We start from the raw sequence: 57671 nt of genomic DNA, 5'->3' as shown, positions 1-57671 counted from the left end.
CGGTCCGAGGGGGACCGGCACCACTGCGAGGGGACCTCCCGTGACCATCTCTTCAGTCGACGAATCCCGGCTCCACGCGTTCGTGGGGCAGGCGGTCACCGACATGGGCGCCGCCATCTCCGGGCTGATGCTGCACCTCGGCGACCGGCTCGGGCTGTACCGCGCCCTGGCCGACGCCGGCCCGATCACCCCCGGCGAGCTGGCCGGGCGCACCGGCACCGCCGAGCGCTACGTGCGCGAGTGGCTGGCCAACCAGGCGGCCGGTGGCTACGTGGTGTACCACCCGGCCGAGGGCACCTTCGAGCTCCCGGCCGAGCAGGCGATGGTGGTGGCCGACGAGACCAGCCCGGTCTTCCTGGGCGGCGCGTTCGAGGCGATCGCCTCCTGCTACGCCGATCACGACCTGCTGGCCGCGGCCTTCCGCAGCGGCGAGGGGATCGGCTGGCACCAGCACGACGGGCGGCTGTTCTCCGGGGTGGTGCGGTTGTTCCGTCCCGGCTACGCCGCGCACCTGGTGGAGAGCTGGCTGCCGGCCCTCGACGGGGTGGTGGCCAAGCTGCGGGCCGGAGCGAGCGTGGCCGACGTGGGCTGCGGGCAGGGCGCCTCCACGGTGATCATGGCGCAGGCCTTCGAGCGCTCCACCTTCGCCGGGTTCGACCTGCACGAGCCCTCGATCGAGCAGGCCCGGCGCAGTGCCCAGGAGGCCGGCGTGGACCACCGGGCCCGGTTCGAGGTGGCCGCGGCCAAGGAGGTGCCGGGCGCCGGGTACGACCTGGTCTGCCTGTTCGACGCCCTGCACGACATGGGTGACCCGGTCGGCGCCGCCCGCCGGATCCACCGGGCGCTGGCCCCGGACGGCACGCTGATGCTGGTCGAGCCGAACGCCGATGACGGCCTGGAGAACAACCTGAACCCGGTCGGGCGCACCTACTACGGGCTGTCCACGGCGATCTGCACGCCCGGCTCGCTGGCGCAGGAGGTCGGGCTGGGGCTCGGCGCGCAGGCCGGGCCGGCGGCGCTGACCGCGGTGCTGACCGAGGCCGGGTTCAGCTCGGTGCGCCGGGCCACCGAGACACCGTTCAACATCGTGCTGGAGGCCAGGCCATAGGGGTGGTCCCGAGCCGGGCCAGTTCGGTGGTGTCGCCCAGCATCGCCTGGGTGCGGGCCCACTGGTAGCGATAGCTGCGCAGGGCTGCGGCCACGGCCTGCAACCGGTCGTGGCCCTCGTGCAGCGGTCTGCCGCCCTGGTGCAGTTCGGCGGCTCGGTCGACCAGGGCGGCGGCCAGCGGGTTGCCGCCGGTGCAGGTCCGGGCCCGCTGGATCCGGCCGGCCGCTCCGGGGAGCTCGGCGAGCACCCCGGCCTCGGCCCAGAGCGCCGCGTACCAGGGGCGCCACAGCCCGTTGAACCACGTCGTCAGCTCTTCCGGCGGGGTGGCCAGCAACCGCACCGCCTCGGCCGGGCGGCCCTGGTGCAGGAGCAGTTCGGCGTCGAAGAACTCACCCGCGTGGATCATCGACATAGGACGTCCCGGGGTCGCCAGGGCGTCCACGATGCCGAGCCATGCGGTGCGGTTGGTCTCGTCGCCCCGCAGCCCGTACATGGCGGCCGCGGCGTAGGCGGCCCGGCTGAAGTTGCCCGCCTGAGGGCGCCCGGCCCGGTCCCAGCCCGCGCGGAAGCCGTCGGCCAGCGCGACGGCCTGGTCCCAGTCGCCGGAGAACACCGTGACCAGCATCAGCCGGGCCGAGGCCAGGTGCCCCTCCTCGCGGTAGAACGGCAGATCGCGCAGGCGTTCGGCCAGGGTGCGGGCTCCGGCCAGGTCACCGGCGGCGACCGCTCCGTCGACCGCCATCTGCAGGCTGTCGAACATCTCGAGGGCGGCCACCGAGCGGATCGGCAGCGGGGCCAGCAGTTCGGTGCGGCGGAACGCGCTGGCGGCCGCCGCGCGTACGTCGCCCGAGGCCGCCTGAACCGCCGTGAGCTGGTCGAGAGCGGCGCTCTCGGTCAGCGGGTCGGCGGTTCGGCGGGCCAGGACCAGGGCCTCTTCGATGCGGCGCAGGGTGCCCGGTTCGGCGATCGGCCGCTCGCAGGCCTCGGCGATCAGCAGCCGGGCCCGGGCGGCCGGGTCGTCGCCGGCCAGCTCCCAGCCCCGGGTGATCAGCCGCCGCACCTCGCCCTCGGGCGGCTCGGTGGCCATCAGGCCCGGCCCACGATTGATCAGTTCGGCGTTGCGGGCCAGGTCCCCAGCGGCTCCGGCGTGGTCACCGGCCCTGATCGCGGCCTCGGCGGCGAGGTGGCGCAGCCTCAGTGCGTCGAGACCGACGTGCCGGGCCTCGGCGGCGCCGGCCGCGCTGCGGAACACGTCGGCCGCCACTGCGTCGGAGTCGGCCAGAGCGGCGGCCTGTTCGTAGCGGCGCTGAGACTCGGCGGGCATCCCCCGGACGAAGCTGAGTTCGGCCATGCCGATCGCCAGCCGGAAGGCCGGGGCGCGGTGCTGGGGCTGGTCGGCGGCCCAGGTCAGAGCGCTGCGGATCTCGTTGGCGATGAGGTCGAACCGGATCTCGCCGAGCTGTTCGAGGCACCAGAACAGGTGCCGGGTGCGTACCTGGTCGGTCTCCCCCGCCTCCTCCAGAAGGTCGGCGCCGTACTGCCGGACCGTCTCCAGCGCCCGGTAGCGCATCCCCTCCAGCCCGGGGACGGCCACCAGCAGACTGTGCTCGGCCAGGGTGGCCAGGGCGGACTCAGGTTTCCCCGGACCGATCACGGCCGCAGCGGCTTCCGGGGTGAACGGGTCGGCGAACACCGAGCAGCGGCGCAGCACCGCCTGGACCGGATCGTCGAGCAGGGCGTGGCTCCAGTCGAGCGTGGTGCGCAGCGAACGGTGCCGGTCGTCCAGCCGCCGCCCGCCGGTGAGCACGCTCAGCCGGTCGGTCAGTCCGCTCTCCAGCCCGTCCAACCCCAGCGACGCGTGCCGCGCGGCGGCCAGCTCGATCGCCAGGGCCATTCCGTCCAGCGCCCGGCAGAGCCCGGCCACCCTCTCCCGCCCGGCTCGGTCGCCCGGATCGACCGGGCTGCCCGAGGCCGCCGCCCGCCCGTAGAACAGCTCCACCGCATCGGTCTCGATCGTCAGCCCGGGCACGGGGAACACCTGCTCGAACGGCACCAGCAGGCGGGCCCGGCTGGTGGCCAGCACGGTGAGTCCGGGGCCGGCCGCGAGCAGCCGCTCCACCAGCACCACCACGCCGTCGAGCAGATGCTCGCAGTTGTCCAGCACCAGCAGCGTCTGCCGACCGGCCAGCCAGGCCACCACCCCGTCGGCCGCGCTACCGCCCGGACGCTCCCCCAGCCCCAGAGCCTGCGCGATGGCCGGTGCGATCATCTGCGGATCCACCACCGGGACCAGGTCGACGTACCAGACCCCGTCCGCGAAAACGTCTTTCATCTCGGCCGCGACACTCAGCGCCAGACGTGTCTTGCCCACCCCACCCGGCCCGGCGGCCGTCACCAGCCGGTGCGCGGTGAGGGCGGTGCGCAACGACGATCGTTCGGCCTGCCGTCCGACGAAGGGGGTGAGGGGCGTGGGCAAGGTCGTTGTCGCCCGGCGGACGCCACTGCGGGCCAGACCGGCCAAGGCCCGGCGGTCTTCGGCGCCGAGCTTGCGCAGCAGCGAGGAGACGTGGCTCTCCACCGTGCGCACCGAGATGAACAGGCGCGCGGCGATCTCGGCGTTGGTGAGGTGCTCGCCCACCGCGGCGAGCACCTCGCTCTCCCGGTCTGAGATGCCTGCCGGAGCGGCCATGAGCAGATTGTGCCCCGGCCGGCTCCGCCCGTGCTGGACCAAGCCCGAAGAGGAGGTCTGTTCTCAGACCGAGCGGACGGCCAGCCGGACCGAGTCGGTGCGTTCGGTGACCATCTGGTCGGTGAGCAGCAGTTCGCCGATCCGGGTGGTGGTGGCCCGCACCTGATCGCGCTCCAGGCCCGGCGGCAGGCCGAGCACCACGATCAGACCGGCCACCCCGTCCGGCTCGCAGCGGTGGGCCTTCACCTCGGGCACGGCCCGCACCAGGGCGGCGATGCCGGCCAGCAGGTCCGGGTCCTCGGCCGGGGGCACCCAGTCGCGTCCCTGGGCCACTGCCCAGACCGCGGGGCGGGGCAGCACGACCGAGGCACCGGCCGGGTCGATGACGACGCGGGGGCACTCCTCCACCACCGCCGCCTGCGCCGCCCGGGCCGCCTCGACCGGCACCGGCCGGGCCTCGGCGTTCCAGGTCTGCAGGGCGGCGACGCTGGTGAAGACCGGCAGCACCTTGGCCTCGTCCTCGTCGACCAGGGTGACCAGGGCCATGTCGGCACTCTTGTCGCCCTGCGCGGCGACCAGTTCGGCCTCGTCCTCACCGAGCACGGCCACGATCGGGACCATCGCCCGGGTGAGGGCCCAGGCCCGGGTGATCGCCACCAGGTCGCCCCCTTCGAGGGCGGCCAGCAGGGCCGGGTCGGCGGAGCCGTCGTCACCCGGGAAGGGCTGCGCGGTCAGGGTCCGGCCCGACCAGGGCACCCCGGCCGAGTCGGCGGTGTTACCGGTGTTGTCGTGGCTCATCCCGTTCACCCGGCTACGTGCAGCGCCTGCTCGAGGGTGAAAGCACCGCTGTAGAGCGCCTTCCCGACGATCGCGCCCTCCACGCCGACCTTGACCAGGGCCCGCAGGGCGGCGATGTCGTCGAGGTTGGAGATACCGCCCGAGGCCACCACCGGCTTGCTGGTGCGCCGGCAGACCTCGGCCAGCAGATCGAGGTTCGGGCCCTTCAGGGTGCCGTCCTTGGTCACGTCGGTGACCACGTACCGGGCGCAGCCGTCCTCGTCGAGGCGGGCCAGCACCTCCCAGAGGTCGCCGCCCTCCTTGGTCCAGCCCCGGCCGGCCAGGGTGGTGCCGCGCACGTCCAGGCCAACCGCGATCCGGTCGCCGAACTCGGCGATCGCGTCGCGGGTCCACTCCGGCTTCTCCAGCGCCGCGGTGCCCAGGTTGATCCGGCGGCAGCCGGTGTCCATGGCGGCCTGCAGACTGGCGTCGTCGCGGATGCCGCCGGACATCTCGACGTTCACCCCCAGGCCGCTGAGCTCGGCGCAGACCCGGGTGATCAGCTCACGGTTGCTCCCCCGCCCGAACGCCGCGTCCAGGTCGACCAGGTGAAGCCACTCGGCCCCGGCCTTCTGCCAGGCCAGCGCGGCCTCGAGCGGGTCGCCGTAGCCGGTCTCGCTGCCGGCCTCGCCCTGGGTGAGGCGCACGGCCTGGCCGTCGGCCACGTCGACGGCGGGCAGGAGTTCGAGCTTGCCCGGAGGGGCGGCTTCGGCTTCGGACATGGTTGGGAACCCCTTCGCTGCGGTACCACCGGGCCCGGGAGCAGCCGAGCCGGTGGAGAAAGTCGGCCGCCACGCTACCGCGCCCTCGCAGAGGACGCTGGCAGCCCGTTCCTCACACCGGCTCGATGGCCTGTTATCGGCATCGGGGTGGAGAGGTGGGCCCTAGGCGGGTCAATTGGGGGGCCCTGCGGGGGTGAGTGGCCCTGCGGACGGCGGCTCAGTGCGGCAGACGGTGCACTCGGTCCGGACGGCATGTTCGGTCCGCACGGCGTACTCGGTCCGGACGGCGGGCTCGGTTCAGACGGGCTTGCCTGGTCCGGACGGCATGCTCAGTGGGGGCGGCCTGCCCGCCTGAACCGTCTCGCAGGAACACTTCTCTGACCTCGCGGCCTGTTATCGCCCGAAGGTCGATGGATAGGCGGGCGTACCCGGCCCAGATCGGATGACAAAAGCGCGGCGCTCGGGATCGGATGACAAAAGTGGCTCTATGGACCACTTTTGTCATCCGATCCTGGGCGGACGCGGGCCGCGGGTGCCCGCCGGCGACCCCGAGCACCGCCGCGAGGTATCCACCGGGGACAACGACTCGTCATGACCTGCGGCACATTCACGACCCTCTGCCGACGGGCCGACATTCCTCACGGCTCGCACGAACCTCACCGGCCTCACCCGGTCCCTGGCCTCACCCGGTCCCTGGCCTCACCCGGTCCCCCGCCTCACCCGGCCCCTGACCCTTCCCCGGCCGCAGCACCGACGCCGCGATCATGCGAAGTCAGGGCGGGCAGGAGAACTAGAGGGTGCCCAGCCAGTTACGCAGGAGCTGGATCCCCGCGTCGCCGGACTTCTCCGGGTGGAACTGCGCCGCCGACAAGGGGCCGTTCTCCACCGCCGCCACGAACCGCCCGCCGTGCTCGGACCAGGTGACCAGCGGGGGCTTCAGGGTGGCCAGGGGGTCGCCCGGGTCGGGCAGCTCCCACTTCTGCACCGCGTAGGAGTGCACGAAGTAGAAGCGCTCCCGCTCGATGCCCTTGAACAGCACCGACTCCTCCGGCACGTCGACCGTGTTCCAGCCCATGTGCGGCACCACCGTGGAGGGCAGCAGCTCTACGGTGCCGGGCCACTCCCCCAGGCCGGGCACGTCTTCGCGGCCGAACTCCACCGACTTGTCGAAGAGCACCTGGAGGCCGACACAGATACCCAGCACCGGACGTCCTCCGGCCAGTCTCCGGCCGATCAACCGGTCGCCGCCGACGGCCCGCAACTGCTCCGCGACCGACGCGAAGGCCCCGACGCCGGGCACGACCAGGCCGTCGCACGCCTGGGCGCGCTTGAAGTCGGCGGTGAGCTCGACCGTCGCACCGGCCCGCTCCAGCGCCCGGACGGCCGACCGGACGTTGCCGGAGCCGTAGTCGAGCACGACGACCTGGGGTGAGCTCATGCCCAGGAGTCTAATGAACGCGGGTTGCACCCCGGTGACCACCGGGGTGCAACCCCACGATCAGGACGGGTTGGGCTTGGCCTGGACGGCCCGGGCCTTGTTCGACTGGTGCACCGCCCGGCGGTACTCCTTGTTCAGGTTGGTGATGCTCATGAACGGGATCTCCTTCGGGCAGGAGACCGTGCACATCCCGGTGTTCGTGCAGCCGCCGAAGCCCTCGGCGTCCATCTGCTCGACCATGTCCAGCACCCGGGAGGTGCGCTCCGGCTGGCCCTGCGGCAGCAGGTTCAGGTGCGTGACCTTGGCCGAGACGAACAGCGAGGCCGAGCCGTTGGGGCAGGCCGCGACGCAGGCGCCGCAGCCGATGCAGGTGGCGTTGGCGAAGGCCGCGTCGGCGTCCGGCTTCGGGATCCGGGTGCTGTTGCCCTCCGGCGCCGAGCCGGTCGGGGCGGTGATGTAACCGCCGGCCCCGATGATCCGGTCCAGCGCCCCGCGGTTGACCACCAGGTCCTTGATCACCGGGAACGGGGCCGCGCGCCACGGCTCGATGATGATCTCCTCGCCGTCCGAGAAGGCGCGCATGTGCAGCTGGCAGGTGGTGGTCTGCTCGGGCCCGTGGGCCTCACCGTTGATCACCACGCCGCAACTGCCGCAGATGCCCTCCCGGCAGTCGTGGTCGAAGGCGACCGGGTCCTCGCCGTCCATGATCAGCTGCTCGTTGAGCGTGTCGAGCATCTCCAGGAAGGACATGTCGGGCGAGACCCCGTCGAGGTCGTACGCGACCATGCCGCCGGCGTCGTCACCGTTCTTCTGGCGCCAGATCTTGAGCTTGAGCTTCATCACGTACCTTTCGAAAGATCAGGCGTAGGTGCGCTGAGCCGGGTGGACGTAGTCGAAGACCAGGTCCTCCTGGTGAAGGACCGGCTCCTGGGTACCGCCGAAGCGGCCCTGGCCGGCGTACTCCCAGGCGGCGACGAACGAGAACTTGTCGTCCTGCCGCTCGGCCTCGCCCTCGGCGGTCTGGCTCTCCTCACGGAAGTGCCCGCCGCACGACTCCTCCCGCATCAGCGCGTCGATGCACATCAGCTCGCCGAGCTCGATGAAGTCGGCGACCCGGTTGGCCTTCTCCAGCGACTGGTTCAGCTCGGCGCCGGTGCCGGGCACCTTCACCCGCTTCCAGAACTCCTCGCGCAGGTGCCGGATCTCGCTGATCGCCTTGCGCAGCCCGGCGTCGTTGCGGGCCATCCCGCAGTAGTCCCACATGATCTGGCCGAGCTCACGGTGGAAGGAGTCGACCGTGCGGTCACCGTTGATCGACAGCAGCTTGTCGATCCGCTCCTTCACCAGCGTCTCGACCTCGGCCACCTCGGGGGCGTCGGCCGCCACCGGGGCGAACTTGTTGCTGCCGATGTAGTTGTTCAGCACCGTGGGCAGGATGAAGTAGCCGTCGGACAGGCCCTGCATCAGCGCCGAGGCACCGAGCCGGTTGGCGCCGTGGTCGGAGAAGTTGGCCTCACCGGCGGCGAACAGGCCGGGGATGGTGGTCTGCAGGTCGTAGTCGACCCACAGCCCGCCCATCGTGTAGTGCACGGCCGGGTAGATCCGCATCGGCTGCTTGTACGGGTTCTCGGAGGTGATCCGGGCGTACATGTCGAAGAGGTTGCCGTACTTCTCCCGCACGGTGGCCTCGCCCATCCGCTTGATCGCGTCGGCGAAGTCGAGGTAGACCCCCTGCCCACCGGGACCGACCCCGCGTCCTTCGTCGCAGACGTTCTTGGCTGCGCGAGAGGCGATGTCACGCGGCACCAGGTTGCCGAACGCCGGGTAGATGCGCTCCAGGTAGTAGTCGCGCTCTTCCTCGGGGATCTGCTCCGGCGGGCGGTTGTCGCCCATCTGCTTGGGCACCCAGATCCGGCCGTCGTTGCGCAGCGACTCGCTCATCAGGGTGAGCTTGGACTGGTGGTCGCCCGAGCGCGGGATGCAGGTGGGGTGGATCTGCGTGTAGCACGGGTTGCCGAAGTAGGCCCCGCGCCGGTGCGCCCGCCAGATCGCGCTGGTGTTGGAGCCCTTGGCATTGGTGGAGAGGAAGAAGACGTTGCCGTAGCCGCCGGTGGCGAGCACCACCGCGTCGCCCAGGTGCGTGGACAGCTCACCGGTGACCAGGTTGCGGGCCACGATGCCGCGGGCCCGGCCGTCGACGATGACCAGGTCGAGCATCTCGTGGCGGGCGTACATCTCCACGTTGCCGGCGTCGATCTGCTTCGACAGCGCCTGGTAGGCGCCGATCAGCAGCTGCTGGCCGGTCTGGCCGCGGGCGTAGAAGGTGCGCTGCACCTGCACGCCGCCGAACGAGCGGGTGTCGAGCAGGCCGCTGTACTCACGGGCGAACGGCACGCCCTGGGCCACGCACTGGTCGATGATCTTCACGCTGTTCTCGGCCAGGCGGTAGATGTTCGACTCCCGGCCCCGGAAGTCGCCACCCTTCACCGTGTCGTAGAACAGCCGGTAGATCGAGTCGCCGTCGTTGCGGTAGTTCTTCGCGGCGTTGATGCCACCCTGCGCGGCGATCGAGTGCGCGCGGCGGGGCGAGTCCTGGAAGCAGAACTGCACCACGTGGTAGCCCTGCTCGGCGAGGCTGGCGCCCGCGGCGCCGCCGGCCAGGCCGGTGCCGACCACGATCACCTTGTGCTTGCGCCGGTTCGCCGGGTTCACCAGCTTGGAGGCGAACTTTCGCCGCTCCCAGCGGGTCTCGATGTCACCGTCGGGGGCCTTGTCGTCGGCGATCGGCTCGCCGACCGAGTAGAACTCGCCCTCGCCGACGAGGCCGCTGCCCTTACCGAGAATCTTGGACAGGTCTGCCATCTCAATCCACCCATCCGAAGACGACGCTGTACGGAACGATCAGGAAGCCGAGCGCGATGGCCACCGCGACCACGCTCGAGAGGGTGCGCAGGGAGGCCGTGGTGGCACGGTTCCAGCCCAGGGTGTTCGCGGCGCTCCAGAGGCCGTGCCAGATGTGCATGCACAGGGCACCCATGGCCAGCGTGTAGAAGACGACGTTGTACCACTCGTGGAAGCTGGCGGTGACCCGCGCGTAGGGCTCCTTGGAGTCGCTCGGGTTCACCGTCCCGAAGGTCATGTCGAGCAGGTGGTAGACGATGAACAGGGCCAGGGTGACGCCGCCCCAGCGCATCAGCGTGGTGGCGTAACCGCCCTTGCGCCGGGCCTGGTACTTCACCGGCCGGGCCTTCGCGTCGTGCCGGGTCAGCGTGATCGCCGCCCAGAAGTGCGCGACCAGCGCCACGATCAGGCCGATCCGCATGATCCAGAGGAACCAGGACTCGTGCAGGGCCGGCTCGCCGAGGGTGCGCAGCCAGTGCGCGTACTCGTTGAACTCCGGCGCCCCGAAGAAGACCTTCAGGTTCCCGATCATGTGCGCGACGACGAACCCGAGCATGGCCAGTCCGGAGACCGCCATGATCATCTTCCGCCCGATGGTCGAGCGGTGCAGGCTGCCGAATCCCGTCACTCGCGGGTTCTTGCTCAGCGTCTCTACCACGCGGGAAAGGTATTCCCTAGAGGCTGATTAGGTCCAAGAGATGAAGCGTTGGATCTCGATAGGGAGAACCTATGAACCTGGTTACGCTGTGCTCGTGCAACTACAGCAGCTCGTGTATTTCCTCACTGTCGCGGAAACCAAGCACTTCACCCGGGCGGCCCAGCTCCTCGAGATCGCCCAGCCCTCGCTGTCGCAACAGATCCGGGCGTTGGAAGCATCACTCGGCACGGATCTTTTCGACCGGGTGCGCGGCAACATCACGCTTACCCCGGCGGGCGAGGCGTTACTCCCGATCGCCCAGCGGATCACCGCCGATGTGGAGACCGCGCAGCAGGAGGTGCGCGAGCTGATCGAACTGCGCAGCGGGCGGGTGCGCCTGGGCGCCACCCCGAGTCTGCTCACCGGTCTGGTGCCGGAGGTGGCCAGGCGTTATCGCCGCCGCTACCCCGCGATCCGGCTGGTGCTGGAGGAGAGCGGCTCCCGCGACCTGGTGGCCAAGACCGCCTCCGGGCTGATCGATCTGGCGTTGCTCGTACTTCCACTGCACTCCGACGACCCGGCGCTGGAGACCGTGCCCCTGCTGCGGGAAGACCTGGTGGTCGTTTCGTCTCCCCGCGAGCCGGCTCCCACCGACGGGCGTCCGATTGCCATCGCACAGCTGCGCGGACGTCCTTTGGTGATGTTCCGCAACGGGTACGAACTGCGCGACGTAACCGTGGGCGCCTGCCGTAGAGCGGGTTTTGCCCCGTCACTCGCTGTGGAGGGCGGAGAGATGGACGCGGTGCTGAGCATGGTCGAGGCGGGGCTGGGACTGGCGGTGGTACCCAGCACAGTTGTCGCCGGGCGGTCCACCCACCGGGTCACACCCATTGCCGCTCCGGGTCTGTCGCGCACGATCGGTCTGGCCCACCGCCGGGGCGCTCAGCCCTCCCGGGCAGCGCAGGAACTACGCGCAGAACTTCTGGGCTACCTGGGCAGCGCTTCCGTTGATGGCACGCTCCCGCCCGGTACCGAGCTCATCGCCCCCTCAACCACAAACTAGGGACGTTTGTGAGACTCAGGCTCACAAACGTCCCTAGTTGGTTCGGGCTTTTGGTCAGAGGGAACCCTTGGTGCTGGGGATACCCGTGACGCGGGGGTCGGGCTCGACCGCAACGCGCAACGCGCGGGCCAGCGCCTTGAACTGCGCCTCCACGATGTGGTGCGGGTCGCGACCGCCCATCACCCGGATGTGCATGGCGATGGCCGCGTGGTGCGAGATGGTCTCGAACACGTGCCGGGTCAGCGAACCGATGTAGGTACCGCCGATCAGCACGAACTGCTGCCCCTCGGGCTCCCCCGTGTGCACGCAGTACGGCCGGCCGGACACGTCGACCACGGCCTGCACCAGCGCCTCGTCGAGCGGCACCATCGCATCGCCGAAGCGGCGGATCCCGGCCTTGTCGCCCAGCGCGATCTTCAGCGCGTCGCCCAGCACGATCGCCGTGTCCTCGACCGTGTGGTGCGCGTCGATGTGCAGGTCCCCGGTGGACTGCACGGACAGGTCGATCAGCGAGTGCTTGGCCAGGCTGTTCAGCATGTGGTCGTAGAAACCCACCCCGGTGGAGATCTCTGCCTTGCCGGTGCCGTCCAGGTCCAGTTCGACGACGACGCTGGACTCCTTCGTCGTCCGTTCGATCCGGGCGGTGCGGGACATCGGTTCTCCTCGGGGCGTGCGTCGGGTGGGTCTTCTCGAAAACCTAATGGGGGACGTCCGCGGGCACCCAACCGGGGAACCGGCACCGAGGTGCCGTACCCCGGTCGGCGCGCACCGACGTCTGCAATTTGTTCTAGGCAGGGAGCGGGACGTCGAGCAGGGAGTCGGCGAGAGCGTCCAGGAACGTCGTGGTCTCCCCCTCCGTGCCCGCGGTCACCCGGAGGAAGCCGGGCAGACCGTTGTCGCGGATCAGTACCCCCCGCGAGAGCAGCGAGCGCCACACCGCCTTCTCATCGGCGAAACCACCAACCAGAACGAAGTTGGCGTCGCTGGGGGCCGGCTTCAGGCCGAGCTCCTGGGTGGCGGTGACGATCCGGTCGCGCTGGGCCTTGATCGCCTCGACCGTGTCCAGCAGCACGTCGGAGTGCCAGAGCGCGGCGCGGGCGGCGGCCTGGGTGAGCGAGGAGAGGTGGTAGGGCAGGCGCACCAGGCGGATCGCGTCCTGCACCGCCGGGTGCGCGGCGGAGTAGCCGAGGCGGGCTCCGGCCAGGGCGAACGCCTTGCTCATGGTGCGGGTGACGACCAGCCGCTCACGACCGGGCAGCAGCGTCAGGGCACTCGGGGTGCCCGGACGGGCGAACTCGGCGTAGGCCTCGTCGACGATCACGATGCCGTCGGTGGCGTCGTACGCGGCCCGCACCACCTCGAGGTCGAGCGCCGTGCCGGTGGGGTTGTTGGGCGAGCAGAGGAACGTGACGTGCGGGCGGTGCTGCTCGATCTGCGCCACGGTCTGCTCGACGTGCAGGTCGAACTGGTTCGGGTCGTCGGCCGCCTGACCGGGCCGGCCGCGGTGGCCGTCGATCCAGGTGGCGCCGGTGCCGGTGGCGATGATCGAGTGCATCGAGTAGCTGGGTGAGAACCCGAGCACCCGGCGGCCGGCCCCGCCGAAGGCCTGCAGCAGCTGCTGGAGCACCTCGTTGGAGCCGTTGGCGGCCCAGAGCTGGTCGCGTTCCAGGTCGTGGCCGAGGTAGTTGGCCAGGTCCTCGCGCAGTTCGGTGAACTCGCGGTCGGGATAGCGGTTCAGGTGGCGGGCCTGCTTACGGACGGCGTCGAGGATCGCGGCGACCACCTCACCGGGAACGTCGTAACTGTTCTCGTTGGTGTTCAGCCGGACCGGGACCTCGAGCTGCGGCGCGCCGTACGGGGTGAGACCGCGCAGGTCGTCACGCAGGGGCAGGCGGGCGAGGACCTCGTCCCGGGAGTCGTTGCTCACGGGCGGGAGTCTACTGACCTCTTTCGTTCCCCCCTCCGGTCGCCCGAGGTCGGACTCCGGGTCGCGCTTGGTGCACACTCTGGCTCCACGTTGCCGCTGATACCCCAGTGGCCTGGCATGATCCGCAGGGTCGCGCGGAACCTATCGAGACAGGAGGGTGGGTCGTGGACGAAGTCGGCGCCGGCCGGATCACCGTGCTCGCGGCCGCGTGGGCGCTGCGACGCCCGCGGCAGGCGGCCGCCCTCCAGCGAATGACCGGCGAGGATCGGACCGAGGCCTACCTGTTGTCGCGGGTGCTTACCCAGGATGAGGCTGCCGAACTCACCGCGCTCGGCTGGACCCCGGCCGATCTGCGGCGCCTGGTGCGGTTCGAGCGTCCCCGGTTGCTGGTGCCCAACCCCGTGGCGATCACCGAGGAGAACCCGGACCCGGACGCCTGGGAGCGCCGCTGGTATCCCCCGCCGACCCGGCCCGACCTACCCCGGCGCAATGAGCTGCCCTTCGGCGAACTGGTTGCCTGGGCGCGGATCCGCCCCAGCGACCGGGCGTGGCTGACCGGGGTCACCAGCACCGAACTGCGCTGGCTCGGCCTCCCCAGCATCATGAAGGTTCTGGAGCCGTACCTGACCTCCCCGCTGGGGATCGATCCCGGCACCGCGTTCCCGCAGGCCCGCCGCTACGTGCCGTTCACCTTGTTCGAGACCGCGGTGCGCGCCCGGGGCGGGGTCGACCCGAGCATGTTCCGGGAGCGGATCGACTCGGTGCTGAGCAGCCGCTGGATCCATGAGGTGCCGGAATGGGAGACCGCAGGCTGGATCTCGCACCCCGCCCAGGCTCCGCTGCTGTTCGCTCGGTACGAAGAGGGGGACCACGACCCGAGCACCCGTTGGGAACGCTGGCGAGCGGTTGCCCGCCTGGCCGGGCCGGAGGGCATTCACCCGGCCGACTGGTGGGCGGCCGGCTTCTCCCCTGAGGAGGCGCTGCGGGCGTACGAGAAGAACCGGGTGCCAGACCGTTCGACGCTGGCGGCGATGACCGTGGTCCGGGGCAAGACGCCACGCTGAACAAAAGGTTTCGCCCTGGGTAACAATGGTTTTTTTCCGGTGGGAGGTGTCCGGGTGAGCGAGACCGCGGGACGGCCGTTGCGCGCCGACGCCCGGCGCAACCGGGAACGGTTGCTGCAGGCCGCGGTTCAGGCCTTCAGCCGGGAGGGGCCCGAGGCCTCCCTGGAGGGCATCGCCAAGGATGCGGGCGTGGGCATCGGTACGCTGTACCGGCACTTCCCGAGCCGCGACGAGCTGGTCGAGGCGGCGTACCGCAACGAGCTGGCCAAGTTGTGCGACGCGGCCGAGGACCTGCTGGCCGCCCTGCCCACCGACCAGGCGCTGCGCCGCTGGATGGACCGGTTCTTCGACTACATGAGCACCAAGCGGGAGATGGCCGAGGCGCTGCGGGCAGTCGTCGCCTCCGGGCGCAATCCCTACGCCACCAGCCGTGACCGGATGACGGCGGCGGTGCGGCGGCTGCTCGAGGCCGGGGCCGCGGCGGGCACGCTGCGCAGCGACGTGCGGCCGGAGGACGTGCTGCTCTCGATCAGCGCGATCACCATGGCCGCAGCCGCGCCGGAGCAGCGTGAGCAGGCCGGGCGGGTGCTCGACCTGCTGATGGACGGGCTACGGCTGGGTCAGCGCGCCTAATTTCTTGACCGTGTTCCAGTTGCGGGTGGTGACGGGTGCGCTCTTGACCTTGCCCACGGCGATCGAGAGCTTGCTGTCGGCGAAGCCGTTGGGCAGGCGCAGGTACAGCTCGGTGCCGTGGGCGATGAGCTCGTCCGGTTCCTGGGCAGCTGGAAGCTGGGCCGGGGGCACGGGTCGGTGCATGAAAACCACCGCGTGCCGGGCCCCGTCCTCGTCGGCCGTGGGAAAGGGATTGGCCTGGATGATCGCGGCGAGTTCGGCGCCGGTGCGGGCGAACACGTCGGTGGTCAGGCCCAGCTGCTGCTGAAGCCGGCTCTCGAGTTCCTGGGCGACCTCGGCCGGGTCCCGGTCGGTGCTGACCACGGCCTGACCGCTGGCCATCAGCGTCTTGACCTCGGTGTGCCCGAGTTCGGTGAGCAGCGCCCGCAGATCCGCCATCGGCAGCCTGCGGGCCCCGCCCAGGTTGACGCCGCGCAGCAGCAGGGCCACCCGCATCAGAACCTCGCGGTGACGGCTTCGCCGTGGGCCGGCAGGTCCTCGGCGTTGGCCAGGGCGACCACGTGCCCGGCCACCCCCTCGAGCGCCGCCCGGTCGTAGCTGACCACGTGGATCCCCCGCAGGAACGACTGCACGCTGAGGCCGCTGGAGAAGCAGGCACAGCCCCCGGTCGGCAGCACGTGGTTCGAGCCGGCGCAGTAGTCGCCCAGGCTGACCGGCGAATAGGCACCGACGAAGATCGCCCCGGCGTTGCGGACCCGGGCGGCCACCGCGTCGGCGTCGCGGGTCTGGATCTCCAGGTGCTCGGCGGCGTAGGCGTCGACCACCTTCAGGCCCTGATCGACGTCGTCGACCAGGACGATCGCCGACTGCGGCCCGGACAGCGCGGTGGTGACCCGCTCGGTGTGCTTGGTGGCCGCCACCCGCCGGGCGACCGCCTCCTCCACCTGCGCGGCCAGCTCGGTGGAGTCGGTGACCAGGACCGCGGCGGCCAGCGGGTCGTGCTCGGCCTGGCTGATCAGGTCGCTGGCCACGTGCTCGGGATCGGCGCTGTCGTCGGCCAGCACGGCGATCTCGGTGGGACCGGCCTCGGAGTCGATCCCGATCACCCCGAGCAGCAGCCGCTTGGCCGCGGTGACGTAGATGTTGCCCGGACCGGTGACCAGGTCGGTGGGCTCGCAGATCCAGGTGCCGGCGGCGTCTTTCGCCCCGTAGGCGAACATCGCCACGGCCTGGGCCCCGCCGACCGCGTAGACCTCGTCGATGCCGAGCAGGGCACAGGCGGCCAGGATGGTGGGGTTGGGCAGACCCTCGAAACCGGCCGGGTTGTCGCGCTGCGCCGGGCTGGTGACGGCAATGCCGGGAACGCCGGCCTCCTGCGCCGGAACCACGTTCATCACCACGCTGCTGGGGTAGACGGCCCGGCCGCCGGGCACGTAGAGACCCACCCGGTCGACCGGCACCCAGCGCTCGGTGACCGTGCCCCCGTCGACGACCTTGGTGGTGGTGTCGTGGCGGCGCTGGTCGGCGTGCACCAGGCGGGCCCGGCGGATCGACTCGTCCAGGCCGGCCCGCACCTCGGGGTCGAGCTGGGCCAGCGCCCGGGTGAGGGCCTCGGCCGGCACCCGGACCGAGTCCAGCCGCACGCCGTCGAACTTCTCGCTCAGCTCGACCAGGGCGGCCACACCGTGCTCGCGCACCTGCTCGACGATCGGGCGGACGACGGCGAGCGCCTGCTCCACGTCCAGCTCGGCGCGGGGCACCACGGCCCTCAGGTCACGGGAGGTCAGCTGCTGGCCACGCAGGTCAAGTCGGCGGATCACGGCGGTCAGTCTAAGTGCGTCCCATCGGCCCGGGACGCGGAGGCTGCATGTTTGACTAGTTTGGTCCCGTGGCGACCCGGCTTCCTCTCTTTCCACTCAGCACCGTTCTGGTGCCGGGTCTGGTACTGCCGCTGCACATCTTCGAGCAGCGCTACCGGTTGCTGATCGCCGCGCTGCTCGACCTGCCCGAGGGCGCGCCGCGGCACTTCGGCGTGGTGGCCACCCGGCCCGGCGGCGACCCGGAGACCCTGGAGGGCCTGTACCCGGTGGGCTGCACGGCGCAGATCCGCGAGGTGACGCCGTACGACGACGGTCGCTACGACCTGGTCACGGTGGGCCAGATGCGGTTCTCGCTGCAGGGGCTGGACGCCGCCGCCGAGACTCCGTACCACACGGGCCTGGTCGACTTCATCGGGGAACCGGACGGCCCCGGTGACATCGATGCCGCCGCCGAGCTGGTGGGCCTGCGCTTCGCTGCCTACCGCGACCGGCTGCGGGTGGAGCAGTCCGGGGTGCCGACCGAGCCCCGGGTGCTGTCGTACCTGGTGGCCGCGGCGGCCGTGCTGGAGCTGCCGGAACGCCAGGCCCTGCTGGAGGCGCCGACCACGCACGACCGGCTCACCGCCGAGTTGTCGCTGCTGCGGCGGGAGATCGGGCTGCTGAACGCGTTCAACTCGCTGCCGGCGGTGGAGCTGCTGAAAGAGCCTCCGACCCCGAACTGATCTCCGTACGCCAGAATCACCGGCGTGGCGAAGAAGAAGGATGCAGGTGCGTCGACCCCGGCGGTGAAGCTGCTGACCGGGGCAGGGGTGCCGTTCACCGTGCACACGTTCGAGGCGGAGGACCGCAGCCGGGCCTCGTCCGCACCGCGGGTCTCGTTCGGGTCCGAGGCCGCCGGTGCGCTCGGGGTGGAGGAGTCCCGGGTGTTCAAGACGCTGCTCGCCGACATCGACGGCGGGCTGTGGGTGGCGGTGGTGCCGGTGACCGGGCAGCTCGACCTCAAGGCGCTGGCCGCGGCGGCGGGCGGGAAGAAGGCGGCGATGGCCGACCCGGCGGCGGCCGAGCGCAGCAGCGGCTACGTGGTGGGTGGGATCAGTCCGCTCGGGCAGCGCAAGGCCCTGCCCACGGTGGTCGACGCCTCGGCCCTGGAGCATCCGACCGTGTTCGTCAGCGGCGGTCGGCGAGGGCTGGACCTGGAGCTGGCGCCGGACGACCTGGTGCGCCTGACCCGCGCCCGGACGGCTCCGATCGGACGGGCTGAGTAGTTCCTGGTTTCTCGTCGCACAGGTCGGGACGGGCCTGTGTAGTCACTGGATTCTCGCCGCCCAGGACAGCACGGGCCTGCGCAGTCACTGGATTCCCGCCGCCCAGGACAGCACGAGCCTGCGCAGTCACCGGACTCCCGCCGCCCAGGACGGCACGGGCCTGCGTAGCTACTGGTTCTCGTCGCGCAGGTCGGGGCGGGCGGCCAGTTCCAGCCGGCGCGACGTCCAGGGCAGGATCGCCCCGACCATGATCACGACCGCGGTGGTGGCGGGCCAGATGAACGCCGAGCCGATGGTGCGCAGCGGCAGTTCCGGGTTGTCCAGCTGGTCGCCGAGCTGCCAGGCGATCACCGCGCCGAGGGTGCAGGTGGCGATCAGGGCCAGCACCCTGCGCACCGGCGTGCGCCCGGGCCAGATCAGCGGGTAGACACCGGTCAGCACACCCGCGACCAGCCCGAGCCCGGCCAGGGTGCCGTCGACCGAGGCCTGCACCTCCTGCTCGTCGCCCAGGTGCTGGGCCGAGGGCAGGACAGCGCGCCAGAGCACGGCGATCAGCACACCCAGCAGCAGCGGGACTACCAGGCTGACCGTCTCACCGGCCAGGACCCGCCGCCCCCCGCCGGGCCCAGCACTCCTACCCCCAGCACTCCTACCCCCGGCGCGCCTGCGACCGGGCGCGCGGGCAGGGGTGTGGGCGGAGGGCTGCTGCCCCCAGGCGTCTGCCCCTAGGTCCGGTCCGGCTGGTCCGGCTGGTCCGGAATCTGGGGTCTGATCGAACGTGCTCATCGGGCGCCAACCCTAACGTCACACGCTCGAACCGTGACTCCCGGTCCACCCGGCCGGGCGCCCCGCCCGGGGCGTCCGACCGGTTCGTGGTCAGCTTCTTCTCAGGAGGCCAGGCAGCTCGGACCGAGCAGCGCCTTCAGGTCGCCGAACAGCGCGGGCGACGGGGTCACCCGCAGCCGGTCGTCGAGCCGCATGGTGGTCTGCCGCCCCGGCTGCACCAGTTTCAGGTGCACCTCCGTGGAGCCGGAATGGTTCACCAGCACGTCTTTCAGCTTCTCCACGGTGGGCGGGGTGCAGCGACTGACCGGCATCGACAGCACCACCGGGCCGTTCGAGCTGACCGTCAGGTCGGGGATGGTGAGTTCCTGCGCGTAGATCGTGGGCACGTCGTCACGCCGGTTGACCCGGCCCTTCACCACGACCACCAGGTCCTCGGCGAGCACGTGCAGCACCGTCTGGTAGGTCTGCGGGAAGAACAGCACCTCGATCGCGCCGCCCAGGTCCTCCACCGTGGCGATGGCCCAGGGGTTGCCGTTCTTGGTGAGCTTGCGCTGCAGCGAGCTGATCATGCCCGCGATCACCACGGTGGCCCCGTCGGGCCGCCCGTCGTCGCCGGTGAGCTGGGAGATCGTGCAGTCGGCGGACTTGGCCAGGATGTGCTCGACACCGAACAACGGGTGGTCGGACACGTACAGCCCGAGCATCTCCCGCTCCGAGGCCAGCAGGACCGACTTCTCCCACTCCCCCTCGGGCACCGGAGGCACCATCGAAAGCTGCGGGCCCGAGTCGTCGTCCGTCATCAGGGCCCCGAACAGCGAGTCCTGACCGTTGGCCTCCTGCCGCTTGTCCGAGACCACCGCCTCCACCGCCTGCTCGTGCACCGCGACCAGGCCCTTGCGGGTGTGGCCGAGGGTGTCGAACGCGCCGCCCTTGATCAGCGACTCGATGGTGCGCTTGTTGCAGACCACCAGCGGCACCTTGCGCAGGAAGTCCTCGAAGGAGGTGAAGCGGCCCTTCTCCTCCCGGGCCGCCACGATCGCCTCGACCACGTTCGCCCCGACGTTGCGGATGGCGGTCAGGCCGAAGCGGATGTCCTCGCCGACGGCGGTGAAGTTGGCGCTGGACTCGTTCACGTCCGGCGGCAGCACCTTGATGCCCAGGTGCCGGCACTCGTTCAGGTACAGCGCCGACTTGTCCTTGTCGTCGCGGACACTGGTGAGCACCGCGGCCATGTACTCGGGCTGGTAGTTGGCCTTGAGATAGGCCGTCCAGTAGCTGACCACGCCGTAGGCGGCCGAGTGGGCCTTGTTGAAGGCGTAGTCGGAGAACGGGACCAGCACGTCCCACAGGGTCTTGATCGCCTCGGCGCTGAACCCGTTGTCGAGCATGCCCTTCTCGAAGCCGACGTACTCGGCGTCGAGCACCTCACGCTTCTTCTTGCCCATGGCCCGGCGCAGCAGGTCGGCCTTGCCCAGCGAGTACCCGGCCAGCTGCTGGGCGATCGCCATGACCTGCTCCTGGTACACGATCAGGCCGTAGGTGGTGCCCAGGATCGGTTCCAGGGCCTCGGCCAGCGAGTCGTGCGGGTAGCTGATCTCCTGCTGCTTGTTCTTGCGCAGGGCGTAGTTGGTGTGCGAGTTGGCCCCCATCGGGCCGGGCCGGTAGAGCGCGCCGACGGCCGAGATGTCCTCGAAGTTGTCGGGGCGCATCAGGCGCAGCAGCGAGCGCATCGGGCCGCCGTCGAACTGGAACACGCCCAGCGTGTCACCGCGCTGCAGCAGCTCGTACGTCTTGGGGTCGGTCAGCTCCAGCGACTCCAGCTCCACCGGCTCCTTGCCGTTGAGCACGATGTTCTGCAGCGCGTCGTCGAGGATGGTCAGGTTGCGCAGACCCAGGAAGTCCATCTTGACCAGACCCAGGTTCTCGCAGGTCGGGTAGTCGAACTGGGTGATGATCGCGCCGTCCTGCTCGCGGCGCATGATCGGGATGTGGTCGATCAGCGGCTCGCTGGACATGATCACGCCGGCCGCGTGCACACCCCACTGCCGCTTCAGGCCCTCCAGCCCCCGGGCCGTCTCGACCACCTTGGCCACGTCCGGGTCCTGCGCGTGGAGCTGCCGGAACTCCTCGGCCTCCTTGTAGCGCGGGTGCTTGTCGTCGAAGATCCCGTAGAGCGGGATGTCCTTGCCCATCACCGCCGGGGGCATCGCCTTGGTCATCCGCTCACCGAGGGAGAACGGGTAGCCCAGCACACGGCCCGCGTCCTTCAGGGCCTGCTTGGCCTTGATCGTGCCGTAGGTGACGATCTGCGCGACCCGGTCCTCGCCGTACTTGTCGGTGACGTAGCGGATCACCTCACCGCGCCGGCGCTCGTCGAAGTCGACGTCGAAGTCGGGCATCGACATACGCTCGGGGTTGAGGAACCGCTCGAAGATCAGGCCGTGCTGCAGCGGGTCGAGGTCGGTGATCTTCATGGCGTAGGCGGCCATCGACCCGGCTCCCGAACCACGGCCCGGGCCGACCCGGATGCCGTTGTCCTTGGACCAGTTGATGAAGTCGGCCACCACCAGGAAGTAGCCGGCGTAGCCCTTGCTGGTGACCACCTCGCACTCGTAGTTGGCCTGCTTCTGCACCTCGTCCGGGATACCGCCCGGGTAGCGGTGCATCAGCCCGGTCTGGACCTCCTTGATGAACCAGGACTGCTCGTCCTCGCCCTCGGGCACCGGGTAGCGCGGCATCAGCGAGCCGACCGACTCGGTGAAGGAGATGTCGCAGCGCTCGGCGATCTCCAGGGTGTTGTTGCAGGCGTCCGGCAGCTCCGACCACAGCTCGCGCATCTCCTGCGGCGACTTGAGGTAGAACTCGTCGGCGTCGAACTTGAAGCGCTTGGGGTCGGCCAGGGTGGAGCCGGACTGCACGCACAGCAGCACCGCGTGCGCCTTCGCGTCCTCCGGCTTGGTGTAGTGCAGGTCGTTGGTGGCCACCAGCGGCAGGTTGAGCTCGCGGGCCAGCTTGACCAGGTCCTGCTGGATGCGGCGCTCGATGCCGAGCCCGTGGTCCATGACCTCGCAGTAGTAGTTGCCCTCGCCGAACACGTCGCGCCACTCGGCGGCGGCCGCCACCGCCTCCTTGTACTGGCCGAGCCGGAGCCGGGTCTGCACCTCGCCGGACGGGCAGCCGGTGGTCGCGATCAGGCCCTCGTGGTACTTCGAGAGGATCTCGCGGTCCATCCGGGGCTTGTAGAACATTCCCTCCATGCTGGCCAGCGAGGCCAGCCGGAACAGGTTGTGCATGCCGGTGTTGTTCTCGGACCACAGCGTCATGTGCGTGTAGGCACCGGTACCCGAGACGTCGTCGCCGCCGCCGTCGCCCCAGCGGACGCGGGTGCGGTCCTTCCGGTTGGTGCCCGGGGTGACGTAGGCCTCGACCCCGATGATCGGCTTCACGCCGTGCTTCTTGGCCTTCTTCCAGAACTCGTAGGCGCCGAACACGAACCCGTGGTCGGTGGTGGCGACCGCGGGCATGCCCATGCGGGCGGCCTCGGAGAAGAGGTCGTCGATCTTCGCCGCCCCGTCGAGCATCGAGTACTCGGTGTGGTTGTGCAGGTGGACGAAGGAATCGGACGGGCCGGGCACGGGGCGCCTCCAAGCGGTCGGCCGGGCGCCACGAGAGAACTCCCGGGCACAGCGGCTGGTCGGGGACCAGGACGGACACCAGCACTGCGACCGGGAAGGGGCACCCGCCGCCGAGGCGGCCGGTGAGGTCTGGTGCGGGTGGATCGGCAGTCAGTCTAAGTGCCGGGTCCGACAGAATCCGGCAGACCCGGACGACGGGCCCGGTGGACCCGGCGTGTTGAGCACGGATCCGTGACCCGGGCCCGTCCTCGGCCGAACGGCCGAGGACGAAGGGCGTCGATCACGGGCGAAGGGGCCCGGGCTCAGCCCTGGTCGCGCAACCGCTCCAGGGCGACGGCCAGGTCTTCGGGGTAGTTGCTGGCGAACTCCGCCCACTCCCCCGAGCCCGGGTGCTCGAAGCCCAGCTTCACCGCGTGCAGCCACTGCCGGCTCAGTCCGAGCCGGGCCGACAGGGTCGGGTCCGAGCCGTACATCGGGTCGCCCACGCAGGGGTGGCGCAGGGTGGAGAAGTGCACCCGGATCTGGTGCGTGCGCCCGGTCTCCAGGTGCACCTCGACCAGCGAGGCGGCCCGGAAGGCCTCGACCGTCTCGTAGTGGGTGATGCTCGGCTTGCCCCCGGTCACCACCGCCCACTTGTAGTCCTGCCGCGGATGCCGGCCGATCGGCGCGTCGATGGTGCCGCGCAACGGGTCGGGGTGGCCCTGGACCACGGCGTGGTACGTCTTCTCGACCGTGCGGTCGCGGAAGGCCTGCTTCAGCACCGAGTACGCGTACTCGCTCTTGGCCACCACCATCAGGCCGCTGGTGCCGGCGTCGAGCCGGTGCACGATGCCCTGGCGCTCCGGCGCCCCGGAGGTGGCGATGGAGTAACCCGCGGCGGCCAGTCCCTGCGTCACGGTCGGGCCCGTCCAGCCGGGGCTGGGATGGGCAGCCACGCCGACCGGCTTGTCGATGACCACCAGGTCGTCGTCGTCGTGCACGATCCGCATGCCCGGCACCGGCTCCGGCGGGGGCAGCTCGTCCTGCTCGGGCCCGGGCAGCGTGATCTCCAGCCAGGCCCCGGCCCGCAGCCGCTCGGACTTGCCCACGGCCGTGCCGTCGAGCATCACCGCCCCGTCGGTGGCCAGGTCGGCGACGGCGTTACGGGAAAGGCCGAACAACCGGGCCAGTCCCGCGTCCAGCCGTTCCCCGGCCAGGCCGTCGGGAACCGGCATCGAGCGCACCTCAGGCATCGTCGCTCTTCTCGGTGCCCTCGTCCGCCGAGCCGTCCGCCGGCTTGTCCGAGGTGACCCGCTGCCCGTCCAGGCCGATACCGATCACGCTGAGCACCGCGATCAGCACCGCCGCGCAGGTGATGGCGCAGTCGGCCAGATTGAAGATCGGCCAGTTCGGCAGCTCGAGGAAGTCCACCACGTGCCCGCGGAACACCCCCGGCGAACGGAAGATCCGGTCGGTCAGGTTGCCCACCGCGCCGCCCAGGAGCAGGCCCAGGGCGATCGCCCAGCCCCAGTGCCCCAGGGTGCGGGACATCCGGATGATGAAGATCGCCACCGCGACCGCCACCACCGAGAAGATCCAGGTGGCTCCGGTGGCCAGCGAGAACGCGGCCCCCGGGTTGCGGATCAGGTAGAAGCCGAACACGTCGCCGAGGACGTCGACCCGGCCGCGGCCGGTCAGCTCCTGCACCGCGATGTACTTGGTGAGCTGGTCCAGCCCGAGGACGACCAGGGCGATCAGTGGCACGGCGGCGGAGTAGGCCCGGCGGCGGGCCGACGGCGCGGGCGGGCCACCGGCGTCCTGCGAGGACACCGGCGTCTGGGTGGGCGGGGTGGGCTCAGTCATCGTCCTCATAGGGTGCCATGACTGGCATGCACCTCCGCACCTACCGCCGTTCCTGCCGCTGCTTGCACGAAACGCACAGCGCCGCCCGGGGGAAGGCCTCCAGCCGCGGGAGCGCGATCGGCTCACCACAGCTCTCGCACACGCCGTAGGTGCCCGCGTCGATCCGCCCGATCGCCTCCTCGGTAGCCAGGATCGCCTCGTCCACCCGGGTCAGCAGCGCCTGCTCGTGCTCCCGCTCGAAGGTCTTGCCGCTGGAGTCGGCCGGGTCGTCACCGGAACCGGCCTGACTGTCGCGGATCACCTCGGCCAGACCGGCCAGCACCGCCTCCCGCTCTCCCCGCAGCCGCACCAGCTCGGTGTTCAGCTCGGCCCGGATGCCCTCGAAGGCACCCTCGGTGGTCGTGGTGGCAGCACTCTTGCGGTCGGTCCGTGGCACGTCGAGGTCCCCCCTACACAGCGCGCAGCGGCGCCAGGTCACGCGAGACCTGGCGACGCTGCGCAAAACGGCTGACGGCAGATTCAGACAAGTCTGAACCCGCCGAGCCGGACTGGCTAGCCGCCCGGGCTAGCCAATGTTCAGTTCTGGCCGCCGAAGGGGTACTGGGCCGGGGCGTCGGAACCCGAGTCGTAGCCACCCCGCGTCGGCAGGGGCGCTCCGTACGGAGCAGCACCGACACCGGCCGGCTGGGACTGCGGCTGCTGCGGGCCCCGGGTGGGCACGACGGCGGCCTTGGACTCCAGCTCACGCAGCTGGCCCTCGAGGTAGGACTTCAGGCGGCTGCGGTACTCGCGCTCGAAGGCGCGCAGCTCGTCGATCTTGCGCTCGAGCAGCGAACGCTCCTGCTCCAGCGAACCGAGGGTCTGACGCTGCTTCTCCTCGGCCTCACGGATGAGCCGGGTGGAGTGCTCGCGCGCCTCGCCGACGATGCGGTCGCGGGTCTGCTCACCGTTGCGCACGTACTCGTCGTGCAGCTTCTGGGCCAGGGCCAGCATGCCGGCCGCGGCCTCGGGGCCCTGCGAGGACGACTCCATGACGGCGGGCACCCGGACCGGCTCCGGCACGACCGCGGCCACCGGCTGCGGAACGGGCGGCGGGGGCGGGGTCGGCATCGGAGCGGGGGCCGGCTCCGGCGCCGACTCGCGGGCGACGTTGGCGCGGGACAGCTCGCCGACGCGTCGCTCGCACGAGCTCAGCTTGCCGCGCAGCTCCTCGTTCTCCTCACCGAGGCGACGGAGTTCGTTGACGACCTCGTCCAGGAAGTCGTCAACCTCGTCCTGGTCGTAGCCCTCACGGAACTTCGTCGCCTGGAAGCGCTTGTTAACAACGTCTTCGGGCGTCAACGCCATCTGGTCACCTCGCGTTGGTCACTCAATCGGAAGTGCGGAGCCGCTGCTACGCCACCGTACCGGAAGCTGACGCTACACAAGGTCGGGGTAGAAGACCACTTCTGGAGCAACGGACCGTCACGTGTCACGCACACTCTGTCACCCAAAGGTGCGGCATACGCCCATTGGGTCTACGGGCGCAGCACCTGCATCAGGATGCTCACTATGAGGAACAACACGATGAAGGCCAGGTCCAGCTGGATCGCCCCGATGCGCAGCGGCGGGAGCAGCCGGCGCAGGGCCTTCAGCGGCGGGTCGGTGCCCGAGTAGATGCCCTCGGCGATCACCAGCACCACGCCCCGGGGGCGCCAGTCGCGGGCGAAGACCTGGATCCAGTCGATCACCAGCCGGCCGATCAGGATGATGAAGAACAGGAAGACGACGTAATAGAGCAGGTACCTGATCACGTCCACGACGGTTACGACTCCGCTTGCACTCAGATTCGGAACGGTCCGGCCCGGGCCGCTTCACGCGGTGCGGGCCGGCCGCAGGGGGACGGCTGCAGTCGAACGGCGTTCACGGTAGCGAACCGGGCATCGATGTATCCGCCCGGATCGCCTAGGATGATCCATGTTGCCCGCCCACCCGGCCGGATCGGCCGGATTCTGGTGGCAACCGTCGTCCTTCTGCATCAGCCGGTACAACGCACCGGCCCGCCGTGCGGTGCCCACCCTCGCCCGTCCGGCTCTACGAAGCTGAGCGCAGCGGTACGAACAGGCACACGGCTCACCCGCCGGAGCACGAACTGCCCCTGAGGGCAGCAGCGTCCAGATCCGGGCGCACCTGATCGCCCAGGCACACGTCATGAGGAGCACCCGCGCCCGCCACCAGCAGGTGCTACGGGAGTGCAGGAGAAGCCGAACCGGCCCGGACCTCGAGTCCGGACCGGTTCAGGACTGGTTGAAGAAGGCCGAGCGCTCGGCCGGCCGGACCTTCTCCGGGGTCGCCACCTCGACGTTCGCCGGTGACAGGAGGAAGACCTTGCCGGTCACCTTCTCGATCGACCCGTGGAGACCGAAGACCAGACCGGCGGAGAAGTCGACCAGACGCTTGGCGTCGGAGTCGTCCATGTCCGTCAGGTTCATGATCACCGGAGTGCCGGAGCGGAAGCTCTCGCCGATGGTCTTGGCCTCGTTGTAGGTCCGGGGATGGATCGTGGTGATCCGGTGGATCTCGGCCGAGGGGTGCGCGACCACCCGGGCGATGTTCCCCGTCCCCTGGGCGCGGCCGATCGGGGTGACCGGGGCCCGGCGGGGCTCTTCGCGCTCTTCTTCGTCGTCCACGACCGGATCGAAGTCCTCGTCCTCGTACTCGTCGTACGCCGAGTAGCGGTCGTCGTCCTCGGCAAGGCCCAGGTACACCATGGTCTTGCGCAGTGCGCCGCTCATCGAAACCTCCGCATGTTCGCTCACCCTGCGACGAAGCTACCCGAGGGGCGGCCTCTGACCGAGGACCGCGCTTCCGACACGCAGATGAGTTGCTCCGTGACGCAGCGCTTGCACAAAATCCCCGCTCATGCCACCCGAAATGGCAGCCGCTCCCGGGTGCTTGTTCTGTAGATGCAGCGAGGAGCGCAAAAGTTCAGAAAAGGCCCGATCTGGGTCCCACGTCACAGGCGCCACGGCCATCAGGCCCGCTAACTCAAGGTGATCGGCCCCGACGATCTCGTCGGCCAGCGCCGCCACGTCCGCGGCCACCACACCACCACGGGCCGGGTCGCCGTCCAGACTCAGCTGGATGAAACAGCTCACCTTGTGACCGGCCTCGCCCGCGCCGCGTTCCAGGCCCGGAATCAGCGAAGGGCGGTCCACCGAGTGCACGACGCGCGCGTACCGGCCGACCGCCCGGGCCTTGTTGCTCTGCAACCGGCCGATGAAGTGCCAGGTCAGATCCAGGTCGGCCAGCTCGCCGACCTTGGCCGAGGCCTCCTGGTCGCGGCTCTCGCCGACGTCCCGGACCCCGAGACCGGCCAGCTGCCTGACATCGCTGGCCGGGTACGTCTTGGTGACGACGACGAGTGTCACCTCCGCGGGGTCACGCCCCGCCTCCGCACACGCCGCCGCCACCTGCGCCTGGACCTTCGAGAGCCCGGCGCTCAGTTCTTCTTCGCGATGCACCCGCGAAAGTTACTTGAGGAAGTCCGGCACGTCGAGGTCGTCGTCGTCGAGCACGATCGGCCGGGGAGTACGGGCCGGACGGGGGTCGTTGACCTCGATGACCCGCGGCGGGGTCGGCGTCGGGTCCTTCGGCAGTTCGGTGTAGGTGTTCTGCTCACCGGTGCCCTGCTCGGCGTGCTGCCGCCAGCTCTCCGGCTCCGGCTCGACCGGCGCCGGCGGGTTCAGCGGGGTGGGCTGGGCATACCCGTGCGATCCCGACTGCGCGTACCCGTTGCTGTTCAGCTGCGCGCTGACGGCGGGGATCGGCACCGGCGCGGTGACCGGCTGCTGCTGCGGGATCGGCCCGGCCGACTGCTGCGCGTGCTGGCCGTACTGGTTCTGCTGGGCACTGGCCGGAAGCGGGGTGGCCGCCTGCACGTGGGCCGGACGCGCCTGACTGGACGAGGGCGGTAACTGCTGCCGCCCGCTGACCTGGCCGAGCGCGTTCTGGTCGGCCCGCTTCACCGGGCTGCCGCCGTCGAAGCCGGCCGCGATCACGGTGACCCGGACCTCGTCGCCGAGGGCGTCGTCGATCACCGCACCGAAGATGATGTTGGCCTCCGGGTGGGCGGCCTCCTGGACCAGCCGTGCGGCCTCGTTGATCTCGAAGAGACCCAGGTCGGAGCCACCCTGGATGGACAGCAGCACCCCGTGGGCACCGTCGACGCTGGCTTCCAGCAGCGGCGAGGAGATCGCCGTCTCGGCGGCCTGGATCGCCCGGTCCTCACCCCGCGCCGAGCCGATCCCCATCAGCGCCGAGCCGGCGCCCTGCATCACCGACTTCACGTCGGCGAAGTCGAGGTTGATCAGGCCCGGGGTGGTGATCAGGTCGGTGATGCCCTGGACACCGGACAGCAGCACCTGGTCGGCCGAGCGGAAGGCGTCGAGCACGCTGACGTGGCGGTCGCTGATCGACAGCAGCCGGTCGTTCGGGATGGTGATGAGGGTGTCGACCTCTTCGCGCAGGGAGGTGATCCCCGAGTCGGCCTGGGTCGAGCGGCGCCGGCCCTCGAAGGTGAACGGCCGGGTGACCACACCGATGGTGAGGGCGCCGAGCGACCGGGCGATCCGGGCGACCACGGGCGCGCCACCGGTTCCGGTGCCACCGCCCTCGCCGGCGGTCACGAAGACCATGTCGGCGCCCTTGATCACTTCTTCGATCTCTTCGGCGTGGTCCTCGGCGGCCTTGCGGCCGACCTCCGGATCGGCGCCGGCGCCGAGGCCGCGGGTGAGCTCGCGGCCGACGTCGAGCTTCACGTCGGCGTCGCTCATCAGCAGCGCCTGGGCGTCGGTGTTGATCGCGATGAACTCGACGCCCTTGAGTCCGACCTCGATCATCCGGTTGACTGCGTTGACGCCGCCGCCACCGATACCTACAACCTTGATGACCGCGAGGTAGTTCTGCGGAGCTGCCACGTCGGGGTGCCTCTCGCTCGCCGGATCCTTAGATCCTAACCCTCAACTGGAGGGTTATAGTTATGTCAGCCTGTCCTGATAAGCGAACGTAGGTGTCCACCCGGGGCCTTTCAACGACCGCTGCGGTGTGTCGCCCGGCCGTCTCGATCCCCCTGCCGATCGGCGGGCCGAACGGCCCGCTCACGAGGCGATGGACGGCATCTCCGGAGCCCGTACGTCGTAGGTCCGGGCCTTCTGCCGCAGCAGCGCGGTGAGGACCTCGGCCTTCTGCGCACCGTTCTCCGAGTCGCCCCACTGCACCAGCACCGTGCGCTTGGGCGCGTTCTTCAGCGGGGCGGCCAGCTTCAGCCAGATCCCGTCCGGAGAGCTGGTACCGATCGCGGTCAGCCGGTCGTCCAGGTTCTTCGGCAGGCCGTTCCGGACCGCCAGGGTCGCCCGCAGGTTCTCGACACTCTGCTTCTGGCCCAGCGCGACGTCGATCCGGGGCAGTCCCTTCGGGGTGCTCCGGGCCGGGCGGGTCTCCACGACCACGCCCTCGTCGTCGACCAGCTGGACCATCAGCATCTCGCCGCGTCCGGTGCCGGAGGTGGAGTTGCCCGCCACCCGGCTGGACGGCAGCGCGGCCACCGGTTCGCGTTCGGTCACCTCGACCCGCAGGGTGCCCGGCCAGGCCCGGCTCACCTGCACGTTCTTGACCAGGCGCAGTTGTTCCACCCGGCCCCCGACCTCGGCCGTGCGGGCCAGCAGCAGCGAGTGGCCGAGCTCGGTCTCGGCAGCCGCGCGTACGTCGGTCTCCTTCACCCGGTCCAGTCCGGCGATCTCCACCTGCTCGACCGTGGCCCAGGGAGAGAAGATCGCCCCCCAACCGCCGGCCAGGAGCACCAGCACGATGCTGGTGGTGATCAGGACACGGCGCCGCCGGCGGGCCCGGACCTTCGCCGCGAACCGCTGGGCGGAGGTCTGGGACACCACCGGACGGGTGCGCGCGGGGGCGTACTGCGGCAGCAGCCCGGTGGAGTGGCTGGCCGAGACCGGCCGTCCCACCTTGGCCGTGGGCTTGCGCCCACCCTTGCGCTCAGGCTGACGCTCGGGTTTGCGTTCGGTCGGCCGGGGTGCCTTGGCCGCCGGTTTGCCGGTGCTCTTGCCTGAGGACGACGGCCCGCCCGGTTTGCGTCGGGGGGCAGCGCTACGCCCGGTCGCCGCGCGCGGCGAGGAACTCCGGCCCGGCCGGCGGCCGGGCCCGCTGGAGGAGTTCGGGGTCATGCCGGCCGGTGCGCGCCGTCGCCGGAACGCAGCGCGTCCAGGATGATCGGCCCCAGGGTGGTGACGTCACCGGCCCCGATGGTCAGGACCAGGTCGCCCTTCTGCGCCCGGGCCACGACCTCGGCCACCGCGGCCGAGGCGGCGGCCCGGTAGGCCACCGACGTCTCCGGCAGCCGCACCGCCTTGGCCACCAGCTCGCCGGTGACCCCGGGCTCCGGGTCCTCCCGGGCGGCGTACACGTCCAGCACCACGACCTCGTCGGCCAGCGAGAGGGCCGCGCCGAAGTCGTCGGCGAAGATCCGCGTGCGGCTGAACAGGTGCGGCTGGAACACGGCCAGGACCCGGCCCTCCCCCACCACCGCGCGGGCGGCCTTCAGCACCGCCCGGACCTCGGTGGGATGGTGCGCGTAGTCGTCGACCACCCGCACCCCCTGCTCGGTGCCCTTCTCCTCGAACCGCCGCCGGGTGCCGCCGAAGCTGCGCACGGCGGTCAGCGCCGGCGCCCCGGAGACTCCGAAGTGCCGGGCGACGCACCAGGCGGCCACCGCGTTCAGGGCGTTGTGCACACCCGGCACGCGCAGCGTGACCGGGCCGATCCGGGTGCCGTCGGGGCGGGCCTCGATAGCGAACTGCACACCTTCCGGCGTCTCCTCGAGGTCGACGATGCGCACGTCGTTGTGCTCGCCCAGCCCGTAACGGCAGACCCGCACCGCGTGGCTGGTGAGCTCCCCCTCGGCCTGGGCCAGCACGCGGCGCACACCGGCGTCGTCACCACAGGCCACCACCATGCCGCCGGGCTTGACCCGCTGGCAGAACTCGGTGAAGGCCGCCTCGACCGCCTCCCCGGTGCCGTAGTGGTCGAGGTGGTCGGCCTCGACGTTGGTGATCACCGCGACCTCGGGCTTGTAGAGCAGGAACGAGCCGTCGGACTCGTCCGCCTCGGCCACGAAGATGTCCCCGGCGCCGTCGTGCGCGCCCTGGCCACCCTCGGTCAGCTCGCCACCGATCGCGAACGACGGGTCCAGGCCGCACTCGCGCAGCAGCACCGTGGTCATGCCGGTGGTGGTGGTCTTGCCGTGGGTGCCGGCGATCGCCACCGGGCGACGGCCGGTCATCAGCGCGGCCAGCGCCTCCGACCGGTGCAGCACCCGCAGGCCCCGCTCGCGCGCCTCGACCAGCTCGGGGTTCTCCGGGCGCACGGCCGAGGAGATCACCACGGTGGCCCCGGCCGGGACCTGGTCGGCGCGGTGGCCGATGAACACCGCCGCACCCCCCGCGCGCAGGCCGGCCAGCACCGGGCTGTCCCGGTTGTCGCTGCCGGACACCACCGCACCGCGGGCCAGCAGCAGCCGGGCGATGCCGGACATCCCCGCGCCGCCGATCCCGATCAGGTGCGCGGCCATGATCGGCTCGTCCACCAGCGGGGCACCGTCGGCACTGGTCACGGTGGGCTCACCGGAGATCCGGCCGCCCACCCGGGAACCGCCGATGGTGGGCACGCTGAGCTCCGGGCCCTGGTCCGGCTCGCTCATCGCTTTCCTCCCCGGGTACGAGCCGCCGTCTCGACCATGGTGGCCAGTCGCTCGTCGGCGTCACGGATGCCGAAGCGGGCCGCCGCGTCGCCCATGGCGCGCAGCCGGGCCGGGTCGCTCAGCAGCGGCAGCAGCACGTTCGCCACCCAGGTCGGGGTGCAGGCAGCGTTGTCGATCAGCAGCCCGCCGCCGGCCGCGACCACCGGCTCGGCGTTGTGCCGCTGTTCGCCGTTGCCGATCGGCAGCGGCACGTAGGCGGCCGGCAGCCCCAGGGCGCTGACCTCGCTGACGTTGCCGGCGCCGGAGCGGCAGACCACCGCGTCGGCCGCGGCGTAGGCCAGGTCCATCCGGTCCAGGTACTCGGTGACCACGTAGCCCGGCGGCGGCTCACCGTCGAACGGCACGGTCTTGCCCCGCCCGGCGGTGTGCAGCACCTGGATCCCGGCGCTGTTCAGCAGCCAGGCGGCCTTGCCGAAGGTGTCGTTCAGCTGCTGCGCGCCGAGCGAGCCGCCGGTGACGAAGAGCGTGGTCTGGTTCGGCTTCAGGCCCAGGGCGACCCGGGCCGTCTCCCGCTGCGACTCGCGGTCCAGCGAGGTGATCTGGGTGCGCAGCGGCAGGCCGATCACCTGGGCGTGGCGCAGCGCGGTACCGGGGAAGGTGACCCCGACGTGCGGGGTGAGCCAGGAGCCGAGGCGGTTGGCCAGGCCGGGCCGGGCGTTCGCCTCGTGCACCACGATCGGCACTCCGAGGCGGCGGGCCGCCAGGTAGGCCGGCGACGACACGTAGCCGCCGAAGCCGACCAGCACGTCCGCGTCCCGCAGCACCGCGGCGGCCGCGTCGATCGCCGCCTTCAGCTTCCCGGGCAGCCGCAGGACGGCGGCCGAGGGCTTGCGCGGCAGCGGCACCCGGGGCATCAGCTCGAGGTCGTAACCGGCGGCCGGCACCAGCCGGGCCTCCAGACCCTCGGCGGTGCCGAGCGCGGTGATCCTCGTGTTCGGGTCGCGGCGGCGCAGGCAGTCGGCCAGCGCCAGCAGGGGGGCGATGTGACCCGTGGTGCCGCCCCCGGCGAGAACGACGGAAAGGCTCATCGGCCCCTGCCCTCCCTTCGGACCGGCAGCACGGCCAGCGAGCGCTGCACCAGACCGGCGCGGGCGGCCAGGGCCTCGGCGGCCCCGGACTCACGCCGGGCGAAGCCGAGCACCATGCCGATGGCGGCGAGCATCGTGACGAGGGCCGTACCGCCGCTGGAGACCAGCGGCAGCGGCATACCGACGATCGGCAGCAGGCCGACGACCCCACCGATGTTGATGACGGAGTGGGTGACCACCCAGATCAGAACTCCCGAGGTAGCGATTTTCACGAACAGCTCGTCGCTGCGCAGCACGATCCGGGCCAGGCCGAGACACAGGGTCAGCAGCAGGCCGATCACGAGCAACGTACCGACGAGTCCGAGTTCCTCACCGATGATGGCGAAGATGAAGTCGTTGTGCGCTTCGGGAAGGATGCCCCACTTCTCCCGGCTGGCCCCGAGGCCGAGACCCCACCAGCCGCCGGAGGCGAGGGCCCACTGCCCGTGCACGCTCTGGAAGCAGGCGCCCAGGGCGTTGGCGCTGGAGGCGTCGCAGCCCTCCAGCCAGCTGCCGATCCGGCCCAGCCGGTTGCTGCTGAACAGCACCAGCAGCAGCACCGCGAACAGGAGCCCGACGGAGGCGGCGGCGAAGATCCGCAGCGGGGCCCCGGCCACGAACAGCAGACCGGCGACGATCGCCATCACCACCATTGCGGTGCCCAGGTCCCGCCCGCCGAGGATCAGCAGGAGCAGCACCCCGGCCCCCGGCACCACCGGGATCAGGGCGTGCAGCGGGCGGTCCAGCAGAGCGCGCTTGCGCACCAGCACGGTGGCCGCCCAGACGATCAGCGCGAACTTGCCCACCTCGGCCGGCTGCAGGTTGAACCCGGCGATCGAGACCCAGCCGTAGTTGCCGTTGATCCCGGCCCGGAACGGTGGCACGAAGGTCAGGAACTGCAGCACGAACGCGGTGAGCAGCATCGGCCAGGCCAGGGCCTGCCACATCCGCAGCGGGATCCGGCTGAACAGCACCAGGGCGGGGAAGCCGATCGCGGCGAACAGGGCCTGCCGCCAGAACTCGCTGAACGGTGAGGCGCCGTTGGCGATCGAGATCACGCTGGAGCTGGACAGCACCATCACCAGACCGATGCAGGTCAGCGTGACGGTGGCTCCCAGCACCAGGTAGTACGAGGTGAGCGGCGCGTTGAGCCGCCCGGCCACGCGCAGCGGGAGCGAGGGCCCCGGCGCCGGCAGACCGGCGGCGACACTCACCCCTGCACGTCCTTCACCGCGGCGGCGAAGGCCTGACCGCGGGCCGAGAACGGTTCGCCCTCGGGAGCCGGCAGCACCGGCGAGAGCAGCACGGTGTCGCCAGGCCGGGCCAGTTCGGCGGCCCGCTCGACGGCGGAGCGCATCACCGGCTCGATCTCGGGCATCCCGACAGTCTCCTGGACTCCGGAGTCGGAGACCGGGACATCCGGGGCGTGTCGGCCAAGGGCCTCACGCAGCGCAGCCGTCCCCTCGCCGGGCAGCAGGACCACGCCCCGCAGACGCCCGGCGTACTTCTGCACCACCGCGTCCAGGTCCACCGGGACATCGCCGTAACCACCGGCGATCCACACCACCGACTCGAAGCTGGACAGCCCGGCCGCCGCCGCGAACGCGTCGGTCGCGGCCGAGTCGTCCACCCAGTCGATCTCCCCGCTGCGGGCGAGCAGGTTCAGGCGGTGCGGCAGCGGGTAGTAGTGCCGGAGGCCGTCACGGACCGCGGACGGGGCGACCCCGTACGCCCGCGCCAGCGAGGCGGCGGCCAGGGCGTTGAGCACGTTGTGGGCGGCCAGGACCCCGGCGCCCGCGGTGCGGACGTCCTCAGTCGTCCCCAGCTCCGCGGCCGAGGTGCTGCGCTGCGGCACGAAGGCCCGGTCGCACAGCACGTCCTCGACCAGGCCGAGCATCGAGACCGCGGGCACCCCGCCGCTGAAGCCGATCGCCCGGGCGCCCTCGATCACGTCGGCCTCGCGCACCAGCTCCTCGGTGGCCGGGTCGGCGAGGTTGTACACGCAGGCGATCTCGGTGTTCTCGTAGATCCGCCCGAAGCCGGCCGCCGGATCGGCCGGGCCGACGTTCAGGCAGACCGAGGCCAGCGGCCGCAGCGAGGAGGACCAGCGCAGCTGGAAGTCCGACAGCTGCACGGCCAGCACGTCGTACGCCTCGGGGTGCAGCACCGACTCCAGCAGCGAGGTGCCCGCCTGGCCGGTCGAGGTGGCCCGCTTGCCGGCTGCCGAGAGCATGGTGGCCAGCATCGTGGCGGTGGTGGCCTTGCCCCGGGTACCGGTGATGGTGAGCCAGGGCGCCGGGTTGCGGGCCGGGCGCAGCCGCCAGGCCAGCTCGGCCTCCGACCAGACCGGGATGCCGGCGGCCAGCGCGTCGCGCACCACCGGATTCTCCTCGGTCCACCCCGGGGAGACGACCAGCAGCTCGGCCCCCACCTCGGGCAGGGCGGCCACGTGCTCGGCGCCGAAGCGGATGTCCGCGCCCAGCACCTCGAGCACGGTGCCCCGCTCGCGCCGGTTGCCGGTGTCGTCGACATCCACGATCACCACCTGGGCGCCGCGCTCGAGCAGCGCGTCGGCACAGGCGAACCCGGAGATCCCGATCCCGGCGACGACGACCCGCAGGCCGTCCCACTCGTTGTCCAGAGGGTTGCTCATATACCCACCACCCACTCGGCGTAGAACACTCCGAGACCGAGCGCCACGAAGAGGCCCGCGATGATCCAGAACCGGATGACGATCGTGACCTCACCCCAGCCCATCAGCTCGAAGTGGTGTTGCAGCGGCGCCATCCGGAACACCCGTTTCCCGGTCAGCTTGAACGAGCCGACCTGGATGATGACCGACAGCGTGATCATGATGAACAGACCGGCCAGCGGCACCAGCAGCAGCTCGGTGCGGGTGGTCACGGCCAGACCGGCCAGACCGCCGCCGAGCGCCAGCGAACCGGTGTCGCCCATGAAGATCTTGGCCGGGGAGGCGTTCCACCAGAGGAAGCCGAAGCAGGCGCCCATCACGCAGGCGGCGACCACGGCCAGGTCGCGCGGGTCGCGCACCTCGTAGCACTGCGGGCCGGCCCCGGAGGCCAGCTGGCAGGACTGGTTGGACTGCCAGATCCCGATCATCACGTAACCGCCGAACACCATCACGCTCGCGCCGGTGGCCAGGCCGTCCAGACCGTCGGTCAGGTTCACGCCGTTGCTGGCGCCCGCGATGATGATGTACGTCCAGATCACGTACAGGATCAGGCCGATGACCGGCCCGGCGAAGGCCAGGTCGACCGCGGTGTCCCGGATGAACGAGATCGCCGTGGTGCCGGGCGTGCGGAAGCCGTCGTCGGGGAACTGCAGCGTCAGCACCGCGAACGAGATCGACACGAACGACTGGCCGGCCAGCTTGCCGCCGGCGGTCAGGCCCAGGCTCCGCTGCCGGCTGATCTTGATGAAGTCGTCCAGGAAACCGACCAGGCCGAGACCGGCGATCAGGTAGAGCACCAGCACGCCGGACATGGTCGGGCCGTCCAGCGTGACCGCGTGCGCGACGGTGTAGCCGATCAGGGTGGCGGCGATGATCACCGCCCCGCCCATCGTCGGGGTGCCTCGCTTGACGTGGTGCGAGGTCGGGCCGTCGTCGCGGACGAACTGGCCGTAGCGGCGCTTGACCAGGAACCGGATGAACAGCGGGGTACCGAAGAGCGCGCAGATGAGCGACACGGCCGCGGCGATCAGGACCGTCAACACGACGCTGCCTCTGTCTCTCTCGATCGGTGCCGGGGGAGGTCCGGCGGATTACCGGGACTTGCTGTGGACATGCCAGACATCAGCGCGACGGTCCCCCACACGTGCCGGGGGTCAGTCGTCCGGCGCTCACCGTACCGAGCCACCGCGGGGCGTGTTTCACCGGTTCCGTCCTCCTGCCACCGGGAGAGCCCCGGAACCGTCCGTCCCCTCCAGCACCGCGGCGAGCACCGACCGGTCGTCGAAGGGGTGCACCACCCCGGCGATCTCCTGCCCCCGCTCGTGTCCCTTGCCCGCCACCAGCACGATCCCGTCCGGACCGGCCAGCCGGACCCCGGTCGCGATCGCCTCGCGGCGGTCGGGAACCTCCAGCACCTCGCGGGCGGTCCCGCTGGCCCCGGCCACGGATCGTGCCCCTTCGAGCACCGAAGCCCGGATCTCGGCGGGCACCTCGGAGCGCGGGTTGTCGTCGGTCACCACCACCAGGTCGGCGTGGCGGGCGGCCTCGGCGCCCATCTTCGGGCGCTTGGCACGGTCCCGGTCTCCCCCGGCGCCCAGGACGACCACCAGGGGGCCGCTCCGGGCGGGCCTGAGGGCCTTCAGGGCCGTAGCCACGGCGTCGGGGGTATGGGCGTAGTCGACGACCGCCAGGGGGCCCTGGGCGGCGTCGACCTGCTCCATACGGCCGGGCACCGCGGGCGCCGCGGCCAGCAGGCGGGCCGCCTCGGCCGGTTCGGTGCCGGAGGCGACGAGCATCAGCAGCGCCAGAACGGTGTTGGCAACGTTGAAGTCGCCCGGCAGGGGGCAGTGCGCGTTGAGTGCGATTCCGTCAGGACCCGTAAGGACGAAATCCGTGCCCCCGTCGCGCGGGGACGCGTCGGTCACGCTCCAGTCGGCTTTCCCGACAATGGACGGGTCGGGCGCGGCGGCGGTGGTGAAGGTCACCACCGGGACGGTGGCCTCGCGGGCCAGCCGACTCCCCCACGCGTCGTCCACGCAGATCACTCCCTGCCGTGACCGCGCCGGGGTGAACAGCTCGGCCTTGGCCGCGAAGTAGTCCTCCATCGTGGGATGGAAGTCCAGGTGGTCCTGCGAGAGGTTGGTGAAACCGGCCACGTCGAACCGGATGCCGTCGACCCGGCCGAGCGTGACCGCGTGGCTGGAGACCTCCATCGAGCAGACCTGCACCCCACGGGCGACCATCAGCGCCATCAGCGCGGCCAGGTCGGGCGCCTCCGGGGTGGTGCGGACGCTGTCCACCTGCTCGTCGAGGATCCGGGTGAGCACCGTGCCGATCAGCCCGCAGCGCCGCCCGGCCGCCCGCAGCGCCCCGTCCAGCAGGAACGTCGTGGTGGTCTTGCCGTTGGTGCCGGTGACCCCGAACATCAGCATCTTCTCGGCCGGGGCGCCGAACACCCAGGCCGCCAGCGCTCCCAGCACCTCGCGCGGGTTCGGCACCACCACCAGGGGCAGGCCGCTGTCGGCGGCGACCGCCGCGCCCTCGGGGTCGGTGAGCACCGCGGTGGCGCCCAGTTGCGCGGCACCGGAGGCGAACCGGGCGCCGTGGGTGCGGGCGCCGGGCAGCGCGGCGTAGAGGTCTCCCGGGCGTATCGCCCGGGAGTCCAGACAGACGCCGGTGATCGCGACGTGGCGCGAGGCTTCCGGCACGGTGGTACCGAGAACGTCTGCGACGTCGGCTAGGGAACGGGCGGGCGCGGGATCGCGCAGCGGGGCCGGCACGGTGGTCGAGGCTATCCGGTTTCCGCTACCGCTCAGGACCACTCGAGCGGGAGGTGCGGCTTCTTCGTCCCGGTCGGCTCGATCCCCTGGGAAGTCAGGGCCAGGGACATGATCTCCTTGAACACCGGGGCGGCCACGGTGCCACCGTAGTGGCCGTTCTTCGGGTCCTGGACGAACACTGCGACCACCAGTTCCGGATCGTCCGCCGGGGCCATCCCGACGAAACTGGCCGTGTACGAACCGTCATAGCAGCCGCACTCGGAGCTGTAGCGCTGGGCGGTGCCGGTCTTGCCGGCCACCCGGTAGCCCGGGATCGCGGCGTCCACCGCGGTACCGTCGTCGCTCACCACGCTCTCCAGCATCAGCCTCAGCTCCTGGGCGGTCTTGGCGCTGACCACCCGGGTCTTCTTCCCGTCGGGTTCCGCCTCGAGCCGGCCGTCGGCCCCGGTGACCGCCTTGACCAGCTTGGGCTGCACCCGCACCCCGTCGTTGGCGATGGTGGCGAACACGTCGGCCGACTGCAGCGCGGTCACCGACACACCCTGCCCGAACATCACGTTCAGCCGGGTCCGGCCGTCCCACTCCTCGGGAGTGCCCAGGATGCCGGCCGACTCGACCAGCCCGACGCCGGTCTTGCTGCCCAGGCCGAACTTGGTCAGGTACTCGTACATGGTCTGCGAGCTCATCCGCTCGCCGACCATCACGGTGCCGGTGTTCGACGAGGTGGCCAGCACCCCGGCGAAGGTGAGCTGCTCGGTCGGGTGGTCGTGCGAGTCACTGATCACCCCGGCCGCCCCCCGGTCGAGCTTGTAGGGCACCTTCAGCGGAGTGGTGGGCTTCACCTTGCCCTCTTCCAGCGCCGCTGCGGCGGTGATCACCTTGCTGGTCGAGCCGGGCTCGAACACCTCGTTCAGGGCCCGGTTGCCACGGTTCTCGGTCTTGGCCTTGCCCGGGTTGTTGGCGTCGAAGGTGGGGGCCTCGGCGAGGGCCAGGATCTCCCCGGTCTTCACCTTGGACACCACGATGGTGGCCGACTGCGCCTTCGACTTCTTCACCACCTCGCGCAGCGCCTCCTGCGACTTGTACTGCAGGTCGCGGTCCAGGGTCAGCTGCACGTCCTTGCCGTCCACCGCCTCGGTCACGGTGGTCATGCCGGTGGCGATCTGCTGACCGTCCTTGCCTCGCTCATATTTGAACTCGCCGTCGGTGCCGCGCAGCAGGTCGTCCTGGGTTCTCTCGATCCCGGCCTGGGGCTCGCCCTCACCGTTCATGAAACCCAGCACGTTCGAGGCTACGGTGGTGGCCGGGTAGGTGCGGCGACTGGCCTGCTCGCTGAAGATGCCGGGAATGGCCAGGGCCGAGACATCGCGCCAGACAGTCGGTTCCACGTCCTTGACCACATAGGCGAACGACCGGTTGCCGCCCAGCGCCTGGGCCAGGTCCGTGACCGGCATGTCCAGCACCGGGGCCAGTGCGCGGGCCGCGCCGACCACGCCCCTCTCGTTGTCCGCGACCTTGGCGTAGCGGTTGTACTGGGGCACCAGCGTCTGGTCGACAGTGATGTTGCGACGCTCCACCGTGGTGGCCAGCACACCGCCCTTGGTGTCGAGGATGTCGCCCCGGTGGGCGTACAGAGTGCGGGCCCGCAGCCGGTTCTCCAGGGCCTCGTTCGAAAGCGTCTCGGAGTCGAAGGCCTGCAGCTGCACCAGTCTTCCGGCGAAGATCACGAAGATCAGGACGATGACGACCGCGGTGAGGCGCAGCCGGGTGTCCGGGTTGCCGGCCCGGGCCGGGCCCAGGTTCAGCAGCGGCCCTCGCGGCCCCCGAGGCCCTCCTCCGCCTCGCCTTTTCGGTTGCGCGCGGGCAGATCTCACCGCCGGGCCGAGGGCCGAGCGGGTCAGCGTGCGGGCCGGCCTCGTCTTGGTTCCGGCCTGTTTACGGGCCACCGGCTTGGTTTTGGCCGTCCGCCGCGGTTCGGCCTTCTTGGCCGGGGCGGGTTTGCGGCCCTTCACCGGTTCCGGCCGGGGCTTCTGCGCCGGCGGCTGGGCCCGCTTGACCGCGGTCTTCTTCACCGGCTTGGGCCTCGGGGTGGCGGCGCTGCGGCCGGAACGACCGGTGCCACGCGGATACTCGGCCCCGGACCGGGCGGCCGCGCCGCCACCACTGGGGCTCATCGCGAGGGCTCACCCGTCGTCGGCGCGGTGCTCTTGACGGGAGCCGGCGGGGCGGTCGCGACCTCCGGCTCGCCCTTGACCGTGCCGTCCTTCGGGTCGAAGAAGGCAGGGTTGTCCACCGGGACCATGCCCAGCTCCTCGGCCGCCTCGGCCAGCTTCTGCGGCGCGCTCAGCTCCTGCACCTGCTCGGTCAGGGCCTGCCGCTGCTCGGCGAGTTCCCGCTCCTGGTCGCGCAGTTCGGTGAGTTCGTAGGCCCCCTTGCCGATGCTGATGTTCAGCAGCAGCAGCATGAGCAGACCGGCCCCGAGCAGCCCCACGCACAGCAGCGCCAGACCGGTGGCCGAACGCCGCGGCGTGGGAACCACCCGCAGTCGGGGACGCACAGCACGCGCCGGCGGCCGGGCCGGTTGACGGACCCGGGCCGCGGCCGCGGCCGCTCCCGAAAGATGGTCCGGCGCAACCTTCGCGGTCGCGGTGCTGGTGCTCATCCTGCGTCCCCTCCTCGTGGTCGGCGGTAGCCCGCCCTGCCCGGTGCCGAAGTTCTGCCGGCCGGCCGCAGCCGCTCGGCCGCCCGCAACCGGGCCGAGGCCGCCCGCGGGTTCTCGCCCGTCTCCTCCTCCGGCGGCACCTCGGCCCCTCTGGTCAGCAACCGCATCCGCGGAGCGTGCTCGGCCAGCTCCACCGGCAGGCCGGGCGGTGTGGTGCTGCGGACCTGTTCGGCCAGCACCCGCTTGACGATCCGGTCCTCCAGAGAGTGGTAGGCCAGCACGGCGATCCGGCCGCCCACGGCGAGTGCCTCCACCGCCGCCGGAACCGCCCGCTCGAGCACCTCCAGCTCCTGGTTGACCTCGATCCGCAGCGCCTGGAAGGTGCGCTTGGCCGGGTTGCCGCCGGTGCGCCGGGTCGCCGCCGGCACGTTGTCCCGGACCAGCTCGACCAGCCGGGCGCTGGTGGTGAAGGGCCGGGCCGAGCGCTCACGCACGATCGCCGAGGCGATCCGCTTGGCGAACCGCTCCTCGCCGTAGTCACGCAGGATCCGGGTCAGCTCGGCGGCCTCGTAGGTGTTCAGGACCTCCGCGGCGGGCAGGCCCACGGTCTGGTCCATCCGCATGTCCAGCGGGGCGTCGACCGCGTAGGCGAACCCGCGGTCGGCCTCGTCCAGCTGCAGCGAGGAGACCCCCAGGTCCATCAGGACGCCGTGGACCTCGTCGATCCCCAGGTCCTCGAGGACCTGCGGGATGTCGTCGTAGACCGCGTGCGCGGGCCGGAACCGCTCACCGAAGCCGGCCAGCCGACGGCCGGCCAGCTCCAGGGCCTGCGGGTCGCGGTCGATGCCGATCAGCGTGGCCTCGGGGCAGGCGCGCAGCAGTGCCTCGCTGTGCCCGCCCATCCCGAGCGTGGCGTCGACCACGACCGATCCGGGCCTGCTCAGGGCGGGCGCCAGGAGTTCGACGCAGCGGTCGCGCATGACGGGGACGTGGCGCTCGTGCGCCTGCGCCGTGTCCTGCGCCGGGTGGGACTGGTTCTCGGTGGTCACAGAGCTCTCGGGACGCTCAGGGCGGGTCATCGCGACCTCCCCTCGGGGAAATGGATCGGGCCCGGCCGTCCGTGGCCGGGCAGGTGGACTTCGGGCAGGAAGTCGAGGCTCTGATTCGCTAACCACACTCCGGGACCGACGGCCCGGGCGACCTCACGCGTCCGAGGGCGGAGCCGGGCCTCGACAGTGCGCCGGTGCGACCGGCCCGAGGTCCGCCGATCAGGTCTCCATCCGCTCCGACCGAACTGCGGCCTGACACCGGGGAAGGTGTGTCAGGACGCCTCGGGCGGCTGGAGACCTCATCGTCGGCGAGTCGGGCCGGCCGGTTGTCCAGCAACTGGATGCTCGGATTCGCTCGTCGTCCGCGGCGCCCTACCCGGCCTGTTTCCAGATGGCCGGGCGGGGCTCGGAGGTCGTGCTGGGGTCAGGAGCGCGCGGGGCGCGTCGTCGGGACAGTCGGTCGGGCAGTGGGCCGGCTGGGGCAGCGGCCGGACGGTCACATCGCGTGGTGCTCCTGCGGGGTGGCGTGTGCATCAGACGGGCCATCAGAACAGTCCCGGGACGACTTCCTCGGCCTGCTCGGCGAACGCCTGCTCCTGCTCGTTCAGGTACGACTCCCAGGCCGCCAGGTCCCAGATCTCGATCCGCTCCCCCGCACCGATCACGGCGCAGTCGCGGGTCAGACCGGCGTAGGTACGCAGCATGGCCGGGATGGTGACCCGGCCCTGCTTGTCGACCGCCTCGTCGGACGCCCCGGAGAGGAACACCCGCAGGTAGTCGCGCGCCTGTTTGCTGGTCACCGGGGCCTGCCGCAACTGGCCGGCGATACGGGAGAACTCGTCGACCGGGAAGACGTAGAGACAACGCTCCTGCCCTCTGGTCACGATCACCCCTGCCTCCAGTTGCTCGCGGTACTTCGCCGGAAGGATGAGCCGGCCCTTGTCGTCGAGGCGAGGCGTGTGGGTGCCGAGGAACACCGGCGGTCCCCTCTCCTCGCCCCTCCCTGTTCAGAGCAGCTGGAGCGTGAGGCGTCATCCGTGAAACTCCTCTCCGCTCCAGTGGCCTCCACATTACTCCACTTCCCCCCACACGCAATGGCGGAACGGCGGATTCCACCGCCGCCACCTGCACGAACGTGCAGGTCAGAGGGCCAGGGGCGGAAGTGGGGAAGGTTTGCGGCCGGGTGTCACCGCGACCTTGACAAGAGCCGCCCGATCGGTCATATGTCCCCTTCGAAGCGCCTTGGGCCCGTTCGCGGGGCCCGGCGTGGAGCAGAGTGGGGGATGCGGAAGGCTTGAGGACGCCGGTGGTGGGGGAAGGTGGGGAAGCGTGGCTCCCGCCCGGGTCGGGTCCGATCCGGGAAGGGACGCTTGCTCGGGAAGGAACGCTTACCCGGGAAGGGACGCTGCAGGATGCTTCAGCGTTTGAGAGACTGATCGGCACCAAGCACTGCACTCGTACTTGCTCGATGTAGACGCACGACTTCTGCCGGGCCTACCCGGACGACAGGCACCCCCGGCCGTGAAGGTCCGGGAGGCACGGAGGCTGCACACGTGACGACCATGGCCGGCCCGCGGGAACTGGAGTACCTCGCCGGGGTGACCGGAGCTATCAAGGCAGCGATCGAGTCGGTCATCGAGGGGAAGCCCGACGTGGTCGACCTCGCCGTCACGGTGCTGCTGGCCGAGGGGCACCTCCTGGTGGAGGACGTCCCCGGCGTGGGCAAGACGATGCTGGCCAAGGCGATGGGCCGGGCGGTCGACTGCACGGTCCGGCGCATCCAGTTCACCCCCGACCTGCTGCCCAGCGACATCACCGGGGTCAGCATCTACCGGCAGGAACGGCACGAGTTCGAGTTCAAGCCGGGCGCCGTGTTCGCGAACATCGTGGTCGGCGACGAGATCAACCGGGCCAGCCCGAAGACCCAGTCCGCGCTGCTCGAGTGCATGGAGGAGCACCAGGTCACGGTCGACGGGGTGACCCACCACCTGGAGAGCCCGTTCATCGTGGTGGCCACCCAGAACCCGGTCGAGATGGAGGGCACCTTCCCGCTGCCCGAGGCCCAGCGCGACCGGTTCATGGCCCGGGTCTCGATGGGCTACCCCTCGGCCCACGCCGAGCTGGACATGCTCGGCCACCACGGCGAGCACGACCCGCTGGCCGGCCTGCGCCCGGCCTGCGACGCCAACACGGTGCGCTCGCTGATCGCGGTCAGCCGCTCGGTCTACGCCGCCGACGGCATCAAGGAGTACGTGGTCAACCTGGTCCGGGCCACCCGGGCCAACCCCGAGCTGCGCCTGGGCGCCTCGCCGCGCTCGGCCCTGCAGCTGCTGCGGGCGGCCAAGGCCCGGGCCGCGATGAGCGGGCGCGGCCACGTCATCCCCGACGACGTGCAGGCCCTGACCCCGCTGGTGCTGGCCCACCGCCTGATGCCCAGCGCCGAGGCCCAGCTGGCCCGCCGTACCCCGGCCGACGTCCTGACCACGATCCTCGGCCAGGTACCGGTCCCCGCGCCCCGCGCCTCCACCAGCACCGCCTGGCCGGCATGAGGTCGGTGGTCTCCCGGGCCCGCGCGGCGCTGTCCGGGCTGACCACCCGGGGCCGGTCCTTCCTCTCCGCCGGGGTCGCCTCGGGCATCTGCGCGGTCGTGCTCGGCCGCCAGGACCTGCTGCGGATCGCCGTGCTGCTGCTGGTGCTGCCGCTGGCCTGCGTGTACATGCTGACCCGGGCGCACTACCGGATCGGCCTGACCCGGACCACCACCCCGGCCCGGGTGTCGGTCGGCGCCCCGATGCGGGTCCGGCTGGAGCTGCAGAACCTGGCCTCGATGCGCACCCGGGTGCTGTTGGCCGAGGACCGGGTGCCGCCCGCGCTCGGGGCCCCGCCGCGCTTCGTGCTCGACCGGATGCCCGGCGGCCAGCGCGCCGCCGTCACCTACTCGCTCACCGCCGCCATGCGCGGGCGCTACCCGATCGGGCCGTTGCGGCTACGGGTCACCGACCCGTTCGGGATGTGCGAGCTGACCCGCTCGTTCACCGGCAACGACCACGTCACCGTGGTGCCCCGGCTCTACCCCCTGGTGCCGCTGACCGCCGGCGGCACCTGGGGCGGCGCCGGCGACTCGCTGGCCCGGGCGGCCGCGGTCAGCGGTGAGGACGACATCGCCACCCGGGAGTACCGGGAGGGCGACGACCTGCGCCGGGTGCACTGGCGCTCGACCGCCAAGCGCGGCGAGCTGATGGTGCGGCGCGAGGAGCAGCCCCGGCAGATGCGCGCCACGGTGGTGCTGGACACCCGGGCCCGGGCCCACCGCGGCGAGGGCCCCAGTTCCTCGTTCGAGTGGGCGGTCAGCGCGGCCGCCTCGGTGGCCGTGCACTTCGCCGAGGAGAAGCACGGCATCCGGCTGCTGCTCGACGGCCGGCCCGCGAACTGGTCCAACCCGCACTCCGGCGAGGCCTCCGGCGAGCTGCTCGAGCGGCTGGCCATGGTGCAGACCGGCGGCGACGAGGCCCTCGACGACGCGATCGGGGTGCTGCACCGGGCCGGCGGCGACGGCCTGATCATCGCCGTGCTGGGCGAGATCGACGAGTCCACCGCGCTGCGGCTGGGTGAGCTCGGGCTGGCCGGCCGGGCCGGGATCGCGGTGCTGCTGAACACGCCGGAGTGGTCGGCCGGTGCGGTGCGGGGCTCGGCCCAGAACCGGCAGCGGGTCGCCGGCCTGCTGCGCGAGGGCGGCTGGGCCGTGGTCGAGGCCGGGCCGGAGCAGTCGATCGCCGACCTGTGGAGCGGTGCGGCGGGTACCGCCGCGGCGGCCGGGGCCGAGGTGCATGCACCGCGGGTTCCCGCCGGTGGTGCACACCCCACAGCTTCGGCGTCTACTAATGGCCATGTGAACGGTTCGGGCGGTTCTGGCGACGGCTTTGGGCGGCTGCTGGCATGAGAGACGGATCCGACGAGCGGATGGCGGTGACCGCGGCGGCTGCCAGCCTGGTGGCCGCCCTCACCCTGGCCCCGCTGATCAAGGGCACCACCTGGCTCTTCGCCGCGGCGATCATGGTGCTGACGGTGATGGTGACCGGCATCGTCGCACGCCAGCTGGCCCGCGGCTGGTGGCCGGCCGTGGTCGGGCTGCAGGCGATCACCCTGTTCCTGGCCATCGTGGTGCTGTTCGCCCGGGGCGAGCTGGTCGACCCGCCGGGTGCCGTGCGGCTGCTGTCCGACATGCTCCAGGCCGGCATGCAGGTCACCCAGAGCCAGTCCCCGCCGGTCGACGCCGAGCGCGGCATCGTCCTGCTCGTGGCCGGCGGCGCCGGGCTGGTCGCGCTCGCGGTCGACATCCTGGCCACCTCGTTCCGGCAGCCCGCGCTGGCCGGTCTGCCGCTGCTGGCGATGTACTGCGTGCCCGCCGCCCTGCTCGACGACGGCCTGCCCTGGTACCTGTTCCTGGTGGCGGCGGCCGGTTTCCTGCTGCTGCTGTCGGCCGACGCCGGCGACCGGGTGCGGTCCTGGGGCCGGGTGCTGGCCTCGGCCGGGCAGCGGTCGGCGGCCCGGTCCGGCGGTGACACCGGCCTGGCCCGGGGCGGGCGCCGGGTGGGTCTGGCCGCGGTGGCGATGGCGGTGGCCCTGCCGGCGGTGGTGCCCGGCCTGGACAACCAGCTGCTGGGCGGTTCAGGAGACGGCGACGGCGGCTCCGGCGGCACCGTGATCACCCGGATCAACCCGATCCTGGACATGCGCCGCGACCTGAACGACCCGGTCGACACCCAGCTGCTGCAGTACTCCACCACGGTGCTCAACCCGGAGCCGCTGCGGATCGTCACCGACGACCAGTACGACGGGCGCACCTGGCGGCCCAGCAACAAGGACATCCCCCGGGCCAACAACATCAACAACGGCATGCCGGACGCACCCGGCCTGACCAGCGGGGTGGCCACCACGGAGGAGGAGTCGAGGATCCGGATCTTCCGGCTGCGCGAGACCTACCTCCCCCTGCCCTACCCCACCCGGCAGGTGTCCGGGCTCGACGGCGAGTGGCTGTTCGACAAGGAGACCCTGAACGTCATCGGCAACGAGGTGGACACCACCCAGGCCGAGTACACGGCGAAGTTCCTCAGCGTCTCGCCGACCTCCGAGCAGCTGGCCGGCGCGCCCGAGCCGCCGAAGGACATCGTCGACCGCTACACCGACCTGCCCGACGACATCCCCCAGGTGGTCGAGGACACCGCTCGTGAGGTGGCCGGCAACGGCACCCAGTACGAGCAGGCGGTCCGGCTGCAGGACTACTTCTTCCGCGACGGCGGCTTCCGCTACGACACCCGGGCCCCGCAGAGCGAGGACGGCGACGGCAGCGCCTCGGCGATCGTCGACTTCCTCGACCAGAAGGTCGGGTACTGCGTGCACTACGCCTCGACGATGGCCGTGATGGCCCGTCAGCTGGGCATCCCGGCCCGGGTGGCGGTCGGCTTCCTGCCCGGCAGCGTGCAGACCGAGAACACCCGGATCATCTCCTCCCGCGACGCCCACGCCTGGCCGGAGCTGTACTTCGAGGGCGTCGGCTGGGTGCGCTTCGAGCCCACCCCGCGCAGCGGCCAGGCCCCGCCGTCGTGGACGATCCCGCAGGAGGAGGACGACGACTCGACCACCAGCGAGGACACCAGCACCACGACCGCGCCGGAGACCGACGACGAGGGTGCGAGCAGCTCCTCCGAGGCCGCGGTGCCGGACGAGCAGGAGGTGGCGGCGGGCGCCCAGCAGTCGGACGGGTTCAGCGTGCCGTGGCAGCCGATAGTGGCGCTGCTGGTCGTTCTGCTGGCTCTGGCCTCTCCCCGGGCGGCTTCCTCGCTGGCAACCCGAAAGCGCTGGCGTAGGGCCGGAACCCCGCCCGCTCTGGCAGCGGCCGCCTGGGACGACCTGCGGCTGGGTCTGAGCGATCTCGGCGTGCGCTGGGCGGCGTCCTGGACGCCGCGAGCAGTCCGGCAGCGGCTGAACGACGACTACCAGCTCTCCCCGGAGCAGGCCGAGGCCCTCGACCGGCTGGTGGAGGAGCTGGAGGACGCGTTCTACGCCCCGCCCTCCGATGCTCCGGGCCGTCCGGCTGCGGAGCGCAAGAAGGACGTGGCGCTGATCGTGGGTGCCGTGGCGGTGCAGAAGTCGTCGCAGACCCGGTGGCGGGCGCGCTTGTGGCCGGCGTCGGGAGTGAGTGCCCTGGCCGCCCTGGGGCCCTGGTTCACCTCGAGGTTCCAGCGGGGTTCGTCCGTGGACGACTCCGACGACCTCGATCCGGACACCGATGGCGCTACCCGCCCGCCGCGCGCACCACAGCAGAAGGCCGGTAGCGGCGCTCGATAGGGCTCAGGAAGAGCTCTCAGTAAGAACTTGAGGACGTCGTCCGGCACCCGAGTCGCTCGGGTGCCGGACGATTCGCGTCCCCGGCAACCCGGGACTGGGCTCTCCAGCCGGCTATGAGGGTGCTCGTGTTCGCCCGTCCATCACCTGCGGTTCGCCCTTACGGGCGGGTGGATCGGGCATGCTCTGGTCGAACAGGCTCCACAGGGCCACTCACGGGCCAAACAGCACTTGGCGGTACCGCGTGCTGCGGTACCGCCCATGAACCCTGCATTCAGCTTGAAGGCCCCGCCAGGCGGGGCCCCTTGCTATCAAGCATCTTTCATGCTGTGCTGCGGCGCCGGGTCAGCGTTCGTCCCGGCGACGATCCCACCGCTGTTCAAGGCGCTGCATGAAGCCCGCCTTGTTGCGGTTGTTGCGTTTCACCGGGGGACGGACCGTACCGGCCGCATTGACAACGCCTACTGGACCTCTGCGCTTGCTGGACACGGCATACGCCGTACCACCCAGCATGCAGACGAAGCCGAGCACCCCGATCGGGATGTTGTTGTTGGCTACGCCAAAGACGAGCACTACGAGCCCGAGCACGATACCCGTGCCCCCAATAGCAAGCCGCCGACCGGCCCCTGGCCGTCGGTTGGCGCCACGCATTGCCGAGGCGAACTTCGGATCCTCGGCATAGAGCGCGCGCTCCATCTGCTCAAGCAGACGCTGCTCGTTATCGGAGAGCGGCACTTCGACCTCCTGACGGTCACACCGGTCGTTCCACATGCGTTCCGGCGATGGTCACAGAATAGGTCGCACTCGCCTACCGCGAAAGCCGATCGGCTATCCCACCCGGATGGTCTCCTCATTCTCGGCCGTCCGGAGGTAGGGCTTGATAGCGGCCGGGAGCACGTGCGGGGGTGGACCGGGGGGCCTGACGTGGTCGCGCAGTGTCCTCCTCCGAGGCAGGTTGCGCCACCAGGCTGGCGGGCCGGACCGCCCCGGCACCGAAGCGGGCGCTGGCCCGGTCGACCGCCCGCTCGGCCTCCCGCCACCCGTGCGACCGCTCGTCCAGGGCCAGCTGGTGGTGCCCCCGGTGGGCCTCGGTGAGCCCTTCCAAACGCACTCCGACCAGCCGTAATCGAGCGCGCTCGAGACCTAGGCGCAGATACAGCTCCAACGCCGTGGAATAGATCACCCGGGCCAGGTCGGTGTGCTCGGGCAGTGTGCGCGAGCGGGTGATCGTGCTGAAGTCGGCGAATCTGACCTTGATCACGACCGTCCGGCCGGCCAGCCCGGCGGACCGGGACCGGGCCGCGACCCGCTCGCTGAGCCGCAGGAGCTCGCGGCCTACCACTTCGGGATCGTCGACGTCTGTGCGGAAAGTCTCTTCGTTGCCGATGCTCTTTTCGGGTTGCTGGGGCACCACCGGGCGGGGATCAAGCCCCCAGGCGAGGTCGTGGAGCTGCCCGCCCACCGCCTCGCCGAGCGCGCGCCGCAGGGTCGCGGCCGGAGTATGAGCGATGTCGGCCACCGTCAGCAGCCCCAGCCGGCGTAGCGCCTCCTCGGTCTTCTCCCCCACTCCCCACAGTGCGCCGACCGGCAGGCTGTGGAGGAAGGTGACCGTCTCGTCGCGCGGGACCACCAGAACCCCGTCCGGCTTGGCCTGACCGGAAGCCAGCTTGGCCACGAACTTGGTCGAGGCGATCCCGACCGAGCAGGTGATCCGCTGCTCGTCGGCGATCCGGTCGCGGATCAGGCCGGCGATCCGGGTGGGCGGGCCCATCCGCCGGACCGCCCCGGAGACGTCGATGAAGGCCTCGTCCAGGCTCAGCGGCTCCACGAGCGGGGTGACGGCCCGGAAGACCTCCATGACGCCGCGCGAGACCTCCGCGTAGCGGTCGTGGTCGGGTTCGATCACCACGGCCTCGGGACAGAGCCGGCGGGCGCGCCCCATGGGCATGGCCGCATGCACGCCGCTGCGCCGGGCCTCGTAGGTGGCGGAGAGCACGACCGAGCGCCCGCCGCCGCCGACGATGACCGGGAGCCCACGCAGTTCGGGCCGGTCGATCAGCTCCACCGAGGCGTAGAAGGCATCCATGTCGGCGTGCAGGATCATGCAGCCGGAATCGTCGCCGGAGAGGCCGGAGCCGACCCGGCGGAAGGTGCGCCGGGTCATCGGCCGGAGCTCCCGGGGCTGGAGTGCCAGAGCTTGCGGGGAGGCTCACGACGCCGGCGGGCCTCCTCCCCGTGCCGCCCCTCCCCAGGCTGACTCTCCTCAGGCTGGCCCTCCTGGTCTCGGGTATCCCCATAAGACCGCCAGGCATCCGCACTGCGGCTCCGGGTCCCGCCTCCCCCAAGGCGCCCCGCGTCGTCTTCAGTTCTTCCCTTGCGTTTCTCCTCGCGACGACGGCGCTCCTCCTGGACGGACTCCTGCTCGGCCGCCATCATCCGGCGGGTCTCCTTGGTGTCGCCCCCTGGAGGGCGCAGATCGGCATAGGGCGACTGCCGGAACCCACTGGGATGCACGAGCACCCTGCGCCCTCTTTCCTCGCCTTGCCCCTGGTTCTCTGCGGCAGGCCGGGACTCGTCCGCGCCACGGAGGCGGCCGGGCGCGCCGGGGATCGGTATTCCGCCTTTGTCCCGGTCTCCACTAGGTAGGCCGCTGGGCGCTTCCCAGTCGATGGGCTCGGCCCCTGGCAGTGCACCGTCGTCGCGGCTGACTCCCAGGACACGGCCGGGAGTCGGCCCACCGGCGTCGGCCGGAACCATCCCGGCGTGAAAAGCGGTAGCCGGCAGTCCGGAAGGCAACGGGCGGCGGGCGTGGCGTTCGGTGGGCTCGTCGGCGTGCAGGATCTGCAGCACGCCCTCCAGCCCGGACTCCACCCAGACCTCCCAGAGCACAGGCAGTTCCCAGGCCCCCGTTGCCCGAAGTGACACCCCCCGTCTTCCGGTCTTACGGAGCACCCCCCGAACCACCAAGAGCCAGGAGTGGAACACCGTGCCCGCGTACGGGCCCTGGACGTCTTCGAAGAAGGTCGCGTCCACCGGGCCGGTCGAGTCGTCCAGGGTGAGGAAGACGACGCGGCGACCGGTCCGGATCGGCGGGGTCTGGGTGGCCCCCTTCACACCCGCCACGAGGATCTCTGCCCGGCTCCGACGCCCTCTGACGTCACGCGCCCGGGTGACCGCGAGCGCGTTCAGCATCGGCTCGTAGAACTCCAGCACATGACGGCTCGCGTCCAGGCCCAGTACCTCCAGCTCGGCCCGGGTGCGCTCGGCGCTGGTCATCTCCGGCAGACCGCTGGGGACGATCCGGTCCGGCGCGTCCCCGAGGTCGAGGGCGAGCTGCACGGACTGGTCCTCGGCCGAGAGCACGGGCGCGGCCGAACGGGACTGCCGGGCTGCTGCGCGGCGGACGCCGCTGCTGTCTCCGTTCTCCGGGTCCTGGGGATCCGGACCGGCCGGCTCCGGCTCCCGGCCACGTCGTCTGCGGGGCCCACCGTTCTCCACCGACCGGCTCCAGCGTTCGAGGTCGGCGAGCTGGAGCAGGAGGTCACGGCGGGTGGTGCTGTTCCGAGGCTGCACCGGCAGTGCATTGCCCAGGCCGTAGAGGGAGTCGAAGGCGCCGGTGATGACGAGCCGTTCCACGATCGGGCGGGAAATCCTTGCGCGGAGCCAGAAGTCGGACAACGAGTGGTAGGGACGATTGGCCATCACCCGTTCCACCTCGGCGGCGCTGATCCCCTTCACCTCGGCCAGGGCGAGCCGGATGCCGTAGGAACTGCCGTCCGGAAGCGCGACGGCAGACCCTGCCGTGCCCCCCGCCCTGGTGACCTGTGACCCGTCCATCGTTTCCGGGGTTTCTTCGGCGTCCTCTTCCAGACGTTCCACCCGGTAGGTGCCGTCGGAGCGGTTCACGTCGAGCGGGAGCACTTTGATCCCGAAATTACGCGCGTCGTCGAGGATCAGGCGCTTCGGATACATGCCGGGGTCGTGGGTGAGCACGCCGGCCAGGAACGCCGCCGGATGGTGCGCCTTCAGCCAGGCCGACTGGTAGGTGGGCAGGGCGAAGGCCGCGGCGTGCGCCTTGCAGAACCCGAACGAGGCGAAGGCCTTGAGCACGGCCCAGATCCGCTCGACCGCGTCGTCGTCGAAGGTTCGCCCGCCGTCCGGGTCGCGGCGGGCGGCCGCGTAGTGGCGGAACCACCGCTCGTTGCTCTCCGCCTTGGCCGGGACGCCCATCGCCCGCCGGAACTCGTCGGCCTCGGCCAGGTCGCAGCCGGTGGCGATGCTGACGATCTCCAGCACCTGCTCGTGGAAGACGACCACACCGCAGGTGCCCTCGAGCACCGGGCGGAGCGCGGGGTGCAGGTACTCGGGCTCGGTCCAGCCCTGCCGGGCCCGCAGGAAGGGGGTGACCATGTCGGACTTCACCGGGCCGGGCCGGAACAGCGAGATGTCGACGATCAGGTCGTGGAAGGTCTCCGGGGCGAACTTGCCCACCAGCTCACGCTGTCCGGGCGACTCGATCTGGAAGCAGCCGAGCGTACGGGTGCTCTGGATCAGCGCGAACGTGGCCGGGTCGTCGTGCGGCACCGCGTCGAGCTCGATCCGGCCGTCGGCGTCGAGGTAGTCCGCGGTCGCGTCGTGCCGGCCGGCCGTGACCGCGTCGGCCCCGTCCACCCGGGCGATCTCGGAGACCGCGTAGGACATCGCCGACTGCATGCGGATGCCGAGGATGTCGAGCTTGAGCAGGCCGAGGAACTCGACGTCGTCCTTGTCGAACTGGCTCATCGGGAAGCCCATCCAGCTCGCCTCGACCGGGGTGCGGTCGAGCAGCCCGCGGTCGGAGACCAGCACCCCGCAGGGGTGCAGGGCGATGTGCCGGGGCAGACCGTCGAGCTGTTCGACGAGGTCGAAGAGCATTCCGAGCCGCGGGTGCCCGAGGCCGGAGGCACGGAGTTCGGGCAGTTCGGCGATGGCCGATCGGACGTCACGGGCCCGGATGTGCGGGAAGGACTTGGCGATGGTGTCGACCTCGCCCGGGGGCATGCCCAGGACCGCGCCGACGTCGCGGATGGCGTGACGGGCCCGGTAGGTGTCCATCATCGAGACGCAGCTGACCCGGTCGCCGCCGAAGACCTCGAGCAGCTTCTCGTAGACCTCGGTGCGGCGGTCGGACTCGACGTCCAGGTCGACGTCGGGCAGCTGGACGCGCAGCCGGGTGGCGAACCGTTCCATCAGGAGGTCGTGCCGGAGCGGGTCGACGCCGGAGATGCCGAGCAGGTAGTTGATCAGGCTGCCCGCACCGGAGCCCCGGGCCGCGACGCGTACGCCCATGTCCCGGATCAGGTCGCAGACCTTGGCGATGGTGAGGAAGTAGACGGGGATGCCGAGGAACTGGACCAGGTCGAGCTCCTCCTGCAGCCGCTCCTCGATCCGCTCGGCCTCCCGCCGGCTCGCCCGCGGGTAGCGGGTGCGGACCTGGGCGCGGCAGCGTCGTTCCAGCTCGGCACCGGGGTCCTTGCCGTCCAGGCCGAGCACCTCGGGCTCGGGCAGGTGGGCCGCGTTGAGCCCGAGCTCCTGGAAGGAGTTCGGCATGAGACAGCGTGAGGCCAGCGACTCGGTCAGCGCGAGCAGCTGCCCGGCCAGACCGAGATCTCCTGCGGCCTCGGCGATCTCGTGAGCACGCAGAGCCATCTCGGCCTCCCCGGTGAGGTAGCCCTCGCTGGTGGTGCGGTCGAGGTGACGGGAGTCGATGGCGACCAGCCGGCGGGCCGCGTCGAGCACGTCGACCGTGACCGCGCCGTCGGGGGTGGCGTGCCGGACGGCGTTGGTCAGGACAGTCGGGACACCGACCTGACGGGCCAGGTTGAGCATGCGCACCGCGTGACCGAGGCTGCCCGGAGTCCCTTGCGGGCCACGGTGGTACACGATCTCCACCGCGAGGCAGGCCGGCGGCAGCAGAGCCCGCCAGTGCTCCAGCACGGCCCGGGCAAGATCCGCACGTCCGGCGAGGACCGCGCGCCCGTACTCCGAGTCCGGCCCGAGCAGGACCGTGAGCGCGGGCACGCCCTCGGCCTGGGCGTGCTCGGCGATCAGGGCGGCCGTACTGACCGGCTGCCCCCGCTCGCCCCGCAGGTGGGTGGCCGTGACCAGACGGCAGAGGCGTCCCCAGCCCTGGCCCGGCTGCAGTCCGGTGCCAGGGCCGGAGGCCAGCGCCAGCACGGTGACCCGGGGAAGACGAGGGTCCACGCTGGCACCGCCCCGCACCGGCACCCGGCGAGCGGGTTCCGGTAGTCCTGCTGACGGTAGTAGTCCTGCTGACAGTGTCGGCCTTGCTGACGATGTTCGCCCTGCTGGCGCCAGCAACGTTGCTGGTGCCGTCAGGGTCGTTGGTGCTGTAAGTCCCGCTGGTGCTGTCAGGGTCGTCGGTGCCGTAAGTCCCGCTGATGCCCGCAGTCCGGCTGAGGCTGGCAACCCCGTTGACGCTGGCAGTTCCGCAGGCAGTTCCGCTGACGCCGGCAGTCCTGCTGACGCCGGCAGTCCGGCGAAAGCCGGGTCGAACCGGCTGCCGACGGAGGGCAGCTCACGGGTTAGGCCGGCCAGACGACCCGGGCCAGATCGGCCCGTCGCTTCACCTGCCGCCCATGCCGGTGCCAGGCCGTCTTCGGCCGAGTCGCTCGTTGCCGCGCCCTGCCCATCCGCTTCGTGCTCCGCCGCGCTTTGCCCCAGCACACCTCGGCTTTGGCTCAGCGCACCTTGCCCAGATGCTTCTCTCCCTGCCGCGCCCCGCCCGACCGCGCCCCGCCCCACGCCTTGCCCAGCCGCATTTTTCCACGCCGTTCTTCGTCCCACCGCGCCCAGCACAACCGCGTCTCGCCCTGCCTGGTCATTGCCTGCCAGGCTTTCCCCTGTCCGCTCCTCGCTTGCCCGGCCTTTCCCCGCCAGGCCTTCCCCTTCCGGGTCCCCGCCTGCCCGGCCTTCCCCCGCCAGGCTTCCCTCCGCCAGGCTTCCCTCCGCCAGGCTTCCCTCCGCCAGGCTTCCCTCCGCCAGGTCTCCGCGGCCACCTTCTACCCCGCCGCGCTGACCGCCCTCTCCGAACTGGCCAACCCCCTCGACGGTTGCCTCAGGGTCTTCCAGAACACCAATCCGCCTGCCGATCGCCAAATTTCCGCGGTCGGCAACAGCACCTTGACCAAACCCCTCCGCCGATTTCTCCCAGCTGCCTACCCGCATTCCCCGGCCGTCCTTGGGCGGGTTCCGCTGACTTCCTGGTGACAGCACCGATTCGACGGCCAGGTCCACCCCGAGGGCAGGCGTGATGCCTGCCTCCTGGCACGCCCCGGCGAACTTGATCGCTCCGTACAGCCCGTCGCGATCGGTCAGGGCGAGTGAGGTCAGACCTTCGGCTACGGCCTGGTCGACCAGTTGACGCGGGCTGGAGGCGCCGTAGCGGAGGGAGTACCCCGAGGCGACGTGCAGATGGGTGAAGCGGTGCGGCATCTCGTGGTCATTCGCAGCTCGGCAGGGTCATCGGAAGAACCTGCTGGTAGGGCAGACCGAGCGTGGACTCGACCAGGTGGTGGAAAGCCTCGGCATCACGAAGCAGGTCGTCCGCGTCGGCAGCGCTGACGACGGCGGTACGGCCGGCGTCGATCGCGGCCCGGCGAGAAGCGGTGGCAGCGAAGTACGAGGCCCACTCACCCAGTTCGGGTGCCACGCGGGGCAGCACTTCCCAGACGCTGCGCGGCCCGCCGCGACCACCGGGACGGCTGCGGACCGCCAGCACGGCGGCTGCAGACCTCAGTGCCGCGAGGTGCGCCGTGACGTAGCGCTCCGACGCGGTGCGTGAGGCGCAGGCCTGCGTCAGACCGGAACGGGAACGGTCGAGCAGCATCCGGGCCGCGGTCGAGACGGGCGGCCGGGCCAGAGTGGTCGCCGACATGTCGGCCTCCTCTTGGTCAAGGCGTTCAGGACGTTCGGACGGACGAACGGGTACAACGGGACGATCGGGAACATCACCGGAGCGGATGGGGCGGGGAGACTGCGAAGGAGGCGGCACCGGATCCGGTGCGCTCTCATCCGTTTCTGCCTTCTCGGCCTTCCTGGCCCTGGACTGCGAGGGACCGGATTCCTTCGGCCCCGAACCGCTTCCCGGATCGGTCATGCTGATCAGACCCGGAACCGCGACGTACTCAATCGGCGACCTGGAGCAGACGCCACGAATCCGCCGCCGACGTCGAGGACGGTGTACGGGAGAGGTCGTACACACCGTTGCCGAATGCCCGGCCGGTGCTCGCCTCTACCCGCCACACCTCACACTCGGTGTCGCGCAGGAACTCCTGGGACCGCTCCGCCTTGCCGGTGTCGTCATGACCTCCGGCGCTCTGACGCACTTCACCAACCGGTTCTCCAGCCCCCTGACGTCCGTGCGAACGGCGTTGCCCACCGCCGTAATGCCTTTCGTGCGGCCGGTGCGGATGATCGGACGGCCCCTGCCGCCGTTCAGCCACAGTCCCCCGAGTGCCACCGGGCACCCCGCCGGGCAGTTCCCCCGAGGATCCGCCGGATTCCCCGGACCAGACCGCGAACGACGGCCCTTCCGGGGAGGTGGCCGGCCGATCAGCCGATCGCTCGTCACCGTGCAGGGCCCGCGCGGCGGCGGTGGACCACCAGTCGCGCCGCTCTCGCCAGTGCCCGAGCACTTCACGCACCACATAGAGACGACCGCGCCAGAGGAAGGCCATCGGCGCGTCCCCTGTCTCCTGGACGACCCGGACATCGACCAGTTCGCTCACCCGACGAGCCATTTCGCTCAACACCTGCGCTTCCCGCTACCGCTGCCGACTGGAGTCCGACGTGCCGACTGAAACTGACGCTGAACCGGCGTGCCACGCGAAGGCCA

General features: G+C 71.1%; 46 protein-coding genes and 1 pseudogene. 9 read left to right on the top strand and 38 right to left on the bottom strand.

The genetic code is table 11. The features are described from left to right. Positions 1-46 precede the first annotated feature (46 nt). The gene (locus tag LWF15_RS23125) at positions 47-1108 is read left to right on the top strand and encodes a class I SAM-dependent methyltransferase (protein ID WP_408623830.1); all 1062 of its coding nucleotides are present in this window, start codon (positions 47-49) and stop codon (positions 1106-1108) included. Here the strand turns inward: LWF15_RS23125 and LWF15_RS23120 are convergent. From LWF15_RS23120 to LWF15_RS23090, 7 genes are all read right to left on the bottom strand, one after another. After that, a complete protein-coding gene (locus tag LWF15_RS23120; protein WP_232813000.1) occupies positions 1080-3797 on the bottom strand; it encodes an ATP-binding protein in 2718 nt (905 codons plus the stop codon). The two genes, LWF15_RS23125 and LWF15_RS23120, sit on opposite strands and share 29 nt — an antisense overlap. Positions 3798-3860: 63 nt before the next feature. Then, a complete protein-coding gene (locus LWF15_RS23115) occupies positions 3861-4595 on the bottom strand; it encodes an SseB family protein (protein ID WP_232812999.1) in 735 nt (244 codons plus the stop codon). 5 nt (positions 4596-4600) lie between these two features. Beyond that, on the bottom strand, positions 4601-5356 hold the full coding sequence (gene priA, locus LWF15_RS23110) for a bifunctional 1-(5-phosphoribosyl)-5-((5-phosphoribosylamino)methylideneamino)imidazole-4-carboxamide isomerase/phosphoribosylanthranilate isomerase PriA (RefSeq protein ID WP_232812998.1): 756 nt from the start codon (positions 5354-5356) through the stop codon (positions 4601-4603). A gap of 790 nt (positions 5357-6146) precedes the next feature. Continuing rightward, positions 6147-6794 (bottom strand): imidazole glycerol phosphate synthase subunit HisH, encoded by a 648-nt coding sequence (hisH, locus tag LWF15_RS23105; protein WP_232812997.1) that lies wholly within the window; start codon positions 6792-6794, stop codon positions 6147-6149. Between the two features lie 60 nt (positions 6795-6854). Then, positions 6855-7634, bottom strand: coding sequence for a succinate dehydrogenase/fumarate reductase iron-sulfur subunit (locus LWF15_RS23100; protein WP_232812996.1), 780 nt, complete (start codon positions 7632-7634; stop codon positions 6855-6857). Between the two features lie 18 nt (positions 7635-7652). Next, the gene (locus LWF15_RS23095) at positions 7653-9656 is read right to left on the bottom strand and encodes a fumarate reductase/succinate dehydrogenase flavoprotein subunit (RefSeq protein WP_232812995.1); all 2004 of its coding nucleotides are present in this window, start codon (positions 9654-9656) and stop codon (positions 7653-7655) included. Between the two features lies 1 nt (position 9657). Then, entirely contained in the window at positions 9658-10353 is a 696-nt protein-coding gene (locus LWF15_RS23090) for a succinate dehydrogenase cytochrome b subunit (protein WP_232812994.1), read from the bottom strand. A gap of 94 nt (positions 10354-10447) precedes the next feature. Here LWF15_RS23090 and LWF15_RS23085 point away from each other — a divergent pair, with 94 nt between their 5' ends. Next, entirely contained in the window at positions 10448-11395 is a 948-nt protein-coding gene (locus tag LWF15_RS23085; protein WP_232812993.1) for a LysR family transcriptional regulator, read from the top strand. 54 nt (positions 11396-11449) lie between these two features. Here LWF15_RS23085 and hisB read toward each other — a convergent pair whose 3' ends face one another. Both hisB and LWF15_RS23075 read right to left on the bottom strand, forming a co-directional pair. Beyond that, positions 11450-12049: an imidazoleglycerol-phosphate dehydratase HisB gene (gene hisB / locus LWF15_RS23080; protein WP_232812992.1), complete on the bottom strand. Its 600-nt coding sequence runs from the start codon at positions 12047-12049 to the stop codon at positions 11450-11452. A gap of 133 nt (positions 12050-12182) precedes the next feature. Further along, positions 12183-13322 (bottom strand): histidinol-phosphate transaminase, encoded by a 1140-nt coding sequence (locus tag LWF15_RS23075; RefSeq protein ID WP_232812991.1) that lies wholly within the window; start codon positions 13320-13322, stop codon positions 12183-12185. Between the two features lie 164 nt (positions 13323-13486). On the opposite strand from LWF15_RS23075, the gene LWF15_RS23070 reads away from it, so the two are divergent. Beyond that, a complete protein-coding gene (locus tag LWF15_RS23070; protein WP_232812990.1) occupies positions 13487-14386 on the top strand; it encodes a hypothetical protein in 900 nt (299 codons plus the stop codon). A 54-nt stretch (positions 14387-14440) separates the two neighbouring features. Continuing rightward, on the top strand, positions 14441-15019 hold the full coding sequence (locus LWF15_RS23065; RefSeq protein WP_232812989.1) for a TetR/AcrR family transcriptional regulator: 579 nt from the start codon (positions 14441-14443) through the stop codon (positions 15017-15019). Here the strand turns inward: LWF15_RS23065 and LWF15_RS23060 are convergent. After that, complete coding sequence (locus LWF15_RS23060) at positions 14996-15514, bottom strand: DUF1697 domain-containing protein (protein WP_232812988.1); 519 nt, start codon at positions 15512-15514, stop codon at positions 14996-14998. The genes LWF15_RS23065 and LWF15_RS23060 overlap by 24 nt on opposite strands. Further along, positions 15514-16839 (bottom strand): histidinol dehydrogenase, encoded by a 1326-nt coding sequence (hisD, locus tag LWF15_RS23055; protein ID WP_232812987.1) that lies wholly within the window; start codon positions 16837-16839, stop codon positions 15514-15516. The genes LWF15_RS23060 and hisD overlap by 1 nt, the downstream gene beginning before the upstream one ends. A 68-nt stretch (positions 16840-16907) precedes the next feature. Here hisD and LWF15_RS23050 point away from each other — a divergent pair, with 68 nt between their 5' ends. Together LWF15_RS23050 and ybaK are read left to right on the top strand one after the other, a co-directional pair. After that, entirely contained in the window at positions 16908-17561 is a 654-nt protein-coding gene (locus tag LWF15_RS23050) for an LON peptidase substrate-binding domain-containing protein (RefSeq protein WP_232812986.1), read from the top strand. Between the two features lie 24 nt (positions 17562-17585). Further along, a complete protein-coding gene (ybaK, locus tag LWF15_RS23045; protein WP_232812985.1) occupies positions 17586-18104 on the top strand; it encodes a Cys-tRNA(Pro) deacylase in 519 nt (172 codons plus the stop codon). A 168-nt stretch (positions 18105-18272) separates the two neighbouring features. Here the strand turns inward: ybaK and LWF15_RS23040 are convergent, their stop codons facing one another. From LWF15_RS23040 to mraZ, 21 genes are all read right to left on the bottom strand, one after another. Then, a complete protein-coding gene (locus LWF15_RS23040; RefSeq protein WP_232812984.1) occupies positions 18273-18890 on the bottom strand; it encodes a hypothetical protein in 618 nt (205 codons plus the stop codon). Between the two features lie 101 nt (positions 18891-18991). Beyond that, complete coding sequence (gene dnaE, locus LWF15_RS23035) at positions 18992-22525, bottom strand: DNA polymerase III subunit alpha (RefSeq protein ID WP_232812983.1); 3534 nt, start codon at positions 22523-22525, stop codon at positions 18992-18994. Positions 22526-22827: 302 nt separating this feature from the next. Then, complete coding sequence (locus tag LWF15_RS23030; protein ID WP_232812982.1) at positions 22828-23757, bottom strand: RluA family pseudouridine synthase; 930 nt, start codon at positions 23755-23757, stop codon at positions 22828-22830. After that, entirely contained in the window at positions 23750-24367 is a 618-nt protein-coding gene (gene lspA / locus LWF15_RS23025; RefSeq protein ID WP_232812981.1) for a signal peptidase II, read from the bottom strand. The genes LWF15_RS23030 and lspA overlap by 8 nt, the downstream gene beginning before the upstream one ends. A 40-nt stretch (positions 24368-24407) precedes the next feature. Continuing rightward, a complete protein-coding gene (locus LWF15_RS23020) occupies positions 24408-24803 on the bottom strand; it encodes a TraR/DksA family transcriptional regulator (protein WP_232812980.1) in 396 nt (131 codons plus the stop codon). A 140-nt stretch (positions 24804-24943) separates the two neighbouring features. Further along, the gene (locus tag LWF15_RS23015) at positions 24944-25714 is read right to left on the bottom strand and encodes a DivIVA domain-containing protein (RefSeq protein ID WP_232812979.1); all 771 of its coding nucleotides are present in this window, start codon (positions 25712-25714) and stop codon (positions 24944-24946) included. Positions 25715-25884: 170 nt separating this feature from the next. Beyond that, positions 25885-26166 (bottom strand): YggT family protein, encoded by a 282-nt coding sequence (locus tag LWF15_RS23010; RefSeq protein WP_231440701.1) that lies wholly within the window; start codon positions 26164-26166, stop codon positions 25885-25887. A 477-nt stretch (positions 26167-26643) separates the two neighbouring features. Then, a complete protein-coding gene (locus tag LWF15_RS23005; RefSeq protein WP_232812977.1) occupies positions 26644-27141 on the bottom strand; it encodes a cell division protein SepF in 498 nt (165 codons plus the stop codon). A 36-nt stretch (positions 27142-27177) separates the two neighbouring features. Next, on the bottom strand, positions 27178-27870 hold the full coding sequence (locus tag LWF15_RS23000) for a YggS family pyridoxal phosphate-dependent enzyme (protein ID WP_232812976.1): 693 nt from the start codon (positions 27868-27870) through the stop codon (positions 27178-27180). A gap of 9 nt (positions 27871-27879) precedes the next feature. Next, a complete protein-coding gene (gene ftsZ / locus LWF15_RS22995) occupies positions 27880-29325 on the bottom strand; it encodes a cell division protein FtsZ (protein WP_232812975.1) in 1446 nt (481 codons plus the stop codon). 180 nt (positions 29326-29505) lie between these two features. After that, a complete protein-coding gene (locus LWF15_RS22990; RefSeq protein WP_232812974.1) occupies positions 29506-30588 on the bottom strand; it encodes a cell division protein FtsQ/DivIB in 1083 nt (360 codons plus the stop codon). After that, positions 30585-32120, bottom strand: a complete 1536-nt coding sequence (gene murC, locus LWF15_RS22985) for a UDP-N-acetylmuramate--L-alanine ligase (protein WP_232812973.1) — start codon at positions 32118-32120, stop codon at positions 30585-30587. Before murC ends, LWF15_RS22990 begins: the two co-directional genes overlap by 4 nt. Further along, positions 32117-33208 carry an undecaprenyldiphospho-muramoylpentapeptide beta-N-acetylglucosaminyltransferase gene (gene murG / locus LWF15_RS22980; RefSeq protein ID WP_232812972.1) on the bottom strand — a complete coding sequence of 364 codons (1092 nt, stop codon included), beginning with the start codon at positions 33206-33208 and terminating at the stop codon, positions 32117-32119. Before murG ends, murC begins: the two co-directional genes overlap by 4 nt. Next, positions 33205-34461 carry a putative lipid II flippase FtsW gene (gene ftsW, locus LWF15_RS22975; RefSeq protein WP_232812971.1) on the bottom strand — a complete coding sequence of 419 codons (1257 nt, stop codon included), beginning with the start codon at positions 34459-34461 and terminating at the stop codon, positions 33205-33207. Before ftsW ends, murG begins: the two co-directional genes overlap by 4 nt. After that, complete coding sequence (locus tag LWF15_RS22970; RefSeq protein WP_232812970.1) at positions 34458-35900, bottom strand: Mur ligase family protein; 1443 nt, start codon at positions 35898-35900, stop codon at positions 34458-34460. The genes ftsW and LWF15_RS22970 overlap by 4 nt, the downstream gene beginning before the upstream one ends. Further along, positions 35897-36982, bottom strand: a complete 1086-nt coding sequence (mraY, locus tag LWF15_RS22965; protein ID WP_232812969.1) for a phospho-N-acetylmuramoyl-pentapeptide-transferase — start codon at positions 36980-36982, stop codon at positions 35897-35899. The genes LWF15_RS22970 and mraY overlap by 4 nt, the downstream gene beginning before the upstream one ends. Before the next feature lie 156 nt (positions 36983-37138). Continuing rightward, entirely contained in the window at positions 37139-38719 is a 1581-nt protein-coding gene (locus LWF15_RS22960) for a UDP-N-acetylmuramoyl-L-alanyl-D-glutamate--2,6-diaminopimelate ligase (protein ID WP_232812968.1), read from the bottom strand. Positions 38720-38751: 32 nt separating this feature from the next. Beyond that, positions 38752-40893 carry a peptidoglycan D,D-transpeptidase FtsI family protein gene (locus tag LWF15_RS22955; RefSeq protein ID WP_232812967.1) on the bottom strand — a complete coding sequence of 714 codons (2142 nt, stop codon included), beginning with the start codon at positions 40891-40893 and terminating at the stop codon, positions 38752-38754. Continuing rightward, the gene (locus tag LWF15_RS22950) at positions 40890-41381 is read right to left on the bottom strand and encodes a hypothetical protein (protein ID WP_232812966.1); all 492 of its coding nucleotides are present in this window, start codon (positions 41379-41381) and stop codon (positions 40890-40892) included. The genes LWF15_RS22955 and LWF15_RS22950 overlap by 4 nt, the downstream gene beginning before the upstream one ends. Beyond that, positions 41378-42460: a 16S rRNA (cytosine(1402)-N(4))-methyltransferase RsmH gene (gene rsmH, locus LWF15_RS22945; protein WP_232812965.1), complete on the bottom strand. Its 1083-nt coding sequence runs from the start codon at positions 42458-42460 to the stop codon at positions 41378-41380. Before rsmH ends, LWF15_RS22950 begins: the two co-directional genes overlap by 4 nt. 515 nt (positions 42461-42975) lie before the next feature. Beyond that, complete coding sequence (gene mraZ / locus LWF15_RS22940) at positions 42976-43407, bottom strand: division/cell wall cluster transcriptional repressor MraZ (RefSeq protein WP_232812964.1); 432 nt, start codon at positions 43405-43407, stop codon at positions 42976-42978. A 585-nt stretch (positions 43408-43992) separates the two neighbouring features. Between mraZ and LWF15_RS36755 the strand changes: the two genes are divergently transcribed. Genes LWF15_RS36755 through LWF15_RS22920 form a run of 3 tightly spaced genes read left to right on the top strand, consistent with a single transcriptional unit; the run spans position 43993 to position 48778 of the window. Beyond that, the gene (locus LWF15_RS36755) at positions 43993-44979 is read left to right on the top strand and encodes an AAA family ATPase (RefSeq protein WP_269810691.1); all 987 of its coding nucleotides are present in this window, start codon (positions 43993-43995) and stop codon (positions 44977-44979) included. Further along, complete coding sequence (locus tag LWF15_RS22925; RefSeq protein WP_232812963.1) at positions 44976-46370, top strand: DUF58 domain-containing protein; 1395 nt, start codon at positions 44976-44978, stop codon at positions 46368-46370. The genes LWF15_RS36755 and LWF15_RS22925 overlap by 4 nt, the downstream gene beginning before the upstream one ends. Then, the gene (locus LWF15_RS22920) at positions 46367-48778 is read left to right on the top strand and encodes a transglutaminase family protein (protein WP_232812962.1); all 2412 of its coding nucleotides are present in this window, start codon (positions 46367-46369) and stop codon (positions 48776-48778) included. Before LWF15_RS22925 ends, LWF15_RS22920 begins: the two co-directional genes overlap by 4 nt. 342 nt (positions 48779-49120) lie before the next feature. On the opposite strand, the gene LWF15_RS22915 is transcribed toward LWF15_RS22920, so the two are convergent. From LWF15_RS22915 to LWF15_RS22895, 6 genes and pseudogenes are all read right to left on the bottom strand, one after another. Further along, complete coding sequence (locus tag LWF15_RS22915; protein WP_232812961.1) at positions 49121-49510, bottom strand: DUF3040 domain-containing protein; 390 nt, start codon at positions 49508-49510, stop codon at positions 49121-49123. Between the two features lie 115 nt (positions 49511-49625). Continuing rightward, a complete protein-coding gene (dinB, locus tag LWF15_RS22910; protein WP_232812960.1) occupies positions 49626-50939 on the bottom strand; it encodes a DNA polymerase IV in 1314 nt (437 codons plus the stop codon). Further along, the gene (gene dnaE, locus LWF15_RS22905; protein ID WP_232812959.1) at positions 50936-55018 is read right to left on the bottom strand and encodes a DNA polymerase III subunit alpha; all 4083 of its coding nucleotides are present in this window, start codon (positions 55016-55018) and stop codon (positions 50936-50938) included. The genes dinB and dnaE (LWF15_RS22905) overlap by 4 nt, the downstream gene beginning before the upstream one ends. A 1047-nt stretch (positions 55019-56065) precedes the next feature. After that, positions 56066-56269, bottom strand: a pseudogene (locus LWF15_RS38205) (PHP domain-containing protein); the annotation flags it as partial. 7 nt (positions 56270-56276) lie between these two features. After that, positions 56277-56711 carry an SAV_6107 family HEPN domain-containing protein gene (locus LWF15_RS22900; RefSeq protein ID WP_232812958.1) on the bottom strand — a complete coding sequence of 145 codons (435 nt, stop codon included), beginning with the start codon at positions 56709-56711 and terminating at the stop codon, positions 56277-56279. Between the two features lie 250 nt (positions 56712-56961). Next, the gene (locus tag LWF15_RS22895) at positions 56962-57576 is read right to left on the bottom strand and encodes a DUF6504 family protein (RefSeq protein WP_232812957.1); all 615 of its coding nucleotides are present in this window, start codon (positions 57574-57576) and stop codon (positions 56962-56964) included. Positions 57577-57671 lie beyond the last annotated feature (95 nt).

It is taken from the genome of Kineosporia rhizophila (assembly GCF_021277265.1).
GTDB classification, from domain to species: domain Bacteria; phylum Actinomycetota; class Actinomycetes; order Actinomycetales; family Kineosporiaceae; genus Kineosporia; species Kineosporia rhizophila.
This window is presented reverse-complemented; position numbering and strand designations above follow the sequence as displayed.

Excerpts from the sequence above, each read along its gene's own strand:
- LWF15_RS23120 (WP_232813000.1), bottom strand. The coding sequence starts at position 3,797 with ATGGCCGCTCCGGCAGGCATCTCAGACCGGGAGAGCGAGGTGCTCGCC.
- LWF15_RS23115 (WP_232812999.1), bottom strand. The coding sequence starts at position 4,595 with ATGAGCCACGACAACACCGGTAACACCGCCGACTCGGCCGGGGTGCCC.
- priA (WP_232812998.1), bottom strand. The coding sequence starts at position 5,356 with ATGTCCGAAGCCGAAGCCGCCCCTCCGGGCAAGCTCGAACTCCTGCCC.
- hisH (WP_232812997.1), bottom strand. The coding sequence starts at position 6,794 with ATGAGCTCACCCCAGGTCGTCGTGCTCGACTACGGCTCCGGCAACGTC.
- LWF15_RS23100 (WP_232812996.1), bottom strand. The coding sequence starts at position 7,634 with ATGAAGCTCAAGCTCAAGATCTGGCGCCAGAAGAACGGTGACGACGCC.
- LWF15_RS23095 (WP_232812995.1), bottom strand. The coding sequence starts at position 9,656 with ATGGCAGACCTGTCCAAGATTCTCGGTAAGGGCAGCGGCCTCGTCGGC.
- hisB (WP_232812992.1), bottom strand. The coding sequence starts at position 12,049 with ATGTCCCGCACCGCCCGGATCGAACGGACGACGAAGGAGTCCAGCGTC.
- LWF15_RS23060 (WP_232812988.1), bottom strand. The coding sequence starts at position 15,514 with ATGCGGGTGGCCCTGCTGCTGCGCGGCGTCAACCTGGGCGGGGCCCGC.
- LWF15_RS23040 (WP_232812984.1), bottom strand. The coding sequence starts at position 18,890 with ATGAGCACGTTCGATCAGACCCCAGATTCCGGACCAGCCGGACCAGCC.
- LWF15_RS23030 (WP_232812982.1), bottom strand. The coding sequence starts at position 23,757 with ATGCCTGAGGTGCGCTCGATGCCGGTTCCCGACGGCCTGGCCGGGGAA.
- lspA (WP_232812981.1), bottom strand. The coding sequence starts at position 24,367 with ATGACTGAGCCCACCCCGCCCACCCAGACGCCGGTGTCCTCGCAGGAC.
- LWF15_RS23015 (WP_232812979.1), bottom strand. The coding sequence starts at position 25,714 with ATGGCGTTGACGCCCGAAGACGTTGTTAACAAGCGCTTCCAGGCGACG.
- LWF15_RS23005 (WP_232812977.1), bottom strand. The coding sequence starts at position 27,141 with ATGAGCGGCGCACTGCGCAAGACCATGGTGTACCTGGGCCTTGCCGAG.
- LWF15_RS22990 (WP_232812974.1), bottom strand. The coding sequence starts at position 30,588 with ATGACCCCGAACTCCTCCAGCGGGCCCGGCCGCCGGCCGGGCCGGAGT.
- murC (WP_232812973.1), bottom strand. The coding sequence starts at position 32,120 with ATGAGCGAGCCGGACCAGGGCCCGGAGCTCAGCGTGCCCACCATCGGC.
- murG (WP_232812972.1), bottom strand. The coding sequence starts at position 33,208 with ATGAGCCTTTCCGTCGTTCTCGCCGGGGGCGGCACCACGGGTCACATC.
- LWF15_RS22970 (WP_232812970.1), bottom strand. The coding sequence starts at position 35,900 with ATGAGCAACCCTCTGGACAACGAGTGGGACGGCCTGCGGGTCGTCGTC.
- LWF15_RS22955 (WP_232812967.1), bottom strand. The coding sequence starts at position 40,893 with ATGAGCCCCAGTGGTGGCGGCGCGGCCGCCCGGTCCGGGGCCGAGTAT.
- LWF15_RS22950 (WP_232812966.1), bottom strand. The coding sequence starts at position 41,381 with ATGAGCACCAGCACCGCGACCGCGAAGGTTGCGCCGGACCATCTTTCG.
- rsmH (WP_232812965.1), bottom strand. The coding sequence starts at position 42,460 with ATGACCCGCCCTGAGCGTCCCGAGAGCTCTGTGACCACCGAGAACCAG.
- LWF15_RS36755 (WP_269810691.1), top strand. The coding sequence starts at position 43,993 with ATGGCCGGCCCGCGGGAACTGGAGTACCTCGCCGGGGTGACCGGAGCT.
- LWF15_RS22925 (WP_232812963.1), top strand. The coding sequence starts at position 44,976 with ATGAGGTCGGTGGTCTCCCGGGCCCGCGCGGCGCTGTCCGGGCTGACC.
- LWF15_RS22920 (WP_232812962.1), top strand. The coding sequence starts at position 46,367 with ATGAGAGACGGATCCGACGAGCGGATGGCGGTGACCGCGGCGGCTGCC.
- dinB (WP_232812960.1), bottom strand. The coding sequence starts at position 50,939 with ATGACCCGGCGCACCTTCCGCCGGGTCGGCTCCGGCCTCTCCGGCGAC.
- LWF15_RS22900 (WP_232812958.1), bottom strand. The coding sequence starts at position 56,711 with ATGTCGGCGACCACTCTGGCCCGGCCGCCCGTCTCGACCGCGGCCCGG.
- LWF15_RS22895 (WP_232812957.1), bottom strand. The coding sequence starts at position 57,576 with ATGGCTCGTCGGGTGAGCGAACTGGTCGATGTCCGGGTCGTCCAGGAG.